Raw genomic sequence first — 44,072 nt, 5'->3', positions numbered from 1 at the left:
GGCGCCCAGCACCGCGACATCGACATGCGCCTTGGCCACGTCGATGCCCACCACCACTGAGGAAGCAGACATGGTCTTCGGATCCCTTGCTTGTGCATGCGCGCTCGGCCAAGCCGGCGCGCCTAACCGTTCGGGCTTCAGGAAGACCAGCACGGTGGCCGTGCGCTCTGTACTCAGAGACGGGCTCGAACACCCCAGCCGTTACCAAACTGCACGCACCGGTCTGGCCCCCTCAACGGCGTGTCAGACTCTACCGTGCTGATCTGGCCTGAACATACAAGCCGCTCACCTGCCCCGCCCTGGACGGGTCGGCGTAGTCGCGCGGATAGGCGTACAGGATCGCCGGCACGCGCGTGCCCTCCTGGTAGCCCGGCGGGGTGTACAGGGTGAAGGACAGCTCCACCCCGTCCTTGCGCCTGTAGGTGACCAGGCGCTTCTTCACCCCCCGCGCCAGCGGCGTGGGGTCGGGGAAGCGGGTCAGCGCGGTGGCCTCGGTGGCGACCACGGCCTCGCCCTCCGCGGCCGCCGGCAGCGGCGCACCCAGGGTGCGCAGGTACAGGTTGGGCGGATCGGCCGGGGACTGGTGCCAGGTCAGCAGCCGGGTGGTGTCGCCGCCGAGGAAGCCCTCGAAGGTCTCGTAGGCGTCCGGGGCGCTGCGGAACAGGCGCGTGGTCCTGCCGGTGGCCAGCTCGTAACGGTCCAGGAACGGGCGGTCGCCGGCGGGGGTGCCGCCGTCGCCGGCCAGGTACAGGTGGCCGTTCTCCTCCAGCAGCACTGCGCGGCCGTTGGGCAGGCGGCGCATCACCGGCCGGCCCGGATGGGCATAGCGCTCCTCCATGGAGATGTCCACCAGCACCCGGTGCGGCTGGCGCGGCCGGTCCACGTCCACCAGCGTGGTGGTCATCCAGTTGCGGTTGGCGTCCATCTCGGTGACCAGCGCGCGGCCGCCCTCGGCGAACCACTGCAGGCCGGCGAAGCGCTGCTTCAGGCGCAGCACCTCGCGCGGCTTGCCGGTGAACGGCGCGGCCAGGGTGAGCACGCGGTCGCGGTGCGGGGCCTCGTTGCGCCAGTCGCCGCCGTCCAGGGCCTCGACCCAGACCAGGGTGGCCGGCTGGTTGGCGCGCCAGTGGTGGCTGCGCGGACCGGTCGGCACGCCGCGCACGGGCACGCGGTCGGCCACCGGCAGGCTGGCGATGGTGCGCACACGGCCGTCGGCCAGGTCCAGCACTTCCACGTCGCGGGCGAAGCGGGTCCAGGTGGTGACATAGGAATACGGGCGCCTGAGCGTCTCCACCAGCACATGGCGGCCGTCCGGGGCGGCGTCCACATTGCCGATCACGCCCGGCCGGCCGACCGGTGTGACCGTACCGCCGGCCACGTCCACGGTGGCCAGCTGGGCGGTGGCGTAGTAGTCGAACAGGGCCTCGTCCTCGGGACTGGAGAGCGTATCGCGGGCCTCGTAGGTGCTGCTCTCGCCCTTGCCGGCGATGGCCTCCTTGATCTCCGGCCCCGGCGGAACCGGGGCCCGCTGCGGCGCCGGCCCCTGCCCGGCCGGCACGGTCTTGACCAGCAGCCGCGGCGTGTCGCCCAGCCATTGCAGGGTGCTGTCCAGGATCGGGTTCAGGCGCACGCCCTCGATGCGGCGGGCCACGCCGGTGGCGGCCTCGCCCACCCACAGCTCCACGCCGTCGCCGGTGGTGTTGTCGAAGGCGAAGCGGGTGCCGTCCGGCGACCAGCGCGGCGTGCCCGGGCAGGCGCCCTCCGGCAGCCGCACCGGAGTCTCCCGGCCGCTTTCCAGCTCCAGCACGGTCATGCCGTCCAGGCAGACGCGGATGCCGTAACCGTTGGAGCGGTCGTGGCGGTGGCGCGTGCGCGGTTCCACGCGCACGCCGGCCAGCTTGAGGTACGGCTCGGCGACGCGCTCGATCGGCGGGTACTGCGACTGCTGCAGCAGCAGCGCGCGGGTGCCGGTGGGGTCCAGTGCCGGCACCGGGTTCAGCGGCGCGCGCATCACGCCCAGCAGCGGCTCGGGCGGCTGCAGGTATCCGGACTCGTTGGCGTGGAGCGGCTGCGCCAGCGTGCCCGCCAGCAACGCCGCAAGGCCGATCGGCCTCCAGGTATGGAGCATGCGTCTCCCCGTGGTGGTTGAAAGGGGCGAAACCTAGCACGCCCGCGCCGCGCGTTTCGAGGCGGCGCGCACATCCGGCCAATCGCGGCGCCGGACGCGCGCGCCGCGGCCACGGAAAAAGACAGGGCGGCCGGAGCCGCCCTGTCCTCGCATCGTGCCGCCCGCCGGCTCAGCCCAGCAGGTGGGCCACGCCGGAACGCTCTTCCTCCAGCTCGGCCAGGGTCCTGTCCAGGGCCTTCTGGCTGAACTCGTCGATCGGCAGGTCCTTGACGATGGTGTACTCGCCGTTCTCGGTGGTCACCGGGAAGCCGAAGATCACGCCCTCCGGGATGCCGTAGGAGCCGTCGGACGGCACGCCCATGGTCACCCACTTGCCGTTGCTGCCCAGCACCCAGTCGCGGATGTGGTCGATGGCGGCATTGGCGGCCGAGGCCGCCGAGGACAGGCCGCGCGCCTCGATGATGGCGGCGCCGCGCTTGCCCACCTTCGGGATGAACTCGTTGGCGTTCCAGCCGGCGTCGTTGATCATGTCCTTCAGCGACTGGCCGTTGACGGTGGCGAAGCGGTAGTCCGGGTACATGGTCGGGCTGTGGTTGCCCCACACCACCATCTTCTCGATGTCGCCCACGGCCACGCCGGCCTTGGCGGCCAGCTGGCTCAGCGCGCGGTTGTGGTCCAGGCGCAGCATGGCGGTGAAGTTCTTCGCCGGCAGGTCGGGCGCGGACTTCATGGCGATGTAGGCGTTGGTGTTGGCCGGGTTGCCCACCACCAGTACCTTCACGTCGCGCTTAGCGACCTTGTTCAGAGCCGCGCCCTGGGCGGTGAAGATCTTGGCGTTCTCCAGCAGCAGGTCCTTGCGCTCCATGCCCGGACCGCGCGGACGCGCGCCGACCAGCAGGGCGATGTCGGCGTCCTTGAACGCCACTTCCGGATCGTCGGTGCCGACCATGCCGGCCAGCAGCGGGAACGCGCAGTCCTCCAGCTCCATCATCACGCCCTTGAGCGCGGCCTGCGCCTTCTCGTTCGGCAGCTCCAGCAGCTGCAGGATCACGGGCTGGTCCTTGCCCAGCATCTCGCCGGAGGCGATGCGGAACAGCAGGGCGTAACCGATCTGGCCGGCGGCGCCGGTGACGGCAACTCGAACGGGGGTCTTCATCTCGGGAAATCCTTGTGGTGTCGCGGGGAAAGAATGGGCGGGCGGCGCGCGTGCCGCGGCGTCGCGCAGGTTAATGGACGCCGCGACCCGGTGCCGTCAGCCTTTGGTCCAAGGCGGGGGGTCGCCCCTGCGCCACGCTCCGGCACTGCGCCGGCGGGGTCGCGCGGGATACCGTCGTCCGGGCCCGCGATTTTACCACGCGGCCCCGGGCCGCCCCGCCCGGATCGGCGCCGATCGGCGCGGCATATGGCCGCGATCAGGCGTCCAGATGGCGGTTCCACTCGGCCACGCGGTCGGCCTTGGCGGCCAGTACGGCCTCGGCGTCGCCCTCGATGCGGATGGAGTTGATCACGTCGCCCTGGACGATGCTGTCCACCACGTCCTGGCCCTCGATGACCTTGCCGAACACGGTGTGGCGGCCGTCCAGCCACGGGCACGGCACGTGGGTGATGAAGAACTGGCTGCCGTTGGTGTTGGGGCCGGCGTTGGCCATGGACAGCACGCCGCGCTCGTGGCGCACGCCGTTGTCGGTCTCGTCCTCGAAGCGGTAGCCGGGGCCGCCGCGGCCGGTGCCCTCGGGGCAGCCGCCCTGGATCATGAAGTCGGCGATCACGCGGTGGAAGTTCAGGCCGTCGTAGAAGCCGCGCCGGGCCAGGTTGACGAAGTTGGCCACCGTGAGCGGCGCCTTGTCGGGCAGCAGTTCGACCCGGATCGGGCCACGGACGGTGTCGAAATGGGCAATGAGGGACATCGGCAGGCTCCTGCGCGGGGTGGGCGGGGGCGCCCGCGCCTGGCGGCCGGCCGCTCCCTGAAGGACGCCAGGGGACACCCCCGGCGAATGGACATGACCGTTTATAATAGCCGGCTTCCCGTCCCCTTCCCCTGCGCGCGACGCGGCGCGACCATTCCTCATGTCCATCGAGAACCTGCGCAACATCGCCATCGTCGCCCACGTCGACCATGGCAAGACCACCCTGGTCGACCAGCTGCTCAAGCAGTCCGGCACCCTCAGCGAGCGCACCCAGCTGGCCGAACGCGTGATGGACAGCAACGACCAGGAGAAGGAACGCGGCATCACCATCCTGGCCAAGAACACGGCGATCAACTGGAGGGGCAACCGCATCAACATCGTGGACACCCCTGGCCACGCCGACTTCGGCGGCGAGGTGGAGCGGGTGCTGTCGATGGTGGACTCGGTGCTGCTGCTGGTGGACGCGATGGACGGCCCGATGCCGCAGACCCGCTTCGTGACCCAGAAGGCCTTCGCGATGGGCTTCAAGCCGATCGTGGTGGTCAACAAGATCGACCGCCCCGGTGCGCGCCCCGACTGGGTGGTGGAGCAGGTCTGGGACCTGTTCGACCGGCTCGGCGCCACCGAGGAGCAGATGGACTTCCCGGTGGTCTACGCCTCCGCGCTCAACGGCTATGCCAGCCTGGACCCCGAGGCCCACAGCGGCGACATGACCCCGCTGTACGAGGCGATCATGCAGCACGTCAAGCCGCCGCAGGTCGACCTGGACGGCCCGTTCCAGATGCGCATCAGCCAGCTGGACTACAACAGCTACGTGGGCCTGATCGGCATCGGCCGCATCCAGCGCGGCCGCGTGCGCCCGAACATGCCGGTGGCGGTGATCGACCGCGAGGGCAGGAAGCGCCAGGGCAAGGTGCTGCAGGTGCTGGGCTTCCTCGGCCTGGAGCGCCACGAGGCGGCCGAGGCCCAGGCCGGCGACATCGTCGCCATCTCCGGCATCGAGGGCCTGGGCATCTCCGACACGCTCACCGACCCGGCCGCCCCCGAGGCGCTGCCGCCGCTGAGCGTGGACGAGCCGACCATCTCCATGACCTTCCAGGTCAACAACTCGCCCTTCGCCGGCCACAAGGACTTCTCCGGCGGCAAGTTCCTCACCAGCCGCCAGATCCGCGAGCGGCTGATGCGCGAGACCCTGCACAACGTCGCCCTGCGCGTGGAGGACACCGAGGACCCGGACCGCTTCAAGGTCTCCGGCCGCGGCGAGCTGCACCTGTCGGTGCTGATCGAGACCATGCGCCGCGAGGGTTACGAGCTGGGCGTCTCCCGCCCCGAGGTGATCATCAAGGAGATCGACGGCCAGCTGATGGAGCCGTACGAGCAGCTGGTGGTCGACATCGAGGAGGAGCACCAGGGCGGCGTGATGGAAAAGCTGGGCATCCGCAAGGGCCAGCTGCGCAACATGGAGCTGGACGGCAAGGGCCGGGTGCGCCTGGACTACATCATCCCGGCGCGCGGCCTGATCGGCTTCCAGAGCGAGTTCAAGACCCTCACCTCCGGCACCGGCCTGATGTTCCACATCTTCGACCACTACGGTCCGAAGCAGGAAGGCGCCATCGCTAAGCGCCCCAACGGCGTGATGATCTCCAACGGCCAGGGCCAGGCCCCGGCCTACGCGCTGAACATGCTGCAGGAGCGCGGCCGCCTGCTGATCGACGCCGGCGAGAACATCTACGAGGGCATGCTGGTCGGCATCCACGCCAAGGACAACGACCTGACGGTCAACGCCCTGCGCGAGAAGCAGCTGACCAACATCCGCGCCGCCGGCAAGGACGACGCCATCCAGCTCACCCCGCCGATCCGCATGTCGCTGGAGCAGGCGCTGGAGTTCATCGAGGACGACGAGCTGGTCGAGGTCACGCCCAAGGCCATCCGCCTGCGCAAGAAGCTGCTGACCGAGAGCGACCGCAAGCGCGCCTCGCGCGCCGCCTGAGCCGGCACGTCCCCGTTTGCCTGGGAGGGGCCGGCCGACGTAGGCTCGGTCCGGCACTTCCCGGGGAACGAGGGGAACCATGCGCCCAGCGGTACTCCTGGCCGCGCTGCTGGCCTGCCTGCCGGCCGCCTGCGACCACGTCGACGACGCGCCGCCCCCGCCCGCCCGGGCGGCGGAGCCCTTCGCCTACGCCGAGGCCGGCATCGCCGACCTGCAGGCGGCGATGGAGCGCGGCGAGACCACCAGCCACGCCCTGGTCCAGGCCTACCTGGAGCGGATCGTGGCGCTGGACCGCAACGGCCCGCGCCTGAACGCCTACATCGAGGTCAACCCGGCCGCCCGCACCGAGGCGGCCGAGCGCGACGCCGAGCGCCGTGCCGGCCGTGTCCGCGGCCCCCTGCACGGCATCCCGGTGGTGCTGAAGGACAACATCGACGCCACGCCGATGGCCACCACCGCCGGCTCCCTGGCCCTGTCCCGCTTCCGGCCCAACCGCGACGCCTTCCTGGTGCAGCGCCTGCGCGAGGCCGGGGCGGTGATCCTGGGCAAGACCAACCTGAGCGAGTGGGCCAACTTCCGCTCCACCCGCTCCACCTCCGGCTGGAGCTCGGCGGGCGGCCAGACCCGCAACCCCTACGCCCTGGACCGCTCGCCCTGCGGCTCCAGCTCCGGCACCGCGGTGGCGGTGGCGGCCAACCTGGCCGTGGCCGGCATCGGTACCGAGACCGACGGCAGCATCCTATGCCCGGCGGCGGTGACCGGCCTGGTGGGGCTGAAGCCGACCGTGGGCCTGGTCAGCCGCGACGGCATCGTGCCGATCTCGCACAGCCAGGACACCGCCGGACCGATGACGCGCACGGTGGAGGACGCCGCCCTGCTGCTGGCGGCCATCGCCGGACGCGACCCGGCCGACCCGGCCACCGCCCGCAATCCGCAGCTGGCCACCTTCGACTACGCCGGGCAGCTGCGCGGGGCATCCCTGCGCGGCGTGCGCATCGGCCTGCTGCGCCGGCACATGGCCATCTCCCCGGCGGTGGCCGAGGCCACCGAGCGCGCCGTGGCGGCCATGCGCCAGGCCGGCGCCGTCGTGGTGGACGCGGAGATCCCCACCGAGGGCCAGTGGGAGGACGACGAGCTCGAGGTCCTGCTGCACGAGTTCAAGGCCGGCGTGGAGCGCTACCTGCAGCAGCGCCAGGCCCCGGTGCGCACCCTGGAGGACCTGATCGGATACAACCGCGCCCATGCCGACAGGGTCATGCCCCATTTCGGCCAGGAGCTGTTCGAGCAGGCGGCCGCGCGGGGCGGCCTGAACGCCCCGGAGTACATCGCCGCGCGCAGCCGGGCCCGGCGCCTGGCGGGGCCGGAGGGCATCGACGCGGCGTTGCGCGCCCAGGCCCTGGACGTGCTGGTGGCGCCGACCACCGGCGTGGCCTGGCCGATCGACCTGGGCGGCGGCGACCGCTTCCCGGGCGGCAGCTACGGCGCCGCGGCGGTGGCCGGCTATCCCTCGCTGACCGTGCCCATGGGCCACAGCGACGGCCTGCCGCTGGGCCTGGCCTTCATCGGCCCGGCCTGGAGCGAGGCGCGCCTGTTGCGCATCGGCCACGCCTTCGAGTCGCTGACCCGCGCCCGGCGCCCACCCGCCTTCGCGCCCACCGCCAGGGTCCGGCAACCGCGCTGACTCAGGCCGGCGGAGCGGCCGCGGCCCCACCGTCCTCGGCCCGCGGCGAGTCCGGCGCGCCGGGCGCCGGGCCGCGCCGTGGCGCCGCCGGGCCGGCATCACGGTCGATCTGCGCGCGCAGCCGCGGCAATGCGTAGGGATGGTGGCGGGCCAGGAAATCGATCATGCGCTCGCGCACCGCGCAGCGCAGGTCGAAGGCCTCGCCGGAGTCGCGCGCGCTCACCAGCAGGCGTACCTGCATCACGTGCTCGCCGGTCTCGGTGACCTGGGCGGTGCAGACCCGTCCGTCCCAGCGCGGATCGGCGCGGCAGATGCGCTCCAGCTCGGCCCGCACCTCCTCCATCGGCGTGCGGTAGTCCAGCCACAGGAAGGCGGTGCCGAGCATCTGCGCGGTGCGGCGGGTCCAGTTCTGGAACGGGTTCTCGATGAACCAGGACAGCGGCACCACCAGGCGCCGCTCGTCCCAGATCCGCACCACCACGTAGGTGCTGGTGATCTCCTCGATCCTGCCCCACTCCCCTTCCACGATCACCACGTCGTCCAGGCGGATCGGCTGGGCCAAGGCGATCTGCAGGCCGGCGATCAGGTTGCCGAACACCGGCCGGGCGGCGATGCCGGCGACCAGGCCGGCGATGCCCGCCGAGGCCAGCAGGGTCGCGCCCACCTGGCGCACCGCCGGGAAGGTCATCAGCGCCAGCGCCGTGCCGAGCAGGAGGATCGCGCCCTGGGCCACGCGGCCCAGTACCCGGGTCTGGGTCTGGATCCGGCGTGCGTGCAGGTTGTCGGCCACCTCCATCGGGTTGTGGCGCAGGATCGAGGCCTCGACCGCGCCGACGATGCGCACCAGCAGCCAGGTGAAGCAGGCGAACACGGCCAGGCGCAGGCCGTGAACCCAGGCCTGCAGGTGCGCCTCCGGCATCGGCACCGCGCGCAGTGCGGCGCCCAGGAACATCAGCGGCAGCGCGAAGGCCAGCGGCAGGATCACTGCGTGGGCGATGCGGGCGCGGGTGGATTCCTTCAGCGCGATGCGCCTGGCCAGCCGGCGCAGCACGAAGTGCACCAGCAGGCCCAGCAGCAGCGCGGCGCCGATGGGAATGGCGTAGGCGCCCAGCAGGCGCCAGTCTGGCGCGGCCCAGGCGGCCGTGGCGTACGACGGGTCGGACATCGCTCTGCTCCTCGCGTTGCCGTGGGAGGCAGCCATGCGACCGGCCAGCGGCCGCATGGCGCACCGGTGGTGCCCCATGCTGCCATCCCGGGCGTGAGCGGCGCGCAAGCGCCGCGCGGGATCAGGCCGGGTCCGCACCGCGCGCCTGGCCGCGCTTGCGCACGATGGCCATGGCGATCTCCAGCGACTGTTCGTAGTTCAGGCGCGGGTCCACGGTGGAGCGGTAGGCCCGCTCCAGGTCGGCATCCTTGAGCTCGCGCGCGCCCCCGGTGCACTCGGTGACGTCCTCGCCGGTCAGCTCCAGGTGCACGCCGCCCAGGCGGGTGCCGGCGGCGGCGTGCAGGTCGAAGCTCTGCTCGACCTCGGCCAGGATGTTCTCGAAGCGGCGGGTCTTGAAGCCGTTGGCCGTGCTCTCGGTGTTGCCGTGCATCGGATCGCACACCCACAGCACGCGGCGCCCCTCGCGGCGTACCGCCTCCAGCAGCGGCGGCAGCTTCTGCGCGATCTGCGCCGCGCCCATGCGGTGGATGAGGGTCAGCCGGCCCGGTTCGTCGTCCGGGTTGAGCACGTCGATCAGGCGCAGCAGCTGGTCCGGCTGCACCGAAGGGCCGACCTTGACCGCGACCGGGTTGCGCACGCCGCGCAGGTACTCCACGTGCGCCCCGTCCAGGGCCGCGGTGCGCATGCCGATCCAAGGGAAGTGCGTGCCCAGGTTGAACCAGCCGTACTGGCGCGGCACCTCACGGGTCAGCGCCTCCTCGTAGTACAGCAGCAGCGCCTCGTGCGAGGTGTAGAAGTCCACCCGGTTGAGGTTGTGCACCTCGGTGCCGGACAGGGTCTCCATGAAGCGCACGGCGTCGCCGATGGAGTCCACCATGCGCTGGTACTCGGCCGCCAGCGAGGAATGCTGCATCCAGCCCAGGTTCCAGTACTCCGGGTGGTGCAGGTCGGCGAAGCCGCCGTCCACCAGGGCGCGGACGAAGTTCATGGTCATGGCCGAGCGCGCGTGGGCCTTGACCATCAGCCGCGGGTCCGGGACCCGCGCTTCGGCGGTGAACTCGGGGCGGTTGATCACGTCGCCGCGGTAGCTGGGCAGGGTCACGCCGCCGCGGGCCTCGGTGTCGGCCGAGCGCGGCTTGGCGTACTGGCCGGCGAAGCGCCCCACCCGCACCACCGGCAGGCGCAGCCCGTGCACCAGCACCAGGCTCATCTGCAACAGCACCTTCAGGCGGTTGGTGATCAGGCCCGATTCGCAGTCGCTGAAGCTCTCGGCGCAGTCGCCGCCCTGCAGCAGGAAGCGCCGGCCCTCCTGGGCCTCGGCCAGCTGGCGCTTGAGCGCGAGGATCTCCCACGAGGTCACCAGCGGCGGCAGCCGGCGCAGTTCGGCCAGCACCGCCTCCAGCGCGGCCGGGTCGGGGTACTGCGGCATCTGCAGCGCGGGCCGGCGACGCCAGCTGTCCGGCGCCCAGCCGGCCGGCGGCGTGACGGGATCGGGGCTGCGTTCTGGGGTGCTCATGTGGAGGAAGCCCGGTGTAGGGAAGACGGGGAGCCGCTCAGGGGCGGTAGCGGCCCTTGCGCCGGCGCAGGGCCGCCTGCAGGCCCCAGCCCCCCAGCAGGACCAGGCCGATCAGGCTCCAGGCCGGCATGGACAGGCCGAGGAAGGTCCAGTCCACGGTGCCGCAGTCGCCGGTGCCGGTGAGCACCTTGCGCACCAGCTCCAGCGGGCCCATGGTCTCCCGCATGAACGACAGCGGCACCCCGCAGGTGGGCGCGCCCGTGGGCGGCTGCATCTGCAGCCAGAGGTGGCGGCCGGCGATGCCGATGCCCGCCAGCGCCGCCAGCGCCACCAGCGCGCCGTACGCGCGGCGTCCACCGGCCCCGCGCGGGCCGTGCAGCCCGCCCACCAGGAACACCAGGCCCAGCGCCGCGTAGGCGATGCGCTGGAAGATGCACAGCGGGCACGGCTCCAGGCCCAGGTTGAGCTGGGTGTGGATGGCGTAGGCCAGGATCGCCGCGCAGCCGAGGAAACCGGCGAGGAACTGGGCACGGAAACTCCACTGGAAAGGATTCATCGGCAACGGCACCGCGTGGGGATCGCCCGATTATTCCCCATCCGCCGCGCGCGCGTAACCGGGGCCCGGAACGCGGAACCCCGGCCTGGGCCGGGGTTCCACGGACTTGGCAGCTTGTGCGGCGCGCTCACTCGGCCGCCTGTGGACGGTCGACCAGCTCGACGTAGGCCATCGGCGCGTTGTCGCCGGCGCGGAAACCGCACTTGAGGATGCGCAGGTAGCCACCCGGGCGGTTCTGGTAGCGCGGGCCCAGCATGGTGAACAGGTTGCCGACGGCCTCCTTGTCACGCAGGCGGGCGAAGGCCAGACGGCGGTTGGCCACGCTGTCGACCTTGGCCAGCGTGATCAGCGGCTCGGCGACGCGACGCAGCTCCTTGGCCTTGGGGAGCGTGGTCTTGATGATCTCGTGCTTGAACAGCGACGCGGCCATGTTGCGGAACATGGCTTGGCGGTGGGCGCTGGTGCGGCTGAACTTGCGACCGGCTTTCTGGTGGCGCATGGCTCTGGTTCCTGTTGAATGTTGAATCGTTGTGTATCGCTGTCGCCATCCAGGCGTTGAAGCATTGGACTGCGCTGGCCCGAACCGGCCGTCCTGGCCGGAGAGTCGCCGCGGGCTTCATGCCCGTCGACGCTTGCTGCCCTGCGCCGGAACGCAGGCGTCTGTGAAGCGGTGTCGCGGCCCTGTCCTGGTGCCGACTGCGTTGGCTCCCGGGAGGGAGCCTGGCCCGGCCTCCGTGGCCGGACCGGTACCCGGGCGGCCGGCACCCGGGGGCGCCGGCCGGGGGGCGTTGCTCAGCCGAGCATGCCGTGCTGGGCGATGCCGGCCGGCGGCCAGTTCTCCAGCTTCATGCCAAGCGACAGGCCGCGCTGGGCCAGCACTTCCTTGATCTCGGTGAGCGACTTCTTGCCCAGATTCGGGGTCTTGAGCAGCTCGACCTCGGTCTTCTGGATCAGGTCGCCGATGTAGTAGATGCTCTCGGCCTTCAGGCAGTTGGCCGAGCGCACGGTCAGCTCCAGGTCGTCGATCGGACGCAGCAGCATCGGATCCACGCCGGCCGGGGTCGGCTTGGCGGCGCCGCGGTCGCGGTGCGTGAAGTCGCCGAACACGGACAGCTGGTCGGTGAGGATGTCGGCGGCGGTGCGCACGGCCTCCTCGGCGTCGATGGTGCCGTTGGTCTCGATGTCGATGACCAGCTTGTCCAGGTCGGTGCGCTGCTCCACGCGCGCGGCCTCGACCGAATAGGCGACGCGGCGCACCGGCGAGAACGATGCGTCCAGCATCAGGCGGCCGATCGCGCGGGTCTCCTCGTCCGGACGGCGACGGGCGGTGGCCGGCTGGTAACCCAGGCCGCGCTCCACCTTCAGGCGCATGTTCAGCGCCGTGTCCTTGGTCAGGTGGCAGATGACGTGGTCGGGGTTGACGATCTCGACGTTGTGGTCGGTCTTGATGTCACCAGCGGTGACCACGCCCGGGCCCTGCTTGCTCAGGGTCACGGTGGTGCTCTCGCCGCTGTGCATGCGGATGGCCACGTCCTTCAGGTTCAGCAGGACCTCGAGCACGTCCTCCTGCAGGCCCTCGACCGTGGTGTACTCATGCAGCACGCCGTCGATCTCGACCTCGGTAATCGCGAAGCCCGGGATCGAGGACAGCAGCACGCGGCGCAGCGCGTTGCCGAGCGTATGGCCGTAGCCGCGCTCGAGCGGCTCGATCACGATCTTGGCGCGATTGCCGTTGAGGCGTTCGATCTGCGGTCCGCGGGGACGCAGGACCTGGTTGGCGGTAACCGTCATGTTGCGGATTCTCCTGCAATGGACCGACGATCTGCGAACCGCCGGCCCTGATGTGTGGCCCCTTGTCCGGGGGGCGGCCGGATGTGGCGGGGCGACGCGATCCGGCCGGGGTGGGAATGCGGCGCCGCGCCTGGAGGCCAGGCGCGGCGGGCTGCCACGATTACTTCGAATACAGCTCGACGATCAGCGCTTCGTTGATGTCCGCCGGCAGGTCGGCGCGGTCCGGGACGGCCTTGAACACGCCAGTGAACTTCTTGGCATCGACCTCGACCCAGGACGGGATCAGGTCGTGCTGCTCGGCGAGGGTCAGGGCCTCCTGGACGCGCAGCTGCTTCTGCGCCTTCTCCGACAGCGAGATCGTGTCGCCGGCCTTGACCTGGTACGATGGCAGGTTGACCGGCTTGCCGTTGACCAGCACGCCACGGTGCGAGACCAGCTGGCGGGCGGACGGACGGGTCACCGCGAAGCCCATGCGGTACACGACGTTGTCCAGGCGGGTCTCCAGCAGCTGCAGAAGGGTCTCGCCGGTGTTGCCCTTCCGGGTCGAGGCCTTCTTGTAGTAGTTGCGGAACTGGCGCTCGAGCAGGCCGTAGATGCGCTTGACCTTCTGCTTCTCGCGCAGCTGGGTGGCGTAGTCGGACAGCTTGCCCTTGCGCGCGGCACCGTGCTGGCCGGGCTTCTGCTCCAGCTTGCACTTGGAATCCAGCGCACGGGCCGGGCTCTTCAGGAACAGGTCGGCGCCTTCGCGGCGCGCCAGCTTGCAGGTAGGACCGATGTAACGAGCCATTTCTTATCGCCCCCTTAGACGCGGCGCTTCTTCGGCGGACGGCACCCGTTGTGCGGGATCGGCGTCACGTCGACGATGTTGGTGATCTTGTAGCCCACGGCGTTCAGCGAACGCACGGCGGACTCGCGGCCCGGACCCGGGCCCTTGATGCGCACTTCCAGCGACTTGACGCCGTAGTCCAGCGCGGCGCGGCCGGCCTTCTCGGCGGCCACCTGCGCGGCGAACGGGGTCGACTTGCGCGAACCACGGAAACCCGAGGCGCCCGAAGTGGCCCACGCGAGGGCGTTGCCCTGGCGGTCGGTGATGGTGACGATGGTGTTGTTGAAGGACGCGTGCACGTGGGCGATGCCGTCGGTGACGACGCGCTTGATCTTCTTCTTGGTCTTGGCAGCTGCCGGCTTGGCCATGGTCTTTGTCCCTTACTTCTTGATCGCCTTGCGCGGACCCTTGCGGGTGCGGGCGTTGGTACGGGTGCGCTGGCCGCGCACCGGCAGGCCACGACGGTGGCGCAGGCCACGGTAGCAGCCCAGGTCCATCAGGCGCTTGATGGCGATGCCGACCTCGCGGCGCAGGTCGCCCTCCACCACGTACTTGCCGACTTCGGCGCGCAGGCGCTCGACTTCGGGCTCGGACAGGTCACGGATCTTGGTCGACGGGTTGACGCCCGCGGCCTCGCAAACCTTCTTCGACCGGGTACGGCCGATGCCATAGATGCTCTGCAGACCCACCCACACGTGCTTGTGGGTCGGCAGGTTGACGCCTGCAATACGCGCCATGACGCGATCTCCAAACTTGAGGGTCGGGGCGACGCGCGGCCGCCCGACAGGATGGTTCGAAAGTGAACTGCGAATTCTAGCAATGTCCCGGATTACTTGGAAGCCGGCGGCTCCGGGCTGGAGCCGCCGACCCGGCATGGGGAGTGTGCCCATGCTCCGGCGCCGGACCCCGCTGGCGGCCGGTTTCCCGGACCGCCGGCCGCGCTACTCCCGCGCGGCACTGCGGAATCTCACCCACGCGCGAGACGTCGCACGGGCCGCCCTGTAGGTTCCCGGCCTGGAGTGCCGGGTCCGGCGGAGGGCTCTCCGCCGGCGCGTGTCATGTTGCCGTCTCAGCCGCGGACCGGGCCGCGGGAGCCACCCTTGAGGTTGGCCTTCTTCAGCAGGCTTTCGTACTGGTGCGACATCAGGTGGGCCTGGATCTGGGCGATGAAGTCCATCACCACGACCACCACGATCAGCAGCGAGGTGCCGCCGAAGTAGAACGAAGTGCCCAGCTGCGTCCGCATCACCTCCGGCAGCAGGCAGACCACCACCAGGTAGGCCGCGCCCGCCGCGGTCAGCCGGGTCAGCACGCCGTCGATGTACTCGGCAGTGGCCTTGCCCGGCCGGATGCCCGGGATCAGGGCGCCCGACTTCTTGAGGTTGTCGGCCGTCTCCTGCGAGTTGAACACCAGCGCCGTGTAGAAGAACGCGAAGCCGGTGATCAGGGCCGCGAACACGATCATGTGCAGCGGCTCGCCCGGGGCCAGCGCATTGGCGATGCGCTGCAGCCAGGTGGCGGAGGTCGCCTGGCCGGACCACATGCTCAGCGTGGCCGGGAACGCCAGGATGCTCGAGGCGAAGATCGCCGGGATCACGCCGGACATGTTGAGCTTCAGCGGCAGGAACGAGCTCTGGTTCATGTATGCGTTCCGGCCGCCCTGGCGCCGCGCGTAGTTCACCGTGATGCGGCGCTGGCCGCGCTCGACGAACACCACGAACCAGGTGAAGCCCAGCACCACCGCGACCACGACCAGCAGCGTGAGGAAGTTCATGCTGCCGTTGCGGTAGGCCTCGACGGTCTGGATGACCGCGCCCGGCAGGCCGGCCACAATGCCCGCGAAGATGATCAGCGAAACGCCGTTGCCGATGCCGCGCTCGGTCACCTGCTCGCCCAGCCACATCAGGAAGATGGTGCCGGCGGTCAGGGCCACCACGGCGGTCAGCACGAAGCCGGCGCCCGGGTTGTACACCACGGGCATGCCGCCCGGCGCGACCTGGTTCTGCAGGGCCAGCGCGATGCTGCCGCCCTGCACCACCGCCAGCAGCACCGCGCCGATGCGCGAGTACTGGGTGATCTTGCGGCGGCCGGACTCGCCTTCCTTCTGCAGCGACTTCAGCGCCGGGAAGATGTGCACGGCCAGCTGCATCACGATCGACGCCGAGATGTACGGCATGACGTTCAGCGCGAACACGCTGAAGCGGTGCAGGGCGCCGCCCGAGAACATGTTGAACATGTCCACGATGCCGCCACCCTGCGCCTGCATCATCGCCAGCATGGCATCGGGATTGACGCCGGGCACCGGCACGAAGCATCCGATGCGGTAGACGATCAATGCTCCGAGCACGAACAGCAGGCGCTGGCGCAGTTCGGTGAACTTCGCCAAGCCGCCGCCGATGTTGCCGATGCCGCTCTGCGCCATGGGCCGCTTACTCCTCGACGCTGCCGCCGGCGGCCTCGATCGCCGCCTTGGCGCCGGCGGTGACGTGCACGCCCTTGACCGTCAGCTTGCGGGCGATGTCGCCCTTCTTGACGATCTTGGCGCGCTTGGCGGTGCTCGACACCAGCTTGGCCGCCTTCAGGGTGGCGAAGTCCACCACGTCGCCCTCGACCAGGGCCAGCTTGTACAGCAGCACCTCGGCGGTGTCCTTCGCGGTCAGCGAACGGAAACCGACCTTCGGCAGGCGGCGCTGCATCGGGGTCTGGCCGCCTTCGAAGCCGGCCTTGATCTTGCCCTTGCCGGCGCGGGCGTAGGAGCCCTTGTGGCCGCGGCCGGCGGTCTTGCCCAGGCCGGAACCGATGCCGCGGCCGACGCGGGTGCGCTCCTTGCGGGCGCCCTCGGCGGGCTTGAGAGTATTCAGACGCATGGGATTCTCCTTACTCCTCGACCCGCACCAGGTAGTGCAGCTGGTTGATGAGGCCACGGACCTGCGGGCTGTCCTTCAGCTCGCGCACGTCGTTGAGCTTGTTCAGGCCCAGGGCGCGGACCGAGAGGCGGTGGCGGGGCTGGGGACCGCGGGGGGCGCGCACCAGGCGCCCCCTGACGGGCTTGTTGGGCTCGTTAGCCATTGAGGAGTTCCTCCACCTTCTTGCCGCGCTTGGCCGCGATGCGCTCGGGCGACTGCATCGCCGCCAGGCCCTTCATGGTGGCGCGGACCAGGTTGATCGGGTTGCGCGAACCGACGGCCTTGGCCAGCACGTTCTTCACGCCCACGGCTTCCAGGACGGCGCGCATCGCGCCACCGGCGATCACACCGGTACCCTCGGAGGCCGGCTGCATGAATACGCGGGCCGCGCCGTGGCCGGCCTTGACCGGGTGCCACAGGGTGCCGTTGTTCAGGTCGACCTTGACCATCGACTTGCGGGCGTATTCCATCGACTTCTGGATCGCCACCGGGACCTCGCGGGCTTTGCCGTAGCCGAAGCCGACGCGGCCCTCGCCGTCGCCGACCACGGTCAGCGCGGTGAAGGTGAACTGGCGGCCGCCCTTGACGGTCTTGCTGACGCGGTTGACCGCGACCAGCTTCTCGATCATGCCGTCGTCGATCTTCTCTTCGCGGTTGCGGTCGCGATCGCGGCCCCGCGGTGCACGTTCTTCTGCCATGTCGAATTCCTTGGTTGTTGGATATGTACGGCTCGGGCCGCTTGTTGTTGTTGGTCTACCGCGGTGGAGCGACACGCCTCCGCAGAAGGGAGGCGGCGCCCGGCGCCACCTGCGCCGGCAGGACGGGCCCGAAGCGAGCCCGCGGAATCAGAACTGCAGGCCGCCCTCGCGGGCCGCGTCGGCCAGGGCCTTGATGCGCCCGTGGTAACGGTAGCCCGAACGGTCGAAGGCGATCTTCTCGATGCCCGCGGCCCTGGCACGCTCGGCGATGATGCGGCCGACCTTGGCCGCGGCCTCGGTGTTCTTGCCGTTCTTCAGGCCCTCCTTCACCTCGGCCTGCAGCGTGTTCGCCGCGGCGATGACCTTGGAGCCGTCGGCGGTGAACAGCTGGGCGTACAGGTGCTGGCCGGTGCGCAGCACCGACAGGCGCGGAACGCCGAGCTTGCGGATGTGCGCGCGGGTGGCCTTGGCGCGGCGCAGACGGGCGTCGTTCTTGATGCTCATGTTGGTTACCTCGTGGAAGCGGATCGGCGTCGCCGGGTGGCCCCGGGCCGGGGGCCCGGAGCCGCGGCCCCGGATTAGGCCTTCTTGGCTTCCTTGCGGATGATGACTTCGTCGGAGTACTTCACGCCCTTGCCCTTGTACGGCTCCGGCGGACGGAAGGCGCGGATCTTGGCCGCGACTTCACCGACGCGCTGCTTGTCGGCGCCCTGCACCACGATCTCGGTCTGGCTCGGGGTGGACAGGGTGATGCCCTCCGGCGCCTTGAAGATGACCGGGTGGGAGAAGCCCAGCGACAGGCTCAGGTCCTTGCCCTGCATCGCGGCACGGTAACCCACGCCCACCAGCTCGAGCTTGCGCTCGAAGCCCTCGGACACGCCCTTGACCATGTTCGCCAGGATGGCGCGCACGGTGCCGGCCATCGGGATCAGCGACGGGTCGTTCGCGGACAGGACGGCCTGGCCGTCCTGGACGGTGATCTGCACGCCGGCCGGCTTGGCCAGGCTCAGCATGCCCTTCGGGCCCTTGGCGCTGACGCTCTCGGGCTGGATGTTCAGTTCGACGCCCTTCGGCAGGGCGATCGGCTTCTTGGCTACGCGGGACATTGTCGTCGTACTCCTTCGATCAGGCCACGTAGCACAGGACTTCGCCGCCGATGCCGGCGCGACGCGCCTGCGCGTCGGTCATGATGCCATTGGAGGTGGAGATGATGGCCACGCCGAGGCCGCCGAGCACCTTCGGCAGCTCGTTCTTGCCGCGGTACTGGCGCAGGCCGGAACGCGACACGCGCTGCAGCTGCTCGATGACCGGACGGCCCTCGAAGTACTTCAGCACGATCTCCAGTTCGGCCTTGTTGTTCTCGCCCTTGATGACGCGAACGTCGCTCACATAGCCCTCGTCCTTCAGGACGTTGGCGATGGCGAGCTTGATCTTGGAGGAAGGCAGCTTCACCGCCGGCTTGCCGACCGCGGCCGCATTCTTGATGCGGACCAGCATGTCGGCGATGGGATCAGTCATGCTCATAGTGGTTCCTTGAGTGCACCGATATCCGCTTTCGCGAACTTCTGGGTTGTCCTGGGAGAGGCCAGGGCCTTTGCCGGCTCCCGGCACCGAGGCGGAAGCGCGGGATTATAGCCGAAGAACCGGCCCTTGGGGGCCGGCATCCGGGTGGAGCTGCCTGGCGGGCGGCCGGGGCCGCCCTGCCCGGTGTTACCAGCTGGCCTTGCGCAGGCCCGGCACGTCGCCGCGCATGGTCGCCTGGCGCAGCATGTTGCGGCCCAGGCCGAACTTGCGGTAGACGCCGCGCGGACGGCCCGAGATCTCGCAGCGGTTGCGCTGGCGGCACGGCGAGGAGTCGCGCGGCAGCTTCTGCAGCTTGGCGGCCGCCTCCATCTTCTCCTCGTACGAGGCGGTCTGGCTCGAGATCACCTTCTTCAGGGCCTCGCGCTTGGCCGCGTACTTCCTGGCCAGCTTCTCCCGCTTCGCTTCGCGGTTGACCATCGAGGTCTTTGCCATGTGTCTAGCCCTTAGTTGCGGAACGGGAACTTGAACGCCTCGAGCAGCGCCTTGGCTTCGGCGTCGGTCTTGGCGGTGGTCGTGATGGCGATGTCCATGCCGCGGAGAGCGTCGACCGCGTCGAAGTCGATCTCCGGGAAGATGATCTGCTCCTTCACGCCCATGTTGTAGTTGCCGCGACCGTCGAAGGCACGGCCGGACACGCCGCGGAAGTCGCGCACGCGCGGCAGCGCGACGTTGATCAGGCGGTCCAGGAACTCGAACATACGGTCGCGGCGCAGGGTGACCTTGCAGCCGATGGGCCAGCCGTCACGGATCTTGAACGACGCCACGGAAACGCGGGCCTTGGTGGCCACCGGCTTCTGGCCGGCGATCTTGGCCATGTCGGCCATGGCGTTCTCCAGCACCTTCTTGTTGCTGGCGGCCTCGCCCACGCCCATGTTCAGCGTGATCTTGACGAGCCGGGGGACCTCCATCGGATTGGCGTAGCCGAACTTCTTCATCAGAGCCGGCACCACCTCTTCCTTGTAGAACTTTTCGAGCCGCGTGGTCATGACTTCATTCCTCAGGCGTCGAGCGCCTCACCGCTGGAGCGGAACACACGAATCTTGCGTCCATCCTCCAGGATCTTGTACCCGATGCGCTCGCCCTTGCCGGTGGCCGGGTTGAGCGGCATCACATTGGAAATGTGGATCGAGGCCTCGCGCTCGACCACGCCGCCGGCGATGCCCGCCTGCGGGTTCGGCTTGGTGTGCCGCTTGACCAGGTTCACGTTGGAGACGACCACACGGTCGCCGTCCACCTTGATGACCTCGCCCTGCTTGCCCTTGTCCTTGCCGGCGATGACGACGACGGTGTCGCCCTTCTTGATGCGGTTTGCCATGTCTGCCTTCCTCCGCTCAGAGCACTTCAGGCGCGAGCGAGACGATCTTCATGAACTTCTCGGAACGCAGCTCACGGGTAACCGGCCCGAAGATGCGGGTGCCGATCGGCTCCTGCTTGTTGTTCAGCAGCACGGCGGCGTTGCCGTCGAAGCGGATCACCGAGCCGTCCGGACGGCGCACGCCCTTGCGGGTGCGCACCACCACGGCGTCGTAGACCTCGCCCTTCTTCACCTTGCCGCGCGGAATCGCGTCCTTGACGGTCACCTTGATGATGTCGCCAATACCCGCGTAGCGGCGCTTGGAACCGCCGAGCACCTTGATGCACATCAGTTCCTTGGCGCCCGAATTGTCGGCGGCGTCGAGGTAGCTCTGCATCTGGATCATGATTCAGATCTCCCTTATTCGGCCGCGCGGGTGACGATTTCAACCACGCGCCAGTTCTTGGTCTTCGAGATCGGCGCGACCTCGGTCACGCGGACGACGTCGCCTTCCTTGCAGCTGTTGTCCGCGTCGTGCGCGTGGAGCTTCGTCGAGCGCTTGATGTACTTGCCGTACAGCGGATGCTTGACCTGGCGCTCCACCAGGACGGTGACCGTCTTGTCCATCTTGTTGCTGATCACACGACCTTCGATCGTGCGCAGCGGCTTGCTGTTGTTCTCGCTCATCGCGGCGATCCCTTACTTGTTGCTGCCGAGCAGGGTCTTCACGCGCGCGATTTCGCGGCGCACCCGGCGGATTTCGTGGGTCTTCGACAGCTGGCCGGTCGCCTGCTGCATGCGCAGGGAGAACTGCTCCCTGCGCAGGTCGAGCAGGTGGCCCTTCAGCTCGTCGGCCGACTTTTCGCGGAGTTCCTTGATCGTAGCCATTAGCGCACCGTCCGGGTCACGAAGGTGGTGGTGACCGAGAGCTTCGCCGCGGCCAGGCGGAACGCCTCGCGGGCGGTCTCCTCGGGCACACCCTCGATTTCATAGATCATGCGACCGGGCTGGACCTGGGCCACCCAGTACTCCACGTTGCCCTTACCGGAACCCATACGCACCTCGATGGGCTTCTGGGTGATCGGCTTGTCGGGGAACACGCGGATCCACATCTTGCCGCCACGCTTGACGTAGCGGCTGATCGTGCGGCGCGCGGCCTCGATCTGGCGGGCGGTCAGGCGGCCGTGACCGGTCGCCTTCAGGCCGTACTCGCCGAAGGACACGGCGTTGGCACTCCAGCTCAGGCCCTCGTTGCGGCCCTTGTGCTGCTTGCGGTACTTGGTTCGCTTGGGTTGCAACATCGCCGTTACCTCGCTTCACGTGCAGGACGGGAGGGACGCTCGCGCTCGCCGCGCTCCTGGCGCGGGGCGGCTTCTTCCTGCTTCTCCTGTCCGACCTGGGCGAAGTCGAAGATCTCGCCCTTGTAGATCCAAACCTTGACGCCGATGACGCCGTAGGTGGTGTGCGCCTCGGCGAAGCCGTAGTCGATGTCCGCGCGCAGGGTGTGCAGCGGCACGCGGCCTTCGCGGTACCACTCCGAGCGGGCGATCTCGGCGCCGTTCAGGCGGCCGGCGACGTTGACCTTGATGCCCAGGGCGCCCAGGCGCATCGCGTTGCCCACGGCGCGCTTCATGGCGCGGCGGAACATGATGCGGCGCTCCAGCTGCTGGGCGATGGACTCGGCGACCAGCTGGGCGTCCAGCTCCGGCTTGCGGACCTCGGTGACGTTGATGTGCGCCGGGACGCCCATCACCTCCGAGACCTCCTTGCGCAGCTTCTCGATGTCCTCGCCGCGCTTGCCGATCACCACGCCCGGACGGGCGGTGTGGATGGTCACGCGCGCGGTCTTGGCCGGACGCTCGATCAGGATGCGGCTGATGCCGGCCTGGGCCAGCTTCTTGCGCAGCAGCTCACGCACCTTCAGGTCGGCCGCCAGGTACTTGGCATACTCGCCCTTGTCGGCGTACCACTTCGAATTCCAGTCCTTGGCGATGCCAAGGCGGATGCCCGTGGGATGAACTTTGTGACCCATATTACTTGCCCTCTCCCACGACGACAGTGATGTGGCTGGTGCGCTTGAGGATGCGGGTACCGCGGCCCTTGGCGCGGGCCATGAAGCGCTTCAGGGTCGGACCCTCGTCCACCATGATGGTCTTGACCTTCAGGGTGTCGATGTCGGCGCCCAGGTTGTTCTCAGCGTTGGCGATGGCCGACTCGACCACCTTCTTGATCAGCGCCGCGGCCTTCTTCTCGGAGAACTTCAGCAGGTTGACGGCGCGCTCGGCCGGCAGGCCGCGCACCTGGTCGGCGACCAGTCGAGCCTTCTGCGGGGAGATGCGCGCGGTGCGCAGGATGGCTTTCGCTTCCATGGTCATCTCTCCTTACTTCGACTTCTTGTCGCCGCCGTGACCCTTGAAGGTCCGGGTGATGGCGAACTCGCCGAGCTTGTGGCCGACCATGTTCTCGTTGATCAGCACCGGAACGTGGTTCTTGCCGTTATGCACGGCGATGGTGAACCCCACCATTTCCGGCAGGATCATGGAACGGCGCGACCAGGTCTTGATCGGCTTCTTGGTGCCGCCCGCGGCCTCCACCTTCTTGAGGAGGTGGTGATCGACGAACGGGCCTTTCTTGAGGGAACGTGGCATGGTCGATTAGCCCCTACGATCGCGGACGATGAACTGCTGAGTGCGCTTGTTCTTGCGCGTCTTGTAACCCTTGGTCGGGACACCCCACGGAGTGACCGGATGCGGGTTACCCTGGCCGGCCTTGGCCTCACCACCACCGTGCGGGTGGTCAACCGGGTTCATCGCCGCACCGCGGACGGTCGGACGCACGCCGCGCCAACGCTTGGCGCCGGCCTTACCCAGCTTCTCCAGATTGTGCTCGTCGTTGCCGACCTCGCCGATGGTGGCGCGGCACTCGGCGGGCACCTTGCGCATCTCGCCCGAACGCAGGCGGAGCAGCGCATAGGCGCCCTCGCGGGCCACCAGCTGCACGCCGGCGCCGGCGGCGCGGGCGATCTGCGCGCCCTTGCCCGGCTTCAGCTCGACGCAGTGCACCGTGGTGCCGACCGGGATGTTGCGCAGCGGCAGGGTGTTGCCGGCGCGGATCGGGGCGTCGGAGCCCGCGATCACCTGGTCGCCCGCCTTCAGACCCTTCGGGGCGATGATGTAACGGCGCTCACCGTCGGCGTAGCACAGGAGGGCGATGTGGGCGGTGCGGTTCGGGTCGTACTCGATCCGCTCGACGCGCGCCGCGATGCCTTCCTTGTTGCGCTTGAAGTCGATCAGGCGGTAATGGTGCTTGTGGCCGCCACCGATGTGGCGGGTGGTGATGCGGCCGTGGTGGTTGCGGCCGCCGGTCTTGCTCTTCTTCTCGACCAGCGGGGCGTACGGCGCACCCTTGTGCAGGTCCGGCGTGACCACGCGGACCGCGGAGCGGCGGCCGGGGGAAGTGGGCTTGAACTTCATCAATGGCATGGGATCACCCTCAGGCCTTGGCGGACACGTCGATGCTCTGGCCCTCGGCCAGGCGCACGTACGCCTTACGCCAGTCGCCGCGGCGGCCGGCACGGAAGCGGAAGGACTTGTTCTTGCCCTTCACGTTGACGACGTTGACGGCCTCGACCTTGACGTCGAACAGCTGCTCCACCGCCGCCTTGACGTCGGCCTTGGTGGCGTCGCTCGAAACCTCGAACACGTACTGGTTGCTGGCTTCCTGCAGGCGCACGGTCTTCTCCGACACGCGCGGAGCGCGCAGCACGCTGAAAATCTTCTCGTTGGCGCTCATGCCAGCCACTCCTCGATCTTCTTGACCGCCTCGGCCGTGATCAGCACCGAATCGGCGCAGACCAGCGACACCGGATCCAGACCCTGCACGTCGCGGACCTGCACGTACGGCAGGTTGCGGGCGGCCAGGAACAGGTTCTCGGAGGCATTCTCGGTGACGATCAGCGGGCGCTGGCCCACCTCGAAACCGGCCAGCTTCGCGACCAGGCCCTTGGTCTTCGGGGCGTCGACGTCGAACGACTCGACGACCTTCAGGCGGCCCTGCCGGTTCAGCTCGGACAGGATCGCGCTGATCGCGGCGCGGTACATCTTGCGGTTGACCTTCTGCACGAAGCTGCGCGGCTTGGCCGCGAAGGCCCGGCCGCCGCCGACGAAGATCGGGGCCGTCAGGGCGCCGTGGCGGGCGCCCCCACCCTTCTGCCGCTTGGACTTCTTGGTGGTGCCGTTGACCTCGGCGCGGCTCTTCTGCGCCTTGGTGCCGGCACGGGCGGCGGCCTGGTAGGCCACCACGACCTGGTGCACCAGGTCCTCGCTGAATTCACGGCCGAACACGGCGTCGGAGACCGACAGGGTGTTGCCGCTACCCGTAATGGTGAGTTCCATCGTGATTCTCCTTACGCCTTGCTCGCCGGGCGCACGATCACGTCACCACCCGGAGCACCCGGGACGGCGCCGCGGACGGCGATCAGGCCGCGCTCGACGTCCACGCGCACCACTTCCAGGTTCTGGACGCTCTGGACCTCGGCACCCATGTGGCCGGCCATCTTCTTGCCCGGGAACACGCGACCCGGGGTCTGGCGCTGGCCGATCGAACCCGGAGCGCGGTGGCTCAGCGAGTTGCCGTGGCTGGCGTCGCCCATGGTGAAGTTGTGGCGCTTGATCGTGCCCTGGAAGCCCTTGCCCTTGGTCACGCCCTGGACGTCGACCTTCTGGCCCACCTCGAAGATGTCGGCCTTGATCTCGCCGCCCACGGTGAAGTCGCCGATCCTGTCGTCGGCAACGCGGAACTCCCACAGGCCGCGACCCGGCTCGACCTTGGCCTTGGCGTAGTGACCGGCCACCGGCTTGGTCAGCAGCGACGCGCGGCGGGTGCCGGCGGTCACCTGGATGGCGCTGTAGCCGTCGTTCTCGACGGTCTTGATCTGGGTGATGCGGTTGGGGGTCGCCTCGATCAGGGTCACCGGGATGGAGCGGCCATCCTCGGTGAAGACGCGGCTCATGCCGGCCTTGCGGCCGACCAGACCCAACGAATACTTCTTCGTCATGTCGGCAGTCCTCAGGCGAGCTTGATCTGGACGTCGACACCGGCCGCGAGCTCAAGCTTCATCAGCGCGTCCACGGTCTTGTCGTTGGGGTCGACGATGTCGAGCACGCGCTTGTGCGTGCGGGTCTCGTACTGGTCGCGCGCATCCTTGTCGGTATGCGGGGAGACGAGAACGGTGTAACGCTCGATCTTGGTCGGCAGCGGGATCGGGCCACGCACCTGCGCGCCGGTCCTCTTGGCCGTCTCGACGATCTCGCTGGCCGAGCGGTCGATCAGACGGTGATCGAACGCCTTGAGCCGAATCCGGATCTTTTGGTCCGCCATGACGGAGTTCCTTCGTTAAAAGAGCGACGGGCCCGGCCTCTGGGATGCCTGCCCCGAAAAATGGTCCATTCGCCCGGCCACCAGGGGCCACCGGGCCGGGGCCGGTTGCCCGGCCCCGAAAAGCGCGGGCAGACCGGCAAGCGGCCTGCCCAGACGGAAGAGTATAGAACGCGTAAAGCATAGCGTCAACAGCCCGCAGGCTGCCAACGCGTATTCGTCACGCGACCCTTCCCTGTCCGGCGAACACGAGGCACCTCCTGTGCCTCTTTTCGCGGTAGGGCCGCCCCGACCCAGCCAGGGGCGGCCTTGCAAGTCCTTGAATTACTTCAGGATCTTGGACACCACGCCGGCGCCGACGGTGCGGCCGCCCTCGCGGATGGCGAAGCGCAGACCCTCGTCCATGGCCACCGGGTTGATCAGCGACACCGTCATCTTCACGTTGTCGCCCGGCATCACCATCTCCACGCCCTCCGGCAGGTTCACCGTGCCGGTGATGTCCGTGGTGCGGAAGTAGAACTGCGGACGGTAACCCTTGAAGAACGGGGTGTGGCGGCCGCCCTCGTCCTTCGACAGCACGTACACCTCCGCCTCGAAGTCGGTGTGCGGGGTGATCGTGCCCGGCTTGGCCAGCACCTGGCCACGCTCCACCTCGTCACGCTTGGTGCCGCGCAGCAGCAGACCCGCGTTGTCGCCCGCCTGACCCTGGTCCAGCAGCTTGCGGAACATCTCCACGCCGGTGACCGTGGTCTTCTGGGTCGGACGGATGCCGACGATCTCGACTTCGTCGCCCACCTTGATCACGCCGCGCTCGATGCGGCCGGTCACCACGGTGCCGCGGCCCGAAATCGAGAACACGTCCTCGACCGGCATCAGGAACGGCTTGTCAACGTCGCGCTCCGGGGTCGGGATGTAGGTGTCCAGCGCGTCCACCAGCTTGATGATCGCCGGCACGCCGATCTCCGACTGGTCGCCCTCCAGCGCCTTCAGCGCCGAACCCTTGATGATCGGGGTGTCGTCGCCCGGGAAGTCGTACTTGCTCAGCAGCTCGCGGACCTCCATCTCCACCAGCTCCAGCAGCTCGGCGTCGTCCACCATGTCCGCCTTGTTCAGGAAGACCACGATGTACGGCACGCCCACCTGGCGCGCCAGCAGGATGTGCTCGCGGGTCTGCGGCATCGGGCCGTCAGCCGCCGACACCACCAGGATCGCGCCGTCCATCTGCGCGGCACCGGTGATCATGTTCTTCACGTAGTCGGCGTGACCCGGGCAGTCCACGTGCGCGTAGTGACGGGTCGGCGACTCGTACTCCACGTGCGCCGTCGAGATCGTGATGCCGCGCGCCTTCTCCTCCGGCGCCGCGTCGATCTGGTCGTACGCCTTGAACTCGCCACCGAAACGCTCGGCGCCGATCTTGGTCAGCGCGGCCGTCAGCGTGGTCTTGCCGTGGTCCACGTGGCCAATCGTGCCCACGTTCACGTGGGGCTTGGTGCGCTCGAACTTACCCTTGGACATAGTCTTGTGTATCCCGTGATTTTGAGGCTGTTAAGGTGGAGTCGGCCCGCCGACTCAGTTCTTCTTGACCACGGCCTCGGCGACGTTGGCCGGCGCCTCGGCGTAGTGATCGAACTCCATGGTGAAGGTGGCGCGGCCCTGCGACATCGAACGCAGCGAGGTCGCGTAGCCGAACATCTCGCCCAGCGGGACCATGGCGTTGATCACCTTGCCCGACGGGCTCTCGTCCTGGCCCTGCAGGATGCCGCGGCGACGACTGATGTCGCCCATCACGTCACCCAGGTACTCCTCGGGGGTGACGACCTCGACCTTCATGATCGGCTCGAGGAGCACCGGGTCGGCCTTGTTGAAGCCTTCCTTGAAGCCCATCGAGGCGGCGATCTTGAACGCCATTTCCGACGAGTCGACGTCGTGGTACGAACCGTCCACCAGGCGCACCTTGACGTCCACGACCGGATAGCCGGCGAGCACGCCGTTGGCCATGGCCTCCTGGATGCCCTTGTCCACCGCCGGGATGTATTCCTTCGGCACCACGCCGCCGACGATCGCGTTCTCGAACACGTAGCCGGCGCCGCGCTCCTGCGGCTCGATCTCCAGGATGACGTGGCCGTACTGGCCCTTGCCGCCCGACTGGCGGACGAACTTGCCTTCCTGGCGGACCGGCTTGCGGATGGTCTCGCGGTAGGCGACCTGCGGCTTGCCGACGTTGGCCTCGACGTTGAACTCGCGCTTCAGGCGGTCGACGATGATGTCCAGGTGCAGCTCGCCCATGCCCGAGATGATGGTCTGGCCGGACTCCTCGTCGGTGCGGACGCGGAACGACGGGTCCTCCTGCGCCAGGCGACCCAGGGCGATGCCCATCTTCTCCTGGTCGGACTTGGTCTTCGGCTCGACCGCCATGGAGATCACCGGCTCGGGGAACGTCATGCGCTCCAGCACGATCGGCGCGTCCTGGGCGCACAGGGTGTCACCGGTGGTGACGTCCTTCAGGCCCACGGCCGCGGCGATGTCGCCGGCCAGCACCTCCTTGATCTCGTCGCGGAGGTTGGCGTGCATCTGCAGCAGGCGGCCGATGCGCTCCTTCTTGCCCTTGACCGAGTTCAGCACCTGGTCGCCGGCGCTCAGGGTGCCGGAGTAGACACGGAAGAAGGTCAGCGAGCCGACGAACGGGTCGGTCATGATCTTGAAGGCCAGCGCCGCGAACGGGGCCTTGTCGGAGGACTCGCGGGTCAGCTCCTTGGTCTCGTCGTTCATGTCGACGCCGCGCACCGGCGGCAGGTCGACCGGCGACGGCAGCAGGTGCACCACGCCGTCCAGCATGGCCTGCACGCCCTTGTTCTTGAACGCCGAGCCGCAGAACATCGGCACGATCTCGGTCTTCAGCGTGCGCGCACGCAGGCCGGCCAGGATGTCGGCCTCGGACAGGTCACCCTCGTTGAGGTACTTGTCCATCAGCTCCTCGCTGGCCTCGGCGGCGGACTCGACCATGAACGAACGCGCCTCCTCGGCCTGGGCCTTCAGCTCCTCCGGGATGTCGCGGTACTCGAACTTCAGGCCCTGGGACGCCGGATCCCAGTAGATGGCCTTCATCTTGACCAGGTCGACGACGCCCTCGAAGGCGTCCTCGGCACCGATCGGCACCTGCATCGGCACCGGGAAGGCGCCCAGGCGGGTCTTCAGCTGGTCGCGGACCTTGTAGAAGTTGGCGCCGGTACGGTCCATCTTGTTGACGAACGCGATGCGCGGCACCTTGTACTTGTTGGCCTGGCGCCACACGGTCTCGGACTGCGGCTGCACGCCGCCGACCGCGCACAGCACGAACACCGCGCCGTCCAGCACGCGCAGCGAACGCTCCACCTCGATGGTGAAGTCCACGTGGCCCGGGGTGTCGATGATGTTGAAGCGGTGCTCCGGCAGGGACTGGTCCATGCCCTTCCAGAAGGCCGTGGTGGCCGCGGAAGTGATGGTGATGCCGCGCTCCTGCTCCTGCTCCATCCAGTCCATCGTCGCGGCGCCTTCGTGCACCTCGCCGATCTTGTGGCTCTTGCCGGTGTAGAACAGGATGCGCTCCGACGTCGTGGTCTTGCCGGCATCGATGTGCGCCATGATGCCGAAGTTGCGGTAACGCTCGATGGGAGTGGTACGGGCCACGGGAGCCTCTCGTTTGCTATGGCTTTTCGGGTGAAGGAGCGGCGCGCGGCGCCGGGCTCCTAACGACGGAGGGCGCGGACCTGGGCCGCGCCTCCCCGGGGCTGGGCGTCACGGGCCCGGGACGGGCCCGCGGCGGTCACCAGCGGTAGTGCGCGAAGGCCTTGTTGGCCTCGGCCATGCGGTGGGTTTCCTCGCGCTTCTTGATCGCGCCACCGCGGTTCTCGGAGGCGTCGAGCAGCTCCGCGGCCAGCTTGCGGGCCATGGAGTTCTCGCCGCGCTTGCGGGCCGACTCGATCACCCAGCGCATGGCCAGGGCCAGGCGGCGGGAGGCACGGACCTCGACGGGCACCTGGTAGGTGGCGCCGCCGACGCGGCGGGACTTGACCTCGACCGTCGGGGCGACGTTGTCCAGCGCCTTCTGCACCAGCTCGATGGGGTTCGGATTCTTCTCGCCGATCACGTCCATGGCGCCGTAGACGATGCTCTCGGCGATGGACTTCTTGCCGTTCTTCATCACCATGTTGATGAAGCGGGCGATGGTTTCGCTGCCGTGCTTCGGATCGGGCAGGACGGCGCGCTGCGGGGTGGAACCTTTGCGGGACATTTCGGGCTTCCTCGATCAGTTCTTCGGGCGCTTGGCGCCGTACTTCGAACGGCCCTGGCGACGCTTGGTCACGCCGGCCGCATCGAGCGAGCCGCGGACGGTGTGGTAACGCACACCCGGCAGGTCCTTCACGCGGCCACCGCGGATCAGGACGACGGAGTGCTCCTGCAGGTTGTGGCCCTCGCCACCGATGTACGAGATGACCTCGTAGCCGTTGGTCAGGCGCACCTTGGCGACCTTACGCAGGGCCGAGTTCGGCTTCTTCGGGGTGGTGGTGTACACGCGGGTGCACACGCCGCGGCGCTGCGGGCACTTCTCCAGTGCCGGCGAGGCGCTCTTGTATGTGGCCGCCTGCCGCGGCTTGCGGACCAGCTGGTTGATCGTCGCCATTGGTAAGGTTCTTCTGCTTGGGGCCCCGCTTTGACCGGAGCCGGAACGTGAAAACGACGGCAGGCCGAAGGACGGCCTGCCGAGACAGGAAAGTATAGCGGCCGGCCAGAAACAGCGTCAACCGGCTTCCCCGTCCCTGGGGCGGCGCCGGGGGCGGTCCTCCGCGCCCCCGGCCCGGGCGGCGGCCTCCTGCCGCCGCCCCGCCCCGGATCACTCCGGAGCCTGTTCCTCGCCCGCCGCCGGGGCCTCGGCCTCGGCCGTGGCCGCCTCAGTGGAGCCGCCGGCCAGGGTCTCCATCTCAGACTCCGTGAGACCGGAGGCCGTGCGGCGGCGGCGGTTGTGGTACGCCAGGCCGGTACCCGCCGGGATCAGGCGGCCGACGATGACGTTCTCCTTCAGGCCGCGCAGGGTGTCGCGGGTGCCGCGGACGGCCGCCTCGGTCAGCACGCGGGTGGTCTCCTGGAAGGAGGCCGCGGAGATGAACGACTCGGTCGCCAGCGAGGCCTTGGTGATGCCCAGCAGCACCGGCTCGAACTTGGCCGGGGTCTCGCCGCGGGCGGCCAGGCGGGCGTTCTCCTCCAGCACGCGCTGCTTCTCCACCTGCTCGCCGGCCAGGAACTTGCTGTCGCCCGGGTCGGTGATCTCGACCTTGCGCAGCATCTGGCGGGTGATGACCTCGATGTGCTTGTCGTTGATCTTCACGCCCTGCAGGCGGTACACGTCCTGGATCTCCTTGACCAGGTACGCGGCCAGGTCCTCGACGCCCTTCAGGCGCAGGATGTCCTGCGGGCTCGGCTCGCCGTCCACGATGATCTCGCCCTTGGTCACGTGCTCGCCTTCGAACACGATGATCTGGCGGTACTTCGGGATCAGCTCCTCGTGCTCGCCGCCGTCGGCGTCCTTGATGATCAGGCGCTGCTTGCCCTTGGTGTCCTTGCCGAAGCTGACCACACCCGAGCGCTCGGCCAGGATCGCCGGATCCTTCGGCTTGCGCGCCTCGAACAGGTCGGCCACGCGCGGCAGACCACCGGTGATGTCACGGGTCTTGGACGCCTCCTGCGGGATCTTGGCGACCACGTCGCCCACGCCCACCGGGGCGCCGTCCTGCAGGTTCACGATCGAGCGCGGCGGCAGCAGGTACTGCGCCGGCAGGTCGGTGCCCGGGATGTTCAGGTCGTTGCCGTCGGCGTCGACGATGCGCACCAGCGGGCGCAGGTCCTTGCCCTGCGAGCCGCGGCGCTTGGGATCGGTGATCTCGCGCGAAGCCAGGCCGGTCAGCTCGTCGGTCTTCTCGATGACGGTGACGCCGTCGACGAAGTCCACGAAGCGGACGAAGCCCGCGACCTCGGAAACGATCGGGTGGTTGTGCGGATCCCAGTTGGCCACGGTCTGGCCGGCCTTGACCTCGGCGCCGTCCTTGACCGAGATGGTGGCACCGTACGGCAGCTTGTAGCGCTCGCGCTCGCGGCCGTGCGGGTCGAGCACCGAGATTTCGCCCGAGCGCGACACCGCCACCAGGTGGCCGCTGGAGTGCTCGACGGTCTTGAGGTTGTTGAACTTGATCGAGCCGGTGGTCTTGACCGTGATGCTGTCCACCGCGGCGGCACGCGAAGCGGCGCCACCGATGTGGAAGGTACGCATCGTCAGCTGCGTGCCCGGCTCGCCGATCGACTGGGCGGCGATGACGCCGACCGCCTCGCCGATGTTGACCAGGTGGCCACGGGCCAGGTCGCGGCCGTAGCACAGCGCGCACACGCCGAACGGCGATTCGCAGGTGATGGTCGAGCGGACCTTCACCGACTGCACGCCGGCGTCCTCCAGCTTCTGCACCCACACCTCGTCCAGCAGGGTGTTGCGGGTGACGATCGGGTCCTCGTCGTTGCCCGGCAGGAACACGTCCTCGGCCACGACACGGCCCAGCACGCGGTCCTTCAGCGCCTCGACCACGTCGCCACCCTCGACGATCGCGGTCATGGTCAGGCCGGCGTGGGTGCCGCAGTCGTGCTCGGTCACCACCACGTCCTGGGCCACGTCGACCAGGCGGCGGGTCAGGTAACCGGAGTTGGCGGTCTTCAGCGCGGTGTCGGCCAGGCCCTTGCGGGCGCCGTGGGTGGAGTTGAAGTACTCCTGCACGTTCAGGCCTTCGCGGAAGTTGGCCTTGATCGGCGTCTCGATGATCGAGCCGTCCGGGCGGGCCATCAGGCCGCGCATGCCGGCCAGCTGGCGGATCTGCGCCTGCGAACCACGGGCGCCGGAGTCGGCCATGATGAACAGCGAGTTCATCGACTTCTGCACGACCTCCTCGCCCTTGGCGTTGACCACGCGCTCGGTGCCGATGGTGTCCATCATCGCCTTGGCGATGCGCTCGTTGGTGCGCGACCAGATGTCGACCACCTTGTTGTAGCGCTCGCCGGCGGTGACCAGACCGCTCTGGTACTGCTCCTGGATCTCCAGCACCTCCTGCTCGGCCTCGGCCAGGATGGTCTTCTTCTCGGCCGGGATCAGCATGTCGTCGATGCCGATGGACACGCCGGCGCGGGTTGCGAACGCGAAGCCGGTGTACATCAGCTGGTCGGCGAACACCACCGTGTCCTTCAGGCCCAGGCGGCGGTAGCAGGAGTTGATCAGGCGGCTGATGTTCTTCTTGGTCAGCTCGGTGTTGACCAGCGAGAACGGCAGGCCCTCCGGCAGGATCTCGGCCAGCAGGGCACGGCCGACCGTGGTGTCCACGATCGAGGTCTTCTTCTCGCGGTTGCCGTTCCCGTCGATCTGGGTCTCGGTGATGCGCACCTTGACCTTGGCGTGCAGCTCGACCACGCGGTTGTCGTAGGCGCGCTTCACCTCGGCCACGTTGGCGAACACCATGCCCTCGCCCTTCTTGTTCTCGAGGGCGCGGGTCATGTAGTACAGGCCGAGCACCACGTCCTGCGACGGCACGATGATCGGCTCGCCGTTGGCGGGCGACAGGATGTTGTTGGTGGACATCATCAGGGCGCGCGCCTCCAGCTGGGCCTCCAGGCTCAGCGGGACGTGCACGGCCATCTGGTCACCGTCGAAGTCGGCGTTGAACGCGGTGCACACCAGCGGGTGCAGCTGGATGGCCTTGCCTTCGATCAGCACCGGCTCGAACGCCTGGATGCCCAGGCGGTGCAGGGTCGGAGCGCGGTTCAGCAGCACCGGATGCTCGCGGATGACCTCCTCGAGGATGTCCCAGACCTCCGGCTCCTCGCGCTCGACCAGCCTCTTGGCGGCCTTGATCGTGGTGGCCAGGCCGTGGCGCTGCAGCTTGGCGAACACGAACGGCTTGAACAGCTCCAGCGCCATCTTCTTCGGCAGGCCGCACTGGTGCAGCTTCAGGTACGGGCCGACCACGATCACCGAGCGGCCGGAGTAGTCCACGCGCTTGCCGAGCAGGTTCTGGCGGAAGCGGCCCTGCTTGCCCTTGATCATGTCGGCCAGGGACTTCAGCGGGCGCTTGTTGGTGCCGGTGATGGCACGGCCGCGGCGGCCGTTGTCCATCAGGGCGTCGACCGCCTCCTGCAGCATGCGCTTCTCGTTGCGCACGATGATGTCCGGAGCATTCAGCTCCAGCAGGCGGCGCAGGCGGTTGTTGCGGTTGATGACGCGGCGGTACAGGTCGTTCAGGTCGGAGGTCGCGAAGCGGCCGCCGTCCAGCGGAACCAGCGGGCGCAGGTCCGGCGGCAACACCGGCAGCACGGTCAGCACCATCCACTCCGGGCGGTTGCCGGACTCGATGAACGCCTCGATCAGCTTGATGCGCTTGGTCAGGCGTTTGAGCTTGGTCTCCGAACCGGTGGCGGCGATCTCCTCGCGCAGGCGGGCCATCTCGGCCTGCAGGTCGATGGTGCGCAGCAGCTCGTAGATGGCCTCGGCGCCCATGGCGGCGTCGAAGTCGTCGCCGTGCTCCTGGCGGGCCTGCAGGTACTGCTCCTCGGTCAGCAGCTGGCGGCGCTCGAGCGGGGTCAGGCCCGGCTCGGTGACCACGTAGGCCTCGAAGTACAGGATGCGCTCGATGTCGCGCAGGGTCATGTCCAGCATCAGGCCGATGCGGGACGGCAGCGACTTCAGGAACCAGATGTGCGCGACCGGCGAGGCCAGGTCGATGTGGCCCATGCGCTCGCGACGGACCCTGGCCAGGGTGACCTCGGTGCCGCACTTCTCGCAGACCACGCCGCGGTGCTTCATGCGCTTGTACTTGCCGCACAGGCACTCGTAGTCCTTGATCGGGCCGAAGATCGCCGCGCAGAACAGGCCGTCACGCTCGGGCTTGAACGTGCGGTAGTTGATCGTCTCGGGCTTCTTCACCTCGCCGTAGGACCAGGAGCGGATCAGGTCGGGCGAAGCCAGGCCGATCTTGATCGCGTCGAAGTCCAGCGTCTGGCGCTGCTGGTTGAAGAGGTTGAGCAGGTCTTTCATTTCTTGTCTCCGTCAGGAGTAAAGGCGGTCGGTGGCGGTTCGGTGGGGGCGCGGCCGCGCTGTCGCGCGCCGCGCCGTTCGCCTTACTCGTCCTCCAACTCCATGTTGATGGCCAGCGACCGGATCTCCTTCACCAGCACGTTGAAGGACTCCGGCATGCCCGCGACCATCTCGTGGTTACCGTCGACGATATTCTTGTACATCTGGTTGCGGCCCTGCACGTCGTCGGACTTCACCGTCAGCATCTCCTGCAGGGTGTAGGCCGCGCCGTACGCCTCGAGCGCCCAGACCTCCATCTCGCCGAAGCGCTGGCCGCCGAACTGCGCCTTGCCGCCCAGCGGCTGCTGGGTGACCAGCGAGTACGGACCGGTCGAACGGGCGTGCATCTTGTCGTCGACCAGGTGGTTCAGCTTCAGCATGTGCATGTAGCCGACCGTGACCGGGCGGTCGAACGCCTCGCCGGTGCGGCCGTCGTACAGCGTGGTCTGGCCGCTGGACGGCAGGCCGGCCAGGTCGAGCATGTACTTGATCTCCTCCTCGCTGGCGCCGTCGAACACCGGGGTGGCCATCGGCACGCCGTCGGTGAGGTTGCGGGCCATGTTCAGCAGCTCCTCGTCGGAGAACTGCGACAGGTCCACGCGCTCGCCCATCAGCTTCCGGTCGTGGTTGTAGATCTTGTCCAGGAACTGGCGCAGCTCGGCGACATTGGCCTTGGCGTCCAGCATCTCCTGGATGCGCTTGCCCAGACCCTTGGCGGCCCAGCCCAGATGGACCTCGAGCACCTGGCCGATGTTCATGCGCGAGGGCACGCCCAGCGGGTTGAGCACGATGTCCACGGTCTCGCCGTTGGCCATGTAGGGCATGTCCTCCACCGGCACGATGTTGGACACCACACCCTTGTTGCCGTGGCGGCCGGCCATCTTGTCACCCGGCTGGATGCGGCGCTTCACCGCCAGGAACACCTTCACCATCTTCAGCACGCCCGGGGCCAGGTCGTCGCCCTGGGTGATCTTGGCGCGCTTGTCGGCGAAGCGCTTCTCGAACTCCTTCTCGTGCGCCTGGATCTGCTTCTGCGCGCGCTCGATGGCCTCGGCGGCCTCCTCGTCCTTCATGCGCAGCAGGAACCAGTCGGACTTCTTCAGGCCGTCCAGGTAGGCGTCGGTGATGGTGTCACCCTTCTTCAGGCCCGGGCCGCCGTTGGCGACCTTGCCCACGATCTGCGAGCGCAGGCGCGCGTAGATCGCCGCCTCCAGGATGCGGAACTGGTCGTCGAAGTCCTTCTTGACGCGCTTGATCTCGTTTTCCTCGATCTGCTTGGCGCGCTTGTCCTTCTCGATGCCGTCGCGGGTGAAGACCTGCACGTCGATGACGGTGCCGTCCATGCCCGGCGGCACGCGCAGCGAGCTGTCCTTAACGTCGGAGGCCTTCTCGCCGAAGATGGCGCGCAGCAGCTTCTCCTCGGGGGTCAGCTGGCTCTCGCCCTTCGGCGTGACCTTGCCCACCAGGATGTCGCCGGCACGCACCTCGGCGCCGATGTACACCACGCCCGACTCGTCCAGGCGGCTGAGGGCCTGCTCGGACACGTTCGGGATGTCGGCGGTGATCTCCTCCGGGCCCAGCTTGGTGTCGCGGGCCACGCAGGTCAGCTCCTCGATGTGGATCGTGGTGTAGCGGTCCTCCTGCACCACGCGCTCGGACAGCAGGATCGAGTCCTCGAAGTTGTAGCCGTTCCACGGCATGAACGCGATCAGCATGTTCTGGCCCAGCGCCAGCTCGCCGATGTCGGTCGAGGGGCCGTCGGCCAGCACGTCGCCGCGCGCCACCACGTCACCCACGTGCACCAGCGGACGCTGGTTGATGCAGGTGTTCTGGTTGGAACGGGTGTACTTGGTCAGGGTGTAGATGTCGACGCCGGCATCCTGCTCGCCGGAGATCTCCCCCTCGTTCACCTTGACCACGATGCGGCCGGCGTCCACCTGCTCGACCACGCCACCGCGCCTGGCGATCACGGTCACGCCCGAGTCGCGCGCCACGGCGCGCTCGATGCCGGTACCCACCAGCGGGGTCTGGGCGCGCAGCGTCGGCACCGCCTGGCGCTGCATGTTGGCGCCCATCAGCGCGCGGTTGGCGTCGTCGTGCTCCAGGAACGGCACCAGCGCCGCGGCCACCGACACGGTCTGCATCGGCGAGACGTCCATGTAGTGGATCTCGGACGCCGGCTTCAGCAGCGACTCGCCCTGGTAGCGGCACGGCACGAAGGCGTCGGTCAGGTAGCCGTCCTTGTCGTGGGCGGCGTCCACCTGGGCGATGACGTAGTCGTTCTCCTCGATCGCCGACAGGTACTCGACCTCGTCGGTGATGCGGCCGTTGACCACCTTGCGGTACGGTGTCTCGAGGAAGCCGTACTTGTTGGTGCGCGCGAACACGGCCAGCGAGTTGATCAGGCCGATGTTCGGGCCTTCCGGGGTCTCGATGGTGCAGACGCGGCCGTAGTGGGTCGGGTGCACGTCGCGCACCTCGAAGCCGGCGCGCTCGCGGGTCAGGCCGCCCGGGCCCAGCGCCGAGACGCGGCGCTTGTGGGTGACCTCCGACAGCGGGTTGTTCTGGTCCATGAACTGGGACAGCTGCGAGGAGCCGAAGAACTCCTTGATCGCGGCCGCCACCGGCTTGGCGTTGATCAGCTCCTGCGGGGTCAACCCCTCGGACTCGGCCATGGACAGGCGCTCCTTGACCGCGCGCTCGACGCGGACCAGGCCCACGCGGAACACGTTCTCGGCCATCTCGCCGACCGAGCGCACGCGGCGGTTGCCCAGGTGGTCGATGTCGTCCACCGTGCCGCGGCCGTTGCGGATCTCGGTCAGGACGCGCAGCACCTCCAGGATGTCGGAGGTCTCGCCCTGCTGGGCCACCAGCGCCTTGGACTCCTCGTCGTTGCGCTCGGAGAAGTACTTGTAGTCGTACAGCACCGCCGGGCCGGTGACTTCCTTGCGGCCCACGCGGCGGTTGAACTTCATCCGGCCCACGGCCGACAGGTCGTAGCGCTCGAAGGTGAAGAACAGGTTGTGGAACAGGTTCTGGGCCGCCTCCTTGGTCGGCGGCTCGCCCGGGCGCATCATGCGGTAGATCTCGACCAGCGCCTCGAGCTGGGTGCGGGTCGGGTCGATGCGCAGGGTGTTGGACAGGTACGGGCCGCGGTCGAGGTCGTTGACCCACAGCGTGCCGACGCTGGCGATGCCGGCCTTGCGGAAGGCCTCCAGCTGCTCCTGGCTGATCTCGTCGTTGGCGGCGGCCAGCAGCTCGCCGGTGTTCGGGTCGACCACGTCGTGGGCCAGGATGCGGCCCAGCAGGTACTCGTCGGGCACCGCCAGCGCGGTGATGCCCGACTGCTCCAGCAGGCGCACGTGGCGCGCGGTGATGCGGCGGCCGGCCTCGACGATGACCTTCTCGCCGTCGGACAGGTCGAAGTTCAGGGTTTCGCCGCGCAGGCGCTCCGGCACCAGCTCCAGCTGCACACCCTCCGGCAGGATGTGGAAGGTGTTGATCTCGAAGAAGGCGCGCAGCATCTCCTCGTTGGAGTAGCCCAGGGCGCGCAGCAGGATCGTCACCGGCAGCTTGCGGCGGCGGTCGATGCGGGTGTACAGGGCGTCCTTCGGGTCGAACTCGAAGTCCAGCCAGGAGCCGCGGTACGGGATGATGCGGGCGCTGTACAGCAGCTTGCCCGAGCTGTGGGTCTTGCCGCGGTCGTGGTCGAAGAACACGCCCGGGCTGCGGTGCAGCTGCGAGACGATGACGCGCTCGGTGCCATTCACGATGAACGTACCGTGCTCGGTCATCAGCGGGATCTCGCCGAGGTAGACCTCCTGCTCCTTGACGTACTTGATGGCCTTGGTGGACGACTCCTTGTCGTAGATCACCAGGCGCACGGTCACGCGCAGCGGCGCACCGTAGGACAGGCCGCGGTTGCGGCACTCGCGCTCGTCGAACACCGGCTCGCCCAGCTTGTAGCCGACGTACTCCAGCGCGGCGTTGCCGCTGTAGCTGGTGATCGGGAACACCGACTTCAGGGCGGCGTGCAACCCCTTGTCCTCGCGCTTGGCGGGGTCGACATCCGCCTGCAGGAACTCGCGGTAGGAATCGACCTGGATGGCCAGCAGGAACGGCACCTCCAGGATCGAGCGCTGCTTGCCGAAGTCCTTGCGGATGCGCTTCTTCTCGGTGAACGAATACGACGTCATGGGTCTACCACCTTTGGCAGGGCGGGCCGCGCGTCCGCGGACCCGTGGGGAAACATGAAGCTGTCAGTCGGTAGTCGCTGGTATTGCCGGCACCAGCACGCCATCTCCCGCTACTTCCGACTACCAGCTCCTCCGGGAAGCTGGGTTTTCAGGTGTTCCGGACCGTCCGGGAGCGGTTGCTCCCGGAACGACCAAAGGCCGGGGGCTTTCGCCCCCAGCCTTCGCGCATCGCCAGAGTAGGCCGGCGACGCAAGGTACCGCTTACTTGAGCTCGACGGTGGCGCCAGCGGCTTCCAGTTCCTTCTTGAACTTCTCGGCGTCTTCCTTGGACACGCCCTCCTTGACCTCCTTCGGGGCGCCCTCGACCAGGTCCTTGGCCTCCTTCAGGCCCAGGCCGGTGATGGCGCGGACGGCCTTGATCACCTCGACCTTCTTGTCGCCGGCGGCCTTCAGGACGACGGTGAACTCGGTCTGCTCCTCGGCCGGGCCCGCGGCGGCGGCCGGGCCGGCGGCCACGGCGACCGGGGCGGCGGCGGAGACGCCGAACTTCTCCTCGATGGCCTTGACCAGCTCCATCACTTCCATCAGGGTCTTGCCGGCGATGGCTTCGACGATCTGCTCGTTGGTAAGGGACATAGTGATTACCTTCTGAATGTTTTCTTGAAAGGGGTTGGTGTCGTCGCGCGCGCCTTACGCCGCGGCTTCGGCCGGGGCCTGCTCGCCCTGCTTGTCCGCGACGGCCTTGACCGCGCGGGCGAACATGGCGGCCGGCTCGGCCAGGACGCGGGCCAGCATGGCCAGGGCCTGTTCGCGGGTCGGCAGCGACGCCAGGACCTCGACATGGCTGACCGGATACAGCTGGCCGCCCATGGCGACCACCTTCGGCTTCAGCTTGTCGTTGCTCTTGGCGAACTCCTTGATCAGCCGGCCGGCGGCACCGGGCTCCTCGAGCGAGAAGGCGTACAGCAGCGGGCCCACGAGCGCGTCCTTGGCGCACTCGTACTCCGTGCCTTCGACGGCACGTGCGGCCAGCGTGTTCTTCACGACCTTCAGATACACGCCGGTCTCGCGGGCCTTCTTGCGCATCGCGGTCATCTGGTCGACCGTGGTGCCTGCGTACTCGGCTGCGATCAGGGAGTGCGCCTTGGCGGCGACGTCGGCCAGTTCGGCGACGACTTCCTTCTTCTGGGACAGATTGAGAGCCATAACACTCCTCTTTTGAACTCCGCTCGCGGCTCCTGCCGCTTGCGGTCCTCGGCGGCGCCCTTCCCTGCGCGCCGGGGATGCGGGACGCATCCCGGTGCTGGCCTTGCTGATCCGGAGTCCCGAGCGTGTCGGTCGTACCGGGAAAACTTCCAGAAGGCGGCACCATCTGCGCAGGCCAGGCCCTGGCGGGCCCGATTAAGCGGCTTCCGCGGCACCGACGGCGATTCCATGCCAGAGCGAGCTTCCGTGCCCGTCGTCGGTGTACGGCGACCGCGCCTGCGGTCTTTGACGGCTGTCGCCCCGGCGGGCCGGGACGACTGCCCTCAAAACATGCCCACCCGGCCGCGCGGCCGGGCGGGGTGGAACGGTTACTTGGTCAGGGACAGCGAAGCCTGGTCGACGGTCACGCCCGGGCCCATGGTGGAGCTGAGCGAGATCTTCTGCAGGTACGTGCCCTTGGCGGTGGCGGGCTTGGCCTTGATCAGGTCCTGCAGCAGGGCCTGCAGGTTGGACTTCAGGGCCTCGTCGCCGAAATCGATCTTGCCGATGGTGGCGTGGATGATGCCCGCCTTGTCGGTGCGGTAGCGCACCTGGCCCGACTTGGCGTTCTTCACCGCCTCGGCCGGGTTCGGGGACACGGTGCCGACCTTCGGGTTCGGCATCAGGCCGCGCGGACCCAGCACCTGGCCCAGCTTGCCGACCACGCGCATGGCGTCCGGGGTGGCGATGACCACGTCGTAATTCAGGTCGCCGGCCTGCATCTTCTCGGCCAGGTCCTCCATGCCCACGGCGTCGGCGCCGGCGGCCAGGGCCTCATCGGCCTTGGCGCCCGGCGGGCAGAACACCGCCACGCGCACGCTCTTGCCGGTGCCGGCCGGCAGCACGGTGGAGCCGCGGACCTGCTGGTCGGACTTCTTGGCGTCCACGCCCAGGCGCACGGCCACGTCGACGGACTCGACGAACTTGGCCTTGGTGAAGCTCTTGAGGATCTTCAGGGCCTCGTCGATCGGATACGCCTTGCCCGGCTCGACGGCCGCCTTGATCGCCTTCTGTCGCTTGCTCAGTGCCATGTTCTCAGCCCTCCACCACCAGACCCATCGAACGGGCCGAGCCCGCGATGGTACGAACCGCCGCCTCCAGGTCGGCCGCGGTCAGGTCGGGCTCCTTCGCCTTGGCGATTTCCTCGAGCTGCTTGCGGGTGACCTTGCCCACCTTCTCGGTGTTGGGGCGCTTGGAACCGGAGGTGATGCCCGCGGCCTTCTTCAGCAGGATGGTGGCCGGCGGGGTCTTGGTGACGAACGTGAAGGTACGGTCGGAGTAGGCCGTGATGACCACCGGGATCGGCAGACCCGGCTCCATCTTGGCCGTGGCGGCGTTGAACGCCTTGCAGAACTCCATGATGTTCAGGCCGCGCTGGCCCAGGGCCGGACCCACCGGCGGGCTGGGGTTGGCCTGGCCGGCCTTCACCTGCAGCTTGATGTAACCGACAACTTTCTTTGCCATTTCAATGATCTCCGGGTGCTAGCGCCTGTCAGGCTCCCCATCGTTCCGGGAAAATCACGCGTCCCGGCGTCGCGTAAACCACCCGCCCCATCGCGCAAAAGGCCGCCAGGTCGGCGGCCGGGGACGGTTGCGGCCGCCCCGGGGCGGGAAAGCCGTGTAGTGTATCACGCCCAGGGCGGCCCGTGGGCCGCGCCTGTTCAGGTTCAGGCCTTCTCGACCTGGCCGAACTCCAGCTCCACCGGGGTGGAACGGCCGAAGATCAGCACCGCCACGCGCAGGCGGCTCTTCTCGTAGTTGACTTCCTCGACCACGCCGTTGAAGTCGTTGAACGGACCGTCGATGACGCGGACCATCTGGCCCGGCTCGAACAGCACCTTCGGGCGCGGCTTCTCCACACCCTCCTGCACGCGCTGCAGGATGGCGTCGGCCTCCTCGTCGCGGATCGGCAGCGGGCGGTCGGCGGTGCCGCCGATGAAGCCCATCACCTTGGAGGTCTCCTTGACCAGGTGCCAGCAGTCGTTGTCGATCCGGGGGATGCCGTTCTCGTCGTGGGTCTCGATCTGGACCAGGACGTAGCCCGGGAAGAACTTGCGCTCGGAGCGGCGCTTCTGGCCGGAGCGCATCTCGACCACTTCCTCGGTCGGCACCAGGACCTCGCCGAACTTGTCCTGCATGCCATGACGGGCGATCCGCTCGCGCAGCGCCTGGGCGACGGACTTCTCGAAACCGGAATAGGCGTGGACCACGTACCAGCGCTTCACAGCGGCGTTCTCCTCAGCGGCCGAAGTTCAGGAACAGCTCGATCGCCCACTTAATGAAGAAATCGAAGCCAGCCAGGATCAGGCTCAGGATCACCACCACGGCGATCACGACCCAGGTCATGCGGGTGGTTTCCTGCCGGGTCGGCCACACCACCTTGCGAAGTTCGAAGCGCGACTCCCCGAGGAAGTCGCGCACGCCGCGCCCCTTGGCCGTGGCCAGGAACACCAGCGCGCCCAGCACCAGGCCGGCGGCCACCGCCAGCCCGCGCAGCTGACTGGCCCAGCCCAGCTGGGCGGCGCGTTCGGGGGCGCCGAACCAGAACCAGACGAACAGACCGCCCAGCACCAGCAGCGCCGAGACGGCGTACTTGACGATATCGCCACCACTGGTGGCGGACTGCGCCGGGTCGATCTTGCTGTTCAAGTCGCTGTCGCTCTCGTTTCCGTTACCGGCCGTGCCGGGCCACCCAGGAACAGTCCGGGAAGTGGCACGCCAGGAGGGACTCGAACCCCCAACCTGCGGTTTTGGAGACCGCTGCTCTGCCAATTGAGCTACTGGCGTGTATCCGGTCCATCTCTTCCCTTAGACGGCGAAGGCGGACCGAGGTTCCGGCCCGCCCTTCGCGCTTCCGGCGAACGCGTCGCCGGCATCCGCAGGGGCTTACTTCAGGATCTTGGACACCACGCCGGCGCCGACGGTGCGGCCGCCCTCGCGGATGGCGAAGCGCAGACCCTCGTCCATGGCCACCGGGTTGATCAGCGACACCGTCATCTTCACGTTGTCGCCCGGCATCACCATCTCCACGCCCTCCGGCAGGTTCACCGTGCCGGTGATGTCCGTGGTGCGGAAGTAGAACTGCGGACGGTAACCCTTGAAGAACGGGGTGTGGCGGCCGCCCTCGTCCTTCGACAGCACGTACACCTCCGCCTCGAAGTCGGTGTGCGGGGTGATCGTGCCCGGCTTGGCCAGCACCTGGCCACGCTCCACCTCGTCACGCTTGGTGCCGCGCAGCAGCAGACCCGCGTTGTCGCCCGCCTGACCCTGGTCCAGCAGCTTGCGGAACATCTCCACGCCGGTGACCGTGGTCTTCTGGGTCGGACGGATGCCGACGATCTCGACTTCGTCGCCCACCTTGATCACGCCGCGCTCGATGCGGCCGGTCACCACGGTGCCACGACCCGAAATCGAGAACACGTCCTCGACCGGCATCAGGAACGGCTTGTCAACGTCGCGCTCCGGGGTCGGGATGTAGGTGTCCAGCGCGTCCACCAGCTTGATGATCGCCGGCACGCCGATCTCCGACTGGTCGCCCTCCAGCGCCTTCAGCGCCGAACCCTTGATGATCGGGGTGTCGTCGCCCGGGAAGTCGTACTTGCTCAGCAGCTCGCGGACCTCCATCTCCACCAGCTCCAGCAGCTCGGCGTCGTCCACCATGTCCCCCTTGTTCAGGAAGCCCCCGATGTACGGCACGCCCACCTGGCGCGCCCGCAGGATGTGCTCGCGGGTCTGCGGCATCGGGCCGTCAGCCGCCGACTCCACCAGGATCGCGCCGTCCATCTGCGCGGCACCGGTGATCATGTTCTTCACGTAGCCGGCGTGACCCGGGCAGTCCACGTGCGCGTAGTGCCGGGTCGGCGACTCCTACTCCACGTGCGCCGTCGAGATCGTGATGCCGCGCGCCTTCTCCTCCGGCGCCGCGTCGATCTGGTCGTACGCCTTGAACTCGCCACCGAAACGCTCGGCGCCGATCTTGGTCAGCGCGGCCGTCAGCGTGGTCTTGCCGTGGTCCACGTGGCCAATCGTGCCCACGTTCACGTGGGGCTTGGTGCGCTCGAACTTACCCTTGGACAT

46 protein-coding genes, 1 tRNA gene and 2 pseudogenes are annotated in these 44,072 nt (G+C 68.4%); 2 read left to right on the top strand and 47 right to left on the bottom strand.

Annotated elements, in window-relative coordinates:
- Positions 1-280: 280 nt before the first annotated feature.
- From CR938_RS06420 to CR938_RS06410, 3 genes and pseudogenes are all read right to left on the bottom strand, one after another.
- A pseudogene (locus tag CR938_RS06420) lies at positions 281-2,128 on the bottom strand (S9 family peptidase); the annotation flags it as partial.
- A 169-nt stretch (positions 2,129-2,297) separates the two neighbouring features.
- Positions 2,298-3,284, bottom strand: a complete 987-nt coding sequence (locus tag CR938_RS06415) for a malate dehydrogenase (RefSeq protein WP_162124210.1) — start codon at positions 3,282-3,284, stop codon at positions 2,298-2,300.
- Between the two features lie 256 nt (positions 3,285-3,540).
- Positions 3,541-4,035 carry a peptidylprolyl isomerase gene (locus tag CR938_RS06410; RefSeq protein WP_162124209.1) on the bottom strand — a complete coding sequence of 165 codons (495 nt, stop codon included), beginning with the start codon at positions 4,033-4,035 and terminating at the stop codon, positions 3,541-3,543.
- Between the two features lie 160 nt (positions 4,036-4,195).
- On the opposite strand from CR938_RS06410, the gene typA reads away from it, so the two are divergent.
- Both typA and CR938_RS06400 read left to right on the top strand, forming a co-directional pair.
- Positions 4,196-6,025 carry a translational GTPase TypA gene (gene typA / locus CR938_RS06405; RefSeq protein ID WP_162124208.1) on the top strand — a complete coding sequence of 610 codons (1,830 nt, stop codon included), beginning with the start codon at positions 4,196-4,198 and terminating at the stop codon, positions 6,023-6,025.
- 79 nt (positions 6,026-6,104) lie between these two features.
- Positions 6,105-7,706, top strand: a complete 1,602-nt coding sequence (locus tag CR938_RS06400; RefSeq protein ID WP_162124207.1) for an amidase — start codon at positions 6,105-6,107, stop codon at positions 7,704-7,706.
- Between the two features lies 1 nt (position 7,707).
- Here CR938_RS06400 and CR938_RS06395 read toward each other — a convergent pair whose 3' ends face one another.
- The 44 genes and pseudogenes from CR938_RS06395 to tuf (CR938_RS06180) form a co-directional block, all read right to left on the bottom strand.
- Complete coding sequence (locus CR938_RS06395; protein WP_162124206.1) at positions 7,708-8,871, bottom strand: mechanosensitive ion channel family protein; 1,164 nt, start codon at positions 8,869-8,871, stop codon at positions 7,708-7,710.
- A gap of 121 nt (positions 8,872-8,992) precedes the next feature.
- A complete protein-coding gene (locus CR938_RS06390) occupies positions 8,993-10,387 on the bottom strand; it encodes a class II 3-deoxy-7-phosphoheptulonate synthase (RefSeq protein WP_162124205.1) in 1,395 nt (464 codons plus the stop codon).
- A gap of 37 nt (positions 10,388-10,424) precedes the next feature.
- A complete protein-coding gene (locus CR938_RS06385; RefSeq protein WP_162124204.1) occupies positions 10,425-10,943 on the bottom strand; it encodes a disulfide bond formation protein B in 519 nt (172 codons plus the stop codon).
- A gap of 127 nt (positions 10,944-11,070) precedes the next feature.
- Positions 11,071-11,442: a 50S ribosomal protein L17 gene (gene rplQ / locus CR938_RS06380; RefSeq protein WP_162124203.1), complete on the bottom strand. Its 372-nt coding sequence runs from the start codon at positions 11,440-11,442 to the stop codon at positions 11,071-11,073.
- 293 nt (positions 11,443-11,735) lie between these two features.
- Positions 11,736-12,734: a DNA-directed RNA polymerase subunit alpha gene (locus CR938_RS06375; RefSeq protein ID WP_162124202.1), complete on the bottom strand. Its 999-nt coding sequence runs from the start codon at positions 12,732-12,734 to the stop codon at positions 11,736-11,738.
- Between the two features lie 160 nt (positions 12,735-12,894).
- Complete coding sequence (rpsD, locus tag CR938_RS06370) at positions 12,895-13,521, bottom strand: 30S ribosomal protein S4 (RefSeq protein ID WP_162124201.1); 627 nt, start codon at positions 13,519-13,521, stop codon at positions 12,895-12,897.
- 14 nt (positions 13,522-13,535) lie between these two features.
- Positions 13,536-13,928 carry a 30S ribosomal protein S11 gene (gene rpsK, locus CR938_RS06365; RefSeq protein WP_162124200.1) on the bottom strand — a complete coding sequence of 131 codons (393 nt, stop codon included), beginning with the start codon at positions 13,926-13,928 and terminating at the stop codon, positions 13,536-13,538.
- A 12-nt stretch (positions 13,929-13,940) separates the two neighbouring features.
- The gene (gene rpsM / locus CR938_RS06360; protein WP_162124199.1) at positions 13,941-14,297 is read right to left on the bottom strand and encodes a 30S ribosomal protein S13; all 357 of its coding nucleotides are present in this window, start codon (positions 14,295-14,297) and stop codon (positions 13,941-13,943) included.
- Between the two features lie 332 nt (positions 14,298-14,629).
- On the bottom strand, positions 14,630-15,982 hold the full coding sequence (gene secY / locus CR938_RS06355) for a preprotein translocase subunit SecY (protein ID WP_162124198.1): 1,353 nt from the start codon (positions 15,980-15,982) through the stop codon (positions 14,630-14,632).
- A 7-nt stretch (positions 15,983-15,989) separates the two neighbouring features.
- Positions 15,990-16,427, bottom strand: a complete 438-nt coding sequence (gene rplO, locus CR938_RS06350; protein ID WP_162124197.1) for a 50S ribosomal protein L15 — start codon at positions 16,425-16,427, stop codon at positions 15,990-15,992.
- A 10-nt stretch (positions 16,428-16,437) separates the two neighbouring features.
- Positions 16,438-16,629, bottom strand: a complete 192-nt coding sequence (gene rpmD / locus CR938_RS06345; protein ID WP_162124196.1) for a 50S ribosomal protein L30 — start codon at positions 16,627-16,629, stop codon at positions 16,438-16,440.
- A complete protein-coding gene (rpsE, locus tag CR938_RS06340) occupies positions 16,622-17,164 on the bottom strand; it encodes a 30S ribosomal protein S5 (protein ID WP_162124195.1) in 543 nt (180 codons plus the stop codon). The genes rpmD and rpsE overlap by 8 nt, the downstream gene beginning before the upstream one ends.
- Positions 17,165-17,311: 147 nt before the next feature.
- Positions 17,312-17,668 carry a 50S ribosomal protein L18 gene (gene rplR, locus CR938_RS06335; protein ID WP_162124194.1) on the bottom strand — a complete coding sequence of 119 codons (357 nt, stop codon included), beginning with the start codon at positions 17,666-17,668 and terminating at the stop codon, positions 17,312-17,314.
- Positions 17,669-17,742: 74 nt separating this feature from the next.
- Complete coding sequence (gene rplF / locus CR938_RS06330; RefSeq protein WP_162124193.1) at positions 17,743-18,270, bottom strand: 50S ribosomal protein L6; 528 nt, start codon at positions 18,268-18,270, stop codon at positions 17,743-17,745.
- 19 nt (positions 18,271-18,289) lie between these two features.
- Positions 18,290-18,688 carry a 30S ribosomal protein S8 gene (gene rpsH / locus CR938_RS06325; RefSeq protein ID WP_162124192.1) on the bottom strand — a complete coding sequence of 133 codons (399 nt, stop codon included), beginning with the start codon at positions 18,686-18,688 and terminating at the stop codon, positions 18,290-18,292.
- 186 nt (positions 18,689-18,874) lie between these two features.
- Complete coding sequence (gene rpsN, locus CR938_RS06320) at positions 18,875-19,180, bottom strand: 30S ribosomal protein S14 (protein WP_162124191.1); 306 nt, start codon at positions 19,178-19,180, stop codon at positions 18,875-18,877.
- Between the two features lie 11 nt (positions 19,181-19,191).
- Entirely contained in the window at positions 19,192-19,734 is a 543-nt protein-coding gene (gene rplE, locus CR938_RS06315) for a 50S ribosomal protein L5 (RefSeq protein ID WP_162124190.1), read from the bottom strand.
- An 11-nt stretch (positions 19,735-19,745) separates the two neighbouring features.
- Positions 19,746-20,063: a 50S ribosomal protein L24 gene (rplX, locus tag CR938_RS06310; protein WP_162124189.1), complete on the bottom strand. Its 318-nt coding sequence runs from the start codon at positions 20,061-20,063 to the stop codon at positions 19,746-19,748.
- A 16-nt stretch (positions 20,064-20,079) separates the two neighbouring features.
- Entirely contained in the window at positions 20,080-20,448 is a 369-nt protein-coding gene (rplN, locus tag CR938_RS06305) for a 50S ribosomal protein L14 (RefSeq protein WP_162124188.1), read from the bottom strand.
- A 14-nt stretch (positions 20,449-20,462) separates the two neighbouring features.
- Entirely contained in the window at positions 20,463-20,729 is a 267-nt protein-coding gene (rpsQ, locus tag CR938_RS06300; RefSeq protein ID WP_162124187.1) for a 30S ribosomal protein S17, read from the bottom strand.
- Positions 20,730-20,741: 12 nt separating this feature from the next.
- The gene (rpmC, locus tag CR938_RS06295) at positions 20,742-20,930 is read right to left on the bottom strand and encodes a 50S ribosomal protein L29 (protein WP_162124186.1); all 189 of its coding nucleotides are present in this window, start codon (positions 20,928-20,930) and stop codon (positions 20,742-20,744) included.
- Positions 20,930-21,343, bottom strand: coding sequence for a 50S ribosomal protein L16 (gene rplP, locus CR938_RS06290; RefSeq protein ID WP_162124185.1), 414 nt, complete (start codon positions 21,341-21,343; stop codon positions 20,930-20,932). Before rplP ends, rpmC begins: the two co-directional genes overlap by 1 nt.
- A gap of 5 nt (positions 21,344-21,348) precedes the next feature.
- A complete protein-coding gene (gene rpsC, locus CR938_RS06285; protein WP_162124184.1) occupies positions 21,349-22,074 on the bottom strand; it encodes a 30S ribosomal protein S3 in 726 nt (241 codons plus the stop codon).
- A gap of 1 nt (position 22,075) precedes the next feature.
- A complete protein-coding gene (rplV, locus tag CR938_RS06280) occupies positions 22,076-22,411 on the bottom strand; it encodes a 50S ribosomal protein L22 (RefSeq protein ID WP_162124183.1) in 336 nt (111 codons plus the stop codon).
- A gap of 12 nt (positions 22,412-22,423) precedes the next feature.
- Positions 22,424-22,690: a 30S ribosomal protein S19 gene (gene rpsS, locus CR938_RS06275; RefSeq protein ID WP_162124182.1), complete on the bottom strand. Its 267-nt coding sequence runs from the start codon at positions 22,688-22,690 to the stop codon at positions 22,424-22,426.
- A gap of 6 nt (positions 22,691-22,696) precedes the next feature.
- Complete coding sequence (rplB, locus tag CR938_RS06270; protein ID WP_162124181.1) at positions 22,697-23,524, bottom strand: 50S ribosomal protein L2; 828 nt, start codon at positions 23,522-23,524, stop codon at positions 22,697-22,699.
- Positions 23,525-23,534: 10 nt separating this feature from the next.
- Positions 23,535-23,834, bottom strand: coding sequence for a 50S ribosomal protein L23 (gene rplW, locus CR938_RS06265; protein WP_162124180.1), 300 nt, complete (start codon positions 23,832-23,834; stop codon positions 23,535-23,537).
- Positions 23,831-24,436: a 50S ribosomal protein L4 gene (gene rplD, locus CR938_RS06260; RefSeq protein ID WP_162124179.1), complete on the bottom strand. Its 606-nt coding sequence runs from the start codon at positions 24,434-24,436 to the stop codon at positions 23,831-23,833. Before rplD ends, rplW begins: the two co-directional genes overlap by 4 nt.
- Before the next feature lie 11 nt (positions 24,437-24,447).
- Positions 24,448-25,098, bottom strand: coding sequence for a 50S ribosomal protein L3 (gene rplC, locus CR938_RS06255; RefSeq protein ID WP_162124178.1), 651 nt, complete (start codon positions 25,096-25,098; stop codon positions 24,448-24,450).
- Between the two features lie 11 nt (positions 25,099-25,109).
- Entirely contained in the window at positions 25,110-25,421 is a 312-nt protein-coding gene (rpsJ, locus tag CR938_RS06250; RefSeq protein ID WP_162124177.1) for a 30S ribosomal protein S10, read from the bottom strand.
- A 321-nt stretch (positions 25,422-25,742) separates the two neighbouring features.
- On the bottom strand, positions 25,743-26,933 hold the full coding sequence (gene tuf / locus CR938_RS06245) for an elongation factor Tu (RefSeq protein ID WP_162124176.1): 1,191 nt from the start codon (positions 26,931-26,933) through the stop codon (positions 25,743-25,745).
- A gap of 54 nt (positions 26,934-26,987) precedes the next feature.
- The gene (fusA, locus tag CR938_RS06240) at positions 26,988-29,084 is read right to left on the bottom strand and encodes an elongation factor G (protein WP_162124175.1); all 2,097 of its coding nucleotides are present in this window, start codon (positions 29,082-29,084) and stop codon (positions 26,988-26,990) included.
- A gap of 136 nt (positions 29,085-29,220) precedes the next feature.
- A complete protein-coding gene (rpsG, locus tag CR938_RS06235; protein ID WP_162124174.1) occupies positions 29,221-29,688 on the bottom strand; it encodes a 30S ribosomal protein S7 in 468 nt (155 codons plus the stop codon).
- A 15-nt stretch (positions 29,689-29,703) separates the two neighbouring features.
- Positions 29,704-30,078: a 30S ribosomal protein S12 gene (gene rpsL / locus CR938_RS06230; RefSeq protein WP_162124173.1), complete on the bottom strand. Its 375-nt coding sequence runs from the start codon at positions 30,076-30,078 to the stop codon at positions 29,704-29,706.
- Positions 30,079-30,288: 210 nt separating this feature from the next.
- Entirely contained in the window at positions 30,289-34,515 is a 4,227-nt protein-coding gene (rpoC, locus tag CR938_RS06225) for a DNA-directed RNA polymerase subunit beta' (protein ID WP_162124172.1), read from the bottom strand.
- 83 nt (positions 34,516-34,598) lie between these two features.
- Complete coding sequence (rpoB, locus tag CR938_RS06220; protein WP_162124171.1) at positions 34,599-38,750, bottom strand: DNA-directed RNA polymerase subunit beta; 4,152 nt, start codon at positions 38,748-38,750, stop codon at positions 34,599-34,601.
- Positions 38,751-39,011: 261 nt separating this feature from the next.
- Entirely contained in the window at positions 39,012-39,386 is a 375-nt protein-coding gene (rplL, locus tag CR938_RS06215) for a 50S ribosomal protein L7/L12 (protein ID WP_162124170.1), read from the bottom strand.
- A gap of 54 nt (positions 39,387-39,440) precedes the next feature.
- Positions 39,441-39,956 carry a 50S ribosomal protein L10 gene (gene rplJ / locus CR938_RS06210; protein WP_162124169.1) on the bottom strand — a complete coding sequence of 172 codons (516 nt, stop codon included), beginning with the start codon at positions 39,954-39,956 and terminating at the stop codon, positions 39,441-39,443.
- Between the two features lie 368 nt (positions 39,957-40,324).
- Entirely contained in the window at positions 40,325-41,026 is a 702-nt protein-coding gene (rplA, locus tag CR938_RS06205; RefSeq protein ID WP_162124168.1) for a 50S ribosomal protein L1, read from the bottom strand.
- A gap of 4 nt (positions 41,027-41,030) precedes the next feature.
- A complete protein-coding gene (gene rplK, locus CR938_RS06200; RefSeq protein WP_162124167.1) occupies positions 41,031-41,459 on the bottom strand; it encodes a 50S ribosomal protein L11 in 429 nt (142 codons plus the stop codon).
- A gap of 203 nt (positions 41,460-41,662) precedes the next feature.
- Positions 41,663-42,220 carry a transcription termination/antitermination protein NusG gene (gene nusG / locus CR938_RS06195; protein WP_162124166.1) on the bottom strand — a complete coding sequence of 186 codons (558 nt, stop codon included), beginning with the start codon at positions 42,218-42,220 and terminating at the stop codon, positions 41,663-41,665.
- 13 nt (positions 42,221-42,233) lie between these two features.
- Positions 42,234-42,644 carry a preprotein translocase subunit SecE gene (gene secE / locus CR938_RS06190; RefSeq protein WP_162124165.1) on the bottom strand — a complete coding sequence of 137 codons (411 nt, stop codon included), beginning with the start codon at positions 42,642-42,644 and terminating at the stop codon, positions 42,234-42,236.
- Between the two features lie 62 nt (positions 42,645-42,706).
- A tRNA-Trp gene (locus CR938_RS06185) sits at positions 42,707-42,782 on the bottom strand.
- A gap of 99 nt (positions 42,783-42,881) precedes the next feature.
- Positions 42,882-44,072, bottom strand: a pseudogene (gene tuf / locus CR938_RS06180) (elongation factor Tu).

The organism is Pseudoxanthomonas taiwanensis (assembly GCF_010093135.1).
GTDB lineage: Bacteria > Pseudomonadota > Gammaproteobacteria > Xanthomonadales > Xanthomonadaceae > Pseudoxanthomonas > Pseudoxanthomonas taiwanensis.
Note: the sequence above shows the minus strand (reverse complement) of the source record. Positions and strands in the feature narration are given on the sequence as shown.

Excerpts from the sequence above, each read along its gene's own strand:
- CR938_RS06415 (WP_162124210.1), bottom strand. The coding sequence starts at position 3,284 with ATGAAGACCCCCGTTCGAGTTGCCGTCACCGGCGCCGCCGGCCAGATC.
- CR938_RS06410 (WP_162124209.1), bottom strand. The coding sequence starts at position 4,035 with ATGTCCCTCATTGCCCATTTCGACACCGTCCGTGGCCCGATCCGGGTC.
- typA (WP_162124208.1), top strand. The coding sequence starts at position 4,196 with ATGTCCATCGAGAACCTGCGCAACATCGCCATCGTCGCCCACGTCGAC.
- CR938_RS06400 (WP_162124207.1), top strand. The coding sequence starts at position 6,105 with ATGCGCCCAGCGGTACTCCTGGCCGCGCTGCTGGCCTGCCTGCCGGCC.
- CR938_RS06395 (WP_162124206.1), bottom strand. The coding sequence starts at position 8,871 with ATGTCCGACCCGTCGTACGCCACGGCCGCCTGGGCCGCGCCAGACTGG.
- CR938_RS06390 (WP_162124205.1), bottom strand. The coding sequence starts at position 10,387 with ATGAGCACCCCAGAACGCAGCCCCGATCCCGTCACGCCGCCGGCCGGC.
- CR938_RS06385 (WP_162124204.1), bottom strand. The coding sequence starts at position 10,943 with ATGAATCCTTTCCAGTGGAGTTTCCGTGCCCAGTTCCTCGCCGGTTTC.
- rplQ (WP_162124203.1), bottom strand. The coding sequence starts at position 11,442 with ATGCGCCACCAGAAAGCCGGTCGCAAGTTCAGCCGCACCAGCGCCCAC.
- CR938_RS06375 (WP_162124202.1), bottom strand. The coding sequence starts at position 12,734 with ATGACGGTTACCGCCAACCAGGTCCTGCGTCCCCGCGGACCGCAGATC.
- rpsD (WP_162124201.1), bottom strand. The coding sequence starts at position 13,521 with ATGGCTCGTTACATCGGTCCTACCTGCAAGCTGGCGCGCCGCGAAGGC.
- rpsK (WP_162124200.1), bottom strand. The coding sequence starts at position 13,928 with ATGGCCAAGCCGGCAGCTGCCAAGACCAAGAAGAAGATCAAGCGCGTC.
- rpsM (WP_162124199.1), bottom strand. The coding sequence starts at position 14,297 with ATGGCGCGTATTGCAGGCGTCAACCTGCCGACCCACAAGCACGTGTGG.
- secY (WP_162124198.1), bottom strand. The coding sequence starts at position 15,982 with ATGGCGCAGAGCGGCATCGGCAACATCGGCGGCGGCTTGGCGAAGTTC.
- rplO (WP_162124197.1), bottom strand. The coding sequence starts at position 16,427 with ATGCGTCTGAATACTCTCAAGCCCGCCGAGGGCGCCCGCAAGGAGCGC.
- rpmD (WP_162124196.1), bottom strand. The coding sequence starts at position 16,629 with ATGGCTAACGAGCCCAACAAGCCCGTCAGGGGGCGCCTGGTGCGCGCC.
- rpsE (WP_162124195.1), bottom strand. The coding sequence starts at position 17,164 with ATGGCAGAAGAACGTGCACCGCGGGGCCGCGATCGCGACCGCAACCGC.
- rplR (WP_162124194.1), bottom strand. The coding sequence starts at position 17,668 with ATGAGCATCAAGAACGACGCCCGTCTGCGCCGCGCCAAGGCCACCCGC.
- rplF (WP_162124193.1), bottom strand. The coding sequence starts at position 18,270 with ATGTCCCGCGTAGCCAAGAAGCCGATCGCCCTGCCGAAGGGCGTCGAA.
- rpsH (WP_162124192.1), bottom strand. The coding sequence starts at position 18,688 with ATGAGCATGACTGATCCCATCGCCGACATGCTGGTCCGCATCAAGAAT.
- rpsN (WP_162124191.1), bottom strand. The coding sequence starts at position 19,180 with ATGGCAAAGACCTCGATGGTCAACCGCGAAGCGAAGCGGGAGAAGCTG.
- rplE (WP_162124190.1), bottom strand. The coding sequence starts at position 19,734 with ATGACCACGCGGCTCGAAAAGTTCTACAAGGAAGAGGTGGTGCCGGCT.
- rplX (WP_162124189.1), bottom strand. The coding sequence starts at position 20,063 with ATGGCAAACCGCATCAAGAAGGGCGACACCGTCGTCGTCATCGCCGGC.
- rplN (WP_162124188.1), bottom strand. The coding sequence starts at position 20,448 with ATGATCCAGATGCAGAGCTACCTCGACGCCGCCGACAATTCGGGCGCC.
- rpsQ (WP_162124187.1), bottom strand. The coding sequence starts at position 20,729 with ATGAGCGAGAACAACAGCAAGCCGCTGCGCACGATCGAAGGTCGTGTG.
- rpmC (WP_162124186.1), bottom strand. The coding sequence starts at position 20,930 with ATGGCTACGATCAAGGAACTCCGCGAAAAGTCGGCCGACGAGCTGAAG.
- rplP (WP_162124185.1), bottom strand. The coding sequence starts at position 21,343 with ATGTTGCAACCCAAGCGAACCAAGTACCGCAAGCAGCACAAGGGCCGC.
- rpsC (WP_162124184.1), bottom strand. The coding sequence starts at position 22,074 with ATGGGTCACAAAGTTCATCCCACGGGCATCCGCCTTGGCATCGCCAAG.
- rplV (WP_162124183.1), bottom strand. The coding sequence starts at position 22,411 with ATGGAAGCGAAAGCCATCCTGCGCACCGCGCGCATCTCCCCGCAGAAG.
- rpsS (WP_162124182.1), bottom strand. The coding sequence starts at position 22,690 with ATGCCACGTTCCCTCAAGAAAGGCCCGTTCGTCGATCACCACCTCCTC.
- rplB (WP_162124181.1), bottom strand. The coding sequence starts at position 23,524 with ATGCCATTGATGAAGTTCAAGCCCACTTCCCCCGGCCGCCGCTCCGCG.
- rplW (WP_162124180.1), bottom strand. The coding sequence starts at position 23,834 with ATGAGCGCCAACGAGAAGATTTTCAGCGTGCTGCGCGCTCCGCGCGTG.
- rplD (WP_162124179.1), bottom strand. The coding sequence starts at position 24,436 with ATGGAACTCACCATTACGGGTAGCGGCAACACCCTGTCGGTCTCCGAC.
- rplC (WP_162124178.1), bottom strand. The coding sequence starts at position 25,098 with ATGACGAAGAAGTATTCGTTGGGTCTGGTCGGCCGCAAGGCCGGCATG.
- rpsJ (WP_162124177.1), bottom strand. The coding sequence starts at position 25,421 with ATGGCGGACCAAAAGATCCGGATTCGGCTCAAGGCGTTCGATCACCGT.
- tuf (WP_162124176.1), bottom strand. The coding sequence starts at position 26,933 with ATGTCCAAGGGTAAGTTCGAGCGCACCAAGCCCCACGTGAACGTGGGC.
- rpsG (WP_162124174.1), bottom strand. The coding sequence starts at position 29,688 with ATGTCCCGCAAAGGTTCCACCCCGCAGCGCGCCGTCCTGCCCGATCCG.
- rpsL (WP_162124173.1), bottom strand. The coding sequence starts at position 30,078 with ATGGCGACGATCAACCAGCTGGTCCGCAAGCCGCGGCAGGCGGCCACA.
- rpoC (WP_162124172.1), bottom strand. The coding sequence starts at position 34,515 with ATGAAAGACCTGCTCAACCTCTTCAACCAGCAGCGCCAGACGCTGGAC.
- rpoB (WP_162124171.1), bottom strand. The coding sequence starts at position 38,750 with ATGACGTCGTATTCGTTCACCGAGAAGAAGCGCATCCGCAAGGACTTC.
- rplL (WP_162124170.1), bottom strand. The coding sequence starts at position 39,386 with ATGTCCCTTACCAACGAGCAGATCGTCGAAGCCATCGCCGGCAAGACC.
- rplJ (WP_162124169.1), bottom strand. The coding sequence starts at position 39,956 with ATGGCTCTCAATCTGTCCCAGAAGAAGGAAGTCGTCGCCGAACTGGCC.
- rplA (WP_162124168.1), bottom strand. The coding sequence starts at position 41,026 with ATGGCACTGAGCAAGCGACAGAAGGCGATCAAGGCGGCCGTCGAGCCG.
- rplK (WP_162124167.1), bottom strand. The coding sequence starts at position 41,459 with ATGGCAAAGAAAGTTGTCGGTTACATCAAGCTGCAGGTGAAGGCCGGC.